Annotated in this window: 53 protein-coding genes and 2 pseudogenes (2 of these 55 cut by a window edge); 35 read left to right on the top strand and 20 right to left on the bottom strand. The window is 65.5% G+C overall.

What is annotated here, in order from left to right; genetic code table 11:
* The 4 genes from ACQCSW_RS06250 to ACQCSW_RS06235 all read left to right on the top strand — a co-directional run.
* A protein-coding gene (locus ACQCSW_RS06250; protein ID WP_426989979.1) for a hypothetical protein crosses the window boundary here: on the top strand, nt 1-482 show its 3' portion. Its footprint begins 250 nt before the window's first position; the window shows 482 of its 732 coding nt (coding positions 251-732); its start codon lies off the left edge, out of view; its stop codon occupies nt 480-482.
* 86 nt (nt 483-568) lie between these two features.
* Nucleotides 569-1,675 carry a hypothetical protein gene (locus tag ACQCSW_RS06245; protein WP_426989978.1) on the top strand — a complete coding sequence of 369 codons (1,107 nt, stop codon included), beginning with the start codon at nt 569-571 and terminating at the stop codon, nt 1,673-1,675.
* A gap of 267 nt (nt 1,676-1,942) precedes the next feature.
* Complete coding sequence (locus ACQCSW_RS06240) at nt 1,943-3,157, top strand: serine/threonine-protein kinase (protein ID WP_426989977.1); 1,215 nt, start codon at nt 1,943-1,945, stop codon at nt 3,155-3,157.
* Nucleotides 3,154-3,651: a mucin-associated surface protein gene (locus ACQCSW_RS06235; protein WP_426989976.1), complete on the top strand. Its 498-nt coding sequence runs from the start codon at nt 3,154-3,156 to the stop codon at nt 3,649-3,651. Before ACQCSW_RS06240 ends, ACQCSW_RS06235 begins: the two co-directional genes overlap by 4 nt.
* A 116-nt stretch (nt 3,652-3,767) precedes the next feature.
* Here ACQCSW_RS06235 and ACQCSW_RS06230 read toward each other — a convergent pair whose 3' ends face one another.
* Both ACQCSW_RS06230 and ACQCSW_RS06225 read right to left on the bottom strand, forming a co-directional pair.
* Nucleotides 3,768-5,987, bottom strand: coding sequence for an NADP-dependent isocitrate dehydrogenase (locus ACQCSW_RS06230; protein WP_426989975.1), 2,220 nt, complete (start codon nt 5,985-5,987; stop codon nt 3,768-3,770).
* Nucleotides 5,988-6,215: 228 nt separating this feature from the next.
* On the bottom strand, nt 6,216-6,443 hold the full coding sequence (locus ACQCSW_RS06225) for a hypothetical protein (RefSeq protein ID WP_426989974.1): 228 nt from the start codon (nt 6,441-6,443) through the stop codon (nt 6,216-6,218).
* Between the two features lie 242 nt (nt 6,444-6,685).
* Here ACQCSW_RS06225 and ACQCSW_RS06220 point away from each other — a divergent pair, with 242 nt between their 5' ends.
* A complete protein-coding gene (locus ACQCSW_RS06220; RefSeq protein WP_426989973.1) occupies nt 6,686-7,654 on the top strand; it encodes a trypsin-like serine peptidase in 969 nt (322 codons plus the stop codon).
* A gap of 383 nt (nt 7,655-8,037) precedes the next feature.
* On the opposite strand, the gene purH is transcribed toward ACQCSW_RS06220, so the two are convergent.
* A complete protein-coding gene (gene purH / locus ACQCSW_RS06215) occupies nt 8,038-9,723 on the bottom strand; it encodes a bifunctional phosphoribosylaminoimidazolecarboxamide formyltransferase/IMP cyclohydrolase (protein WP_426989972.1) in 1,686 nt (561 codons plus the stop codon).
* Nucleotides 9,724-9,865: 142 nt separating this feature from the next.
* Here purH and ACQCSW_RS06210 point away from each other — a divergent pair, with 142 nt between their 5' ends.
* Nucleotides 9,866-11,218: an MFS transporter gene (locus ACQCSW_RS06210; protein ID WP_426989971.1), complete on the top strand. Its 1,353-nt coding sequence runs from the start codon at nt 9,866-9,868 to the stop codon at nt 11,216-11,218.
* Nucleotides 11,219-11,294: 76 nt separating this feature from the next.
* Here ACQCSW_RS06210 and purN read toward each other — a convergent pair whose 3' ends face one another.
* Nucleotides 11,295-11,870, bottom strand: a complete 576-nt coding sequence (gene purN, locus ACQCSW_RS06205) for a phosphoribosylglycinamide formyltransferase (protein WP_426989970.1) — start codon at nt 11,868-11,870, stop codon at nt 11,295-11,297.
* Between the two features lie 39 nt (nt 11,871-11,909).
* On the opposite strand from purN, the gene ACQCSW_RS06200 reads away from it, so the two are divergent.
* Entirely contained in the window at nt 11,910-12,338 is a 429-nt protein-coding gene (locus ACQCSW_RS06200) for a hypothetical protein (RefSeq protein WP_426989969.1), read from the top strand.
* A 25-nt stretch (nt 12,339-12,363) separates the two neighbouring features.
* Here ACQCSW_RS06200 and ACQCSW_RS06195 read toward each other — a convergent pair whose 3' ends face one another.
* The 3 genes from ACQCSW_RS06195 to ACQCSW_RS06185 form a co-directional block, all read right to left on the bottom strand.
* Nucleotides 12,364-13,680: a DUF6350 family protein gene (locus tag ACQCSW_RS06195; protein ID WP_426989968.1), complete on the bottom strand. Its 1,317-nt coding sequence runs from the start codon at nt 13,678-13,680 to the stop codon at nt 12,364-12,366.
* A gap of 72 nt (nt 13,681-13,752) precedes the next feature.
* Nucleotides 13,753-13,926: a hypothetical protein gene (locus tag ACQCSW_RS06190; RefSeq protein ID WP_426989967.1), complete on the bottom strand. Its 174-nt coding sequence runs from the start codon at nt 13,924-13,926 to the stop codon at nt 13,753-13,755.
* Nucleotides 13,927-14,049: 123 nt separating this feature from the next.
* Nucleotides 14,050-14,199 (bottom strand): hypothetical protein, encoded by a 150-nt coding sequence (locus ACQCSW_RS06185; protein ID WP_426989966.1) that lies wholly within the window; start codon nt 14,197-14,199, stop codon nt 14,050-14,052.
* Between the two features lie 131 nt (nt 14,200-14,330).
* Between ACQCSW_RS06185 and ACQCSW_RS06180 the strand changes: the two genes are divergently transcribed.
* The 10 genes from ACQCSW_RS06180 (at nt 14,331) to ACQCSW_RS06135 (ending at nt 27,200) form a co-directional block, all read left to right on the top strand.
* Nucleotides 14,331-14,792, top strand: coding sequence for a DUF4383 domain-containing protein (locus tag ACQCSW_RS06180; protein ID WP_426989965.1), 462 nt, complete (start codon nt 14,331-14,333; stop codon nt 14,790-14,792).
* A 189-nt stretch (nt 14,793-14,981) separates the two neighbouring features.
* Nucleotides 14,982-15,854 carry an HNH endonuclease gene (locus tag ACQCSW_RS06175; RefSeq protein ID WP_426989964.1) on the top strand — a complete coding sequence of 291 codons (873 nt, stop codon included), beginning with the start codon at nt 14,982-14,984 and terminating at the stop codon, nt 15,852-15,854.
* Nucleotides 15,855-16,030: 176 nt separating this feature from the next.
* Entirely contained in the window at nt 16,031-17,464 is a 1,434-nt protein-coding gene (locus tag ACQCSW_RS06170; protein ID WP_354249365.1) for an SPFH domain-containing protein, read from the top strand.
* Entirely contained in the window at nt 17,457-17,705 is a 249-nt protein-coding gene (locus ACQCSW_RS06165; protein ID WP_426989963.1) for a hypothetical protein, read from the top strand. Before ACQCSW_RS06170 ends, ACQCSW_RS06165 begins: the two co-directional genes overlap by 8 nt.
* Before the next feature lie 88 nt (nt 17,706-17,793).
* Entirely contained in the window at nt 17,794-19,041 is a 1,248-nt protein-coding gene (locus tag ACQCSW_RS06160) for a glycosyltransferase family 4 protein (protein ID WP_426989962.1), read from the top strand.
* Entirely contained in the window at nt 19,038-20,426 is a 1,389-nt protein-coding gene (locus tag ACQCSW_RS06155; protein ID WP_426989961.1) for a UDP-glucose dehydrogenase family protein, read from the top strand. The genes ACQCSW_RS06160 and ACQCSW_RS06155 overlap by 4 nt, the downstream gene beginning before the upstream one ends.
* 162 nt (nt 20,427-20,588) lie before the next feature.
* Nucleotides 20,589-21,377 carry a PAS domain-containing protein gene (locus ACQCSW_RS06150; RefSeq protein ID WP_426989960.1) on the top strand — a complete coding sequence of 263 codons (789 nt, stop codon included), beginning with the start codon at nt 20,589-20,591 and terminating at the stop codon, nt 21,375-21,377.
* A gap of 38 nt (nt 21,378-21,415) precedes the next feature.
* Complete coding sequence (locus ACQCSW_RS06145) at nt 21,416-22,741, top strand: MBL fold metallo-hydrolase (RefSeq protein ID WP_426989959.1); 1,326 nt, start codon at nt 21,416-21,418, stop codon at nt 22,739-22,741.
* Between the two features lie 101 nt (nt 22,742-22,842).
* The gene (locus tag ACQCSW_RS06140) at nt 22,843-26,295 is read left to right on the top strand and encodes a response regulator (protein WP_426989958.1); all 3,453 of its coding nucleotides are present in this window, start codon (nt 22,843-22,845) and stop codon (nt 26,293-26,295) included.
* Nucleotides 26,292-27,200 carry a GGDEF domain-containing response regulator gene (locus ACQCSW_RS06135; RefSeq protein ID WP_426989957.1) on the top strand — a complete coding sequence of 303 codons (909 nt, stop codon included), beginning with the start codon at nt 26,292-26,294 and terminating at the stop codon, nt 27,198-27,200. Before ACQCSW_RS06140 ends, ACQCSW_RS06135 begins: the two co-directional genes overlap by 4 nt.
* A 6-nt stretch (nt 27,201-27,206) precedes the next feature.
* Here ACQCSW_RS06135 and ACQCSW_RS06130 read toward each other — a convergent pair whose 3' ends face one another.
* Nucleotides 27,207-27,785: a hypothetical protein gene (locus ACQCSW_RS06130; RefSeq protein WP_426989956.1), complete on the bottom strand. Its 579-nt coding sequence runs from the start codon at nt 27,783-27,785 to the stop codon at nt 27,207-27,209.
* A gap of 267 nt (nt 27,786-28,052) precedes the next feature.
* On the opposite strand from ACQCSW_RS06130, the gene ACQCSW_RS06125 reads away from it, so the two are divergent.
* The gene (locus ACQCSW_RS06125) at nt 28,053-28,604 is read left to right on the top strand and encodes a dihydrofolate reductase family protein (RefSeq protein WP_426989955.1); all 552 of its coding nucleotides are present in this window, start codon (nt 28,053-28,055) and stop codon (nt 28,602-28,604) included.
* Nucleotides 28,605-28,621: 17 nt separating this feature from the next.
* Here the strand turns inward: ACQCSW_RS06125 and ACQCSW_RS06120 are convergent.
* Nucleotides 28,622-30,033: pseudogene (locus ACQCSW_RS06120) on the bottom strand (PLP-dependent aminotransferase family protein).
* Here ACQCSW_RS06120 and ACQCSW_RS06115 point away from each other — a divergent pair.
* Together ACQCSW_RS06115 and ACQCSW_RS06110 are read left to right on the top strand one after the other, a co-directional pair.
* Entirely contained in the window at nt 30,032-31,021 is a 990-nt protein-coding gene (locus ACQCSW_RS06115) for a DMT family transporter (RefSeq protein WP_426989954.1), read from the top strand. The pseudogene ACQCSW_RS06120 and the gene ACQCSW_RS06115 sit on opposite strands and share 2 nt — an antisense overlap.
* Nucleotides 31,022-31,025: 4 nt before the next feature.
* The gene (locus ACQCSW_RS06110; RefSeq protein WP_426989953.1) at nt 31,026-31,643 is read left to right on the top strand and encodes an FMN-binding negative transcriptional regulator; all 618 of its coding nucleotides are present in this window, start codon (nt 31,026-31,028) and stop codon (nt 31,641-31,643) included.
* Nucleotides 31,644-31,655: 12 nt separating this feature from the next.
* Here ACQCSW_RS06110 and ACQCSW_RS06105 read toward each other — a convergent pair whose 3' ends face one another.
* A complete protein-coding gene (locus ACQCSW_RS06105; protein WP_426989952.1) occupies nt 31,656-32,474 on the bottom strand; it encodes an SDR family NAD(P)-dependent oxidoreductase in 819 nt (272 codons plus the stop codon).
* A 140-nt stretch (nt 32,475-32,614) separates the two neighbouring features.
* Between ACQCSW_RS06105 and ACQCSW_RS06100 the strand changes: the two genes are divergently transcribed.
* Nucleotides 32,615-32,992: a TfoX/Sxy family protein gene (locus tag ACQCSW_RS06100; protein WP_426989951.1), complete on the top strand. Its 378-nt coding sequence runs from the start codon at nt 32,615-32,617 to the stop codon at nt 32,990-32,992.
* A 94-nt stretch (nt 32,993-33,086) separates the two neighbouring features.
* On the opposite strand, the gene ACQCSW_RS06095 is transcribed toward ACQCSW_RS06100, so the two are convergent.
* Both ACQCSW_RS06095 and ACQCSW_RS06090 read right to left on the bottom strand, forming a co-directional pair.
* The gene (locus ACQCSW_RS06095; protein ID WP_426989950.1) at nt 33,087-34,490 is read right to left on the bottom strand and encodes a GntP family permease; all 1,404 of its coding nucleotides are present in this window, start codon (nt 34,488-34,490) and stop codon (nt 33,087-33,089) included.
* Nucleotides 34,491-34,541: 51 nt separating this feature from the next.
* Nucleotides 34,542-35,087, bottom strand: a complete 546-nt coding sequence (locus ACQCSW_RS06090) for a gluconokinase (RefSeq protein ID WP_426989949.1) — start codon at nt 35,085-35,087, stop codon at nt 34,542-34,544.
* Between the two features lie 187 nt (nt 35,088-35,274).
* Here ACQCSW_RS06090 and ACQCSW_RS06085 point away from each other — a divergent pair, with 187 nt between their 5' ends.
* Both ACQCSW_RS06085 and ctaD read left to right on the top strand, forming a co-directional pair.
* Complete coding sequence (locus ACQCSW_RS06085) at nt 35,275-36,009, top strand: FadR/GntR family transcriptional regulator (protein WP_426989948.1); 735 nt, start codon at nt 35,275-35,277, stop codon at nt 36,007-36,009.
* Between the two features lie 94 nt (nt 36,010-36,103).
* Nucleotides 36,104-37,858 carry a cytochrome c oxidase subunit I gene (gene ctaD, locus ACQCSW_RS06080; protein WP_426989947.1) on the top strand — a complete coding sequence of 585 codons (1,755 nt, stop codon included), beginning with the start codon at nt 36,104-36,106 and terminating at the stop codon, nt 37,856-37,858.
* Nucleotides 37,859-37,925: 67 nt separating this feature from the next.
* On the opposite strand, the gene ACQCSW_RS06075 is transcribed toward ctaD, so the two are convergent.
* The 3 genes from ACQCSW_RS06075 to ACQCSW_RS06065 all read right to left on the bottom strand — a co-directional run bounded on the left by ACQCSW_RS06075 (nt 37,926) and on the right by ACQCSW_RS06065 (nt 40,104).
* Nucleotides 37,926-39,056, bottom strand: a complete 1,131-nt coding sequence (locus ACQCSW_RS06075) for a plasmid pRiA4b ORF-3 family protein (RefSeq protein ID WP_426989946.1) — start codon at nt 39,054-39,056, stop codon at nt 37,926-37,928.
* Between the two features lie 26 nt (nt 39,057-39,082).
* On the bottom strand, nt 39,083-39,772 hold the full coding sequence (locus ACQCSW_RS06070; RefSeq protein WP_426989945.1) for a hypothetical protein: 690 nt from the start codon (nt 39,770-39,772) through the stop codon (nt 39,083-39,085).
* Between the two features lie 128 nt (nt 39,773-39,900).
* The gene (locus tag ACQCSW_RS06065; RefSeq protein ID WP_024365339.1) at nt 39,901-40,104 is read right to left on the bottom strand and encodes a cold-shock protein; all 204 of its coding nucleotides are present in this window, start codon (nt 40,102-40,104) and stop codon (nt 39,901-39,903) included.
* 237 nt (nt 40,105-40,341) lie between these two features.
* Between ACQCSW_RS06065 and ACQCSW_RS06060 the strand changes: the two genes are divergently transcribed.
* The 7 genes from ACQCSW_RS06060 to ACQCSW_RS06030 all read left to right on the top strand — a co-directional run bounded on the left by ACQCSW_RS06060 (nt 40,342) and on the right by ACQCSW_RS06030 (nt 48,778).
* Nucleotides 40,342-41,112, top strand: coding sequence for an alpha/beta fold hydrolase (locus ACQCSW_RS06060; RefSeq protein WP_426989944.1), 771 nt, complete (start codon nt 40,342-40,344; stop codon nt 41,110-41,112).
* 166 nt (nt 41,113-41,278) lie between these two features.
* On the top strand, nt 41,279-41,554 hold the full coding sequence (locus ACQCSW_RS06055; RefSeq protein WP_426989943.1) for a hypothetical protein: 276 nt from the start codon (nt 41,279-41,281) through the stop codon (nt 41,552-41,554).
* Nucleotides 41,551-41,901, top strand: a complete 351-nt coding sequence (locus tag ACQCSW_RS06050) for a hypothetical protein (RefSeq protein ID WP_426989942.1) — start codon at nt 41,551-41,553, stop codon at nt 41,899-41,901. The genes ACQCSW_RS06055 and ACQCSW_RS06050 overlap by 4 nt, the downstream gene beginning before the upstream one ends.
* Nucleotides 41,902-42,074: 173 nt before the next feature.
* Nucleotides 42,075-43,517 carry a DUF3375 domain-containing protein gene (locus ACQCSW_RS06045; RefSeq protein ID WP_354249387.1) on the top strand — a complete coding sequence of 481 codons (1,443 nt, stop codon included), beginning with the start codon at nt 42,075-42,077 and terminating at the stop codon, nt 43,515-43,517.
* Entirely contained in the window at nt 43,514-44,116 is a 603-nt protein-coding gene (locus ACQCSW_RS06040) for a DUF4194 domain-containing protein (protein WP_426989941.1), read from the top strand. The genes ACQCSW_RS06045 and ACQCSW_RS06040 overlap by 4 nt, the downstream gene beginning before the upstream one ends.
* Nucleotides 44,113-47,538 carry an ATP-binding protein gene (locus ACQCSW_RS06035; RefSeq protein ID WP_426989940.1) on the top strand — a complete coding sequence of 1,142 codons (3,426 nt, stop codon included), beginning with the start codon at nt 44,113-44,115 and terminating at the stop codon, nt 47,536-47,538. The genes ACQCSW_RS06040 and ACQCSW_RS06035 overlap by 4 nt, the downstream gene beginning before the upstream one ends.
* The gene (locus ACQCSW_RS06030) at nt 47,528-48,778 is read left to right on the top strand and encodes a Wadjet anti-phage system protein JetD domain-containing protein (RefSeq protein ID WP_426989939.1); all 1,251 of its coding nucleotides are present in this window, start codon (nt 47,528-47,530) and stop codon (nt 48,776-48,778) included. The genes ACQCSW_RS06035 and ACQCSW_RS06030 overlap by 11 nt, the downstream gene beginning before the upstream one ends.
* Here ACQCSW_RS06030 and ACQCSW_RS06025 read toward each other — a convergent pair.
* Nucleotides 48,768-49,058: a hypothetical protein gene (locus tag ACQCSW_RS06025; protein WP_354249392.1), complete on the bottom strand. Its 291-nt coding sequence runs from the start codon at nt 49,056-49,058 to the stop codon at nt 48,768-48,770. The genes ACQCSW_RS06030 and ACQCSW_RS06025 overlap by 11 nt on opposite strands.
* Before the next feature lie 588 nt (nt 49,059-49,646).
* On the opposite strand from ACQCSW_RS06025, the gene ACQCSW_RS06020 reads away from it, so the two are divergent.
* On the top strand, nt 49,647-50,360 hold the full coding sequence (locus tag ACQCSW_RS06020; protein WP_426989938.1) for a hypothetical protein: 714 nt from the start codon (nt 49,647-49,649) through the stop codon (nt 50,358-50,360).
* Nucleotides 50,357-50,950 (top strand): diguanylate cyclase domain-containing protein, encoded by a 594-nt coding sequence (locus ACQCSW_RS06015; protein ID WP_426989937.1) that lies wholly within the window; start codon nt 50,357-50,359, stop codon nt 50,948-50,950. The genes ACQCSW_RS06020 and ACQCSW_RS06015 overlap by 4 nt, the downstream gene beginning before the upstream one ends.
* Before the next feature lie 42 nt (nt 50,951-50,992).
* Here the strand turns inward: ACQCSW_RS06015 and ACQCSW_RS06010 are convergent, their stop codons facing one another.
* Entirely contained in the window at nt 50,993-51,826 is an 834-nt protein-coding gene (locus ACQCSW_RS06010) for a type II toxin-antitoxin system HipA family toxin (RefSeq protein WP_426989936.1), read from the bottom strand.
* Between the two features lie 343 nt (nt 51,827-52,169).
* Between ACQCSW_RS06010 and ACQCSW_RS06005 the strand changes: the two are divergent.
* Nucleotides 52,170-52,364 (top strand): annotated as a pseudogene (locus tag ACQCSW_RS06005) (DUF4383 domain-containing protein); the annotation flags it as partial.
* A gap of 108 nt (nt 52,365-52,472) precedes the next feature.
* On the opposite strand, the gene ACQCSW_RS06000 reads toward ACQCSW_RS06005, so the two are convergent.
* The 3 genes from ACQCSW_RS06000 to ACQCSW_RS05990 all read right to left on the bottom strand — a co-directional run bounded on the left by ACQCSW_RS06000 (nt 52,473) and on the right by ACQCSW_RS05990 (nt 54,400).
* Nucleotides 52,473-53,321: an esterase/lipase family protein gene (locus tag ACQCSW_RS06000; RefSeq protein WP_426989935.1), complete on the bottom strand. Its 849-nt coding sequence runs from the start codon at nt 53,319-53,321 to the stop codon at nt 52,473-52,475.
* 415 nt (nt 53,322-53,736) lie between these two features.
* On the bottom strand, nt 53,737-54,048 hold the full coding sequence (locus ACQCSW_RS05995) for a hypothetical protein (RefSeq protein WP_426989934.1): 312 nt from the start codon (nt 54,046-54,048) through the stop codon (nt 53,737-53,739).
* 40 nt (nt 54,049-54,088) lie between these two features.
* Complete coding sequence (locus ACQCSW_RS05990; protein WP_426989933.1) at nt 54,089-54,400, bottom strand: hypothetical protein; 312 nt, start codon at nt 54,398-54,400, stop codon at nt 54,089-54,091.
* Nucleotides 54,401-54,636: 236 nt separating this feature from the next.
* Between ACQCSW_RS05990 and ACQCSW_RS05985 the strand changes: the two genes are divergently transcribed.
* Nucleotides 54,637-55,197: a hypothetical protein gene (locus ACQCSW_RS05985; RefSeq protein WP_426989932.1), complete on the top strand. Its 561-nt coding sequence runs from the start codon at nt 54,637-54,639 to the stop codon at nt 55,195-55,197.
* Nucleotides 55,194-55,494, top strand: the 5' portion of a protein-coding gene (locus ACQCSW_RS05980) for a hypothetical protein (RefSeq protein WP_426990630.1). 359 nt of this gene lie beyond the right edge of the window; only the first 301 of its 660 coding nucleotides appear in the window; its start codon is at nt 55,194-55,196; its stop codon lies beyond the right edge, outside the window. The genes ACQCSW_RS05985 and ACQCSW_RS05980 overlap by 4 nt, the downstream gene beginning before the upstream one ends.

The following is a 55,494-nucleotide window of genomic DNA, read 5'->3' as shown; positions in this document are numbered from 1 at the left end:
TAGAGACAGTCGCCCCTCCGCTCACCGAAGCCGCACCAGTTCTTGAGCCTGTTCTGAAGCCCGTAGTGGATCTGGTAGATACGACTGTTCCGTCCTCACCGGTCACGCTGCCCGGGCTGCTGCCGCTTGAAGAGATTGCCGCAGGGCACATCACAACTGATGCCACCACAAACTCCCCCGGCACTTCCGAGAAATTGCTTACAGTCACGGGAATGTCGCCGCTGCCGGTTCCGGCCAGCACAGGAATGCATGCAGTCCCGGCAGAAAGCCCCTGGACAGCGGATCCTGCCACGCCTCCGGCTCCGGCAGGACCTGCTTCGGGAGCAGGGAGCGGCGCTTCGCCCTCCGGCCCCCCAGGCTCTGCTGCCTGGCTGGACGAGTTCGGTTTCAATCTGCCCCTGCTTGGGGCCTTACCCATCAGCGGATCACCTGAGCACGCCCTTTCACCGGTGTCATTCGACCCCGGTTCCTCTCCTGACTAGTTGAGCCTTCCTGCCTTTTTCATGGGCAGAACACGGCCTCAAGGCGCTGACTAGCGCCCCAAATCAACTTCTCAGGAGACATCATCATGAATTGCAACCTTCGCAGGGGGCTGCTCAGCACCCTCTTTGCCGGCGGGCTACTGGCCTTCGGCGCCACCGCAGCCAGCGCCGCGGACACAACCAGCGGACCGGACCTTTCCGCATCCGCCCTGGTCTCAGCGGCGGGATCCGTTGACACGACGTCGTTGGGTCTGCTGGGTGGCCCAACGAAGTCGGATACTGCGGATGTCGCTGCTGTAGTCGACGTCAATCTTGGCCTCGGTGACGGCCTTCTCGGCGGCACGAATGGCAGCGGGACTGACAGCGCTACCGCTGACGTTGCTGCTGTGGTCGACGTCAACCTCGGGGACAACCTCCTCGGCGGCACGAACGGAAGCGGGAGTGGCACCACCACCGCCGACGTCGCCGCCGTGGTCTACGTAAACCTCGGCGGCACCAACGACAACGGCACGGGCACCACAGCCGACGTCGTAGCCGACATCAACCTCGGCCTCGGTGACGGCATCGTCGGCGGTACAAACGGAAGCGGGACTGGCACCACCACCGCCGACGTCGCCGCTGTGGTCGACGTAAACCTCGGCGGCACCAACGGCAACGTCACGGGCACCACAGCCGACGTCGTAGCCGACATCGACCTCGGTGACGGCATCCTCAGCGGTACTGACGGCGGAACCGACGCCGCGGTTGACATCGATCTGGGCCTGGACACCTCCGGCATCCTTGACGACGTGAATGTTGATGTTGATGGATCCGTCATCATCGGCGGCGGCACCGATGGCAATGGAACCCCGGGTACGGAAACGCCCGGTACCGAAACCCCCGGGACGGACACCACGGACCCGGGAACCGGTACTACCGGCACCACGGGTGATACTGACACCACGGACCCGGGAACCGGTACTACCGGCACCAAGGGAACTGACACGACCGGTATCACCATTGTTCCCGCCGGCACCACCGCCGGTTCGGTATCTGCCTCGGTAAACACCGTGGGCGGCACCACGAGCAACACCACGGGCAAGGGCGGCACCGCCACGCTGGCCAAGACGGGCTTGGATGTCTCACTGATCCCCGTCGCCTTCGTCCTGCTGCTTGCCGGGCTGCTGATGCTCAAGCGGCGCCGGAAGGCATAACCGGACTCCGCAGTCAGCAGACTGCGACGCCTAAAACCGTTAACACACCGGCTCCGCCGTTTGCGGCATAGCCAGCATTCCGATAGGAGGTGGCCACCGGAGAGCTCAACTACCAGCACTTGTCCTTGTGACCGGAGGTCCGGCTGAGAAGGTCCCGATGACTTCTCTGCCGGGCCGTCGGCGTGCCGGCAGACGGCTTCATGGATGCCTTACCGGCCGGTATTATTGAGGAAGAATAGTGCCGCAGCGCACCGGGAGGAACTGGTCATGGTGGCGGATTCGCCTAGCTCCATTAGGAATGAAGTGCTCGGCGGACGGTATCGGCTAGGAGAGGTAATCGGCCGCGGCGGTATGTCATCCGTCTACCGCGCACTGGACGAAAACCTGGGCAGGGACGTCGCCCTGAAGCTTTTCGCTCCACAGGCACCGGATGCCGATGAGCTCAAGCGCCAGGAAGCCGAAATCCAGCTGCTGGCGACGCTCAACCATCCCAGCCTGGTCACGCTGTTCGACGCCGGCATCGACACCCGCATCCCGGACGAACCACGGCCGTTCCTGACCATGGAACTCGTGGAGGGCCAGGACCTCCGGAGCCGGATCCGGCATAGTGCGGTCCCCTTGGACGAGCTAGCCGTCATCGGGGCAGGCGTAGCTGACGCCTTGGCCTACGTGCACAGCCTGGGCATCATCCACCGTGACGTCAAGCCCGGGAACATCCTGCTGGTGCAGATCCGTCCGGGCGAACCCTTGCGACCCAAACTCACGGATTTTGGCATCGCCAGGATCGCGGACTCAACCCGGCTTACCGCCACAGGAACCATGGTGGGCACGGCCGCGTACCTCAGTCCGGAGCAGGCCATGGGTTCTCCCTTGTCCGCCGCTACTGACATCTACTCGCTGGGTCTGGTCCTCCTGGAATGCGTCAAGCAGACCGTAGAATACCCGGGCAGCGCCATCGAATCTGCCGTGGCCAGGCTGCACCGCGCACCGGAAATCCCGGCTGACCTGCCCGCGGAATGGACTGATTTGATCCGATCCATGACTGCCATCGAACCACTGGAACGTCCTGCCGCGGCCAGCGTTGAATCCGTTCTGCGTCAGGCCCTGGTGTCACCGGTGTCCGCACCGGGCGAGCTCGCGCCGGAGACCACCCGAGTGCTCCCGGCCATGCCGTTCAGGCCGCCGTCCATCGCCATCACCGCTGAATCAGATCTGCCTGTAGCCCCGGCCAGCAAGAGCCGATCGGACGTCACCGGCGGTGCCTATGCACGCAGATGGGTCCCGGACCTTTCCCGGATCCGCCGCCTCGAAAGGCGGTTCTGGACGGTCGCCGTGTTGGGCCTGCTCGCCGCGGGAGCAGCCGCAGCAGCTTTGACCTTCAGCCTGGCACCCCAGCCAACGCCCGACGTCGTTCCCTACCCCGCCGTCACCGGCACCCTGGGCGACCATCTCAAAGAACTTCAGAGGAGCGTGGAACCATGAGCCCTGCGCCGAAGTACCGCCGGCGTTCAGCCACAGCGAAATGCCTGACGGCTGCAGCAGCGTTCCTGCTCGCCGGTTCCTTGGCCGGGTGTGGTCCCGCCGCGACCGGCTTTCAACGCGATGCCGCCCGCCAACTCCAGGAACAAGTCCTCGGCGTCAGCCAGGCCGCAGCCAATAATGACCCCGCTGGCGGACTGGCAGCCTTGGACACGTTCGAGGCAGATCTTGCGTCCGCAGTGGGGAACGGACAGGTTTCGGTTGAACGCCGGCGAAACATCATGACGGCCGTCGCTGCCGTCCGCGCAGACCTGACGGCGGCCAAGGCCGGAGCCGACGCCGCAGCAGCGAAGGCTGCAGAGGACGCGGCCGCTGCGCAAAAGCAGGCAGAGGCGGTCACCGCCGCGGCTGAGGCCGCCAAAGTGGCCCCCGTACCGGCATCTCCGTCGTCTGATGAAGGCAAAGGAAGCAAAGGCAAAGGCAAGGACGGCGGCTGAGGGCGGACGGCGTGGAAGGTTTTTAACCCACCCGCGCTTTATCCCACACGTCGAAATGACAAAAGAGGCGGCGCCCCGGTTTCCCGGGGCGCCGCCTCTTAAGGGTTCGGTGCCGCTTAGTTCAGGGTCGCAATGATCTTGTTCAGCGTGGCGGACGGACGCATTACCGCCGAGGCCTTGGCCTCATCCGGACGGTAGTAACCGCCGACGTCCACCGCTGAGCCCTGCACCGCGGCCAGTTCGCCCACGATGGTGTCCTCGTTGGAGGAAAGCTCCTTGGCCACAGCCGCGAACGATGCCGCCAGCTCCGCGTCCTCGGTCTGCTTGGCCAGTTCCTCAGCCCAGTAGCGGGCGAGGAAGTAGTGGCTGCCACGGTTGTCCAGCTCGCCGGCGCGGCGGCTCGGGGACTTGTTTTCCAGCAGGAAGGTTCCCGTGGCCTTGTCCAGGGTGTCTGCCAGGACTTGCGCGCGGGCGTTGTCCGTGGTGGTGGCCAGGTGCTCGAAGCTGACGGCCAGAGCCAGGAATTCGCCCAGGCTGTCCCAGCGCAGGTGGTTTTCCTTGAGCAGCTGCTGGACGTGCTTGGGGGCCGATCCGCCGGCGCCGGTCTCGAAGAGTCCGCCACCGTTCATCAGCGGAACAACCGAAAGCATCTTGGCGCTGGTGCCCAGTTCCAGGATCGGGAACAGGTCCGTGAGGTAGTCGCGGAGCACGTTGCCGGAGACGGAGATGGTGTCCTCGCCCTTGCGGATGCGCTCCAGGGTGAAGGTAGTTGCCTTCACCGGGGACATGATCTCGATCTGCAGGCCCTCGGTGTCGTGGTCCTTAAGGTATTCGTTGACCTTGGCGATGAGGTTCCGGTCGTGCGCGCGGGTCTCGTCCAGCCAGAACACTGCGGGCGTCTTGGAGGCGCGCGCGCGCGTGACGGCCAGCTTGACCCAGTCGCGGATGGGGGCATCCTTGGCCTGGCAGGCGCGCCAGATGTCACCGGGAGCAACCGCGTGTTCGATCAGCACGGCGCCGGAACCGTCAACGATCTGCACCGTGCCGGCTTCCTGGACCTCGAATGTCTTGTCGTGGCTGCCGTATTCCTCAGCGGCCTGGGCCATCAGGCCTACGTTCGGGACGGTGCCCATGGTGGTGGGGTCGAAGGCACCGTGGGCGCGGCAGTCATCCACAACAACCTGATAGATGCCGGCGTAGGAGCTGTCAGGAAGGACCGCCAAGGTGTCGGCTTCCGCGCCGTCCGGGCCCCACATGTGGCCGGAGGAGCGGATCATGGCGGGCATGGAAGCGTCCACGATGATGTCGGAGGGCACGTTGAGGCTGGTGATGCCCTTGTCCGAGTCCACCATGGCCAGGGCGGGGCCGTCGTCGAGGCCCTTCTGGATGAGCGCCTTCACGCCTTCGCGGACGTCCTCCGGCAGCTCCTCGAGGCCGCTCAGGATGGCGGCCAGGCCGTTGTTGGGGCTCAGGCCGGCGGCGGTGAGCTGCTTGCCGTAGGTCTCGAACAGTTCGGAGAAGTAGGCCTTCACCACGTGGCCGAAGATGATGGGGTCCGAGACCTTCATCATGGTGGCCTTCAGGTGCGCGGAGAACAGGACACCCTCTTCCTTGGCGCGGACTACCTGGGCTGCCAGGAACTCGTCCAGCGCCGCGGCGCGCATAACAGTGCCGTCCATGACTTCACCGGCGAGCACCGGGAAGGCCTTCTTCAGGACCTTGACCGAGCCGTCTTTGCGGACCAGCTGGAGGGCGATGGTGCCGTCGGACTCGATAACCACGGACTTCTCGTTCGCGCGGAAGTCGTCAGCCGTCATGTGCGCAACGTTGGTCTTGGAATCCGCGGACCAGGCACCCATGGAGTGCGGGTTCTGGCGGGCGTAGTTCTTGACGGACAGCGGTGCACGGCGGTCCGAGTTTCCCTCGCGCAGGACCGGGTTCACAGCGGAGCCCTTGATCTTGTCGTAGCGGGAACGGACGGCCGTTTCCTCGTCCGAGGAGGGGTTGTCCGGGTAATCCGGCAGGTTGTAGCCCTGGCCCTGAAGCTCGGCGACGGCGGCCTTCAGCTGCGGAATGGAAGCGCTGATGTTGGGGAGTTTAATGATGTTGGCGTCCGGCGTCTTTGCCAGTTCACCGAGTTCAGCAAGGGCGTCACCGATCTGCTGTTCCGGGGTGAGGTAGTCACCGAACACGGAGATGATGCGGCCTGCGAGCGAAATGTCACGGGTCTCCACCTCCACACCTGCGGTCGAAGCAAACGCTTCGATGATCGGCAAGAACGAATAAGTAGCCAGCATCGGCGCTTCGTCGGTGTGGGTATAGATAATCTTGGACATGCGCGGGCGTCTCCCTGAAGGTCGGCTGATTTTTTGGAAATTTGTTTCTATTTCACCACCCCTAACTTACCCGAGGACACGGTTTTGAACCCTACCGGGACGGCCGGGCGGCCCTGCATTACAGCGGATTTGGGCATGGAACAACTCCCGACGGCGGTGCGCAGCCCCGGGCGGCCAGCCGCCGTCGCGCGTTACCTCCGGGAGCCGCCGGCTCAGGTGAGGATCCGGTCAGCGCCTCTTGTGCGGTATGTCACTTGGCCAGAGTTGCACGTACTTGGGGTCCTGGCGGCGCAGCTCTTCGGTGGCTGTGAACGAGTGGACCGGATCGACGTCGCGCAGCTGCAGGGCTTCGGCGTACGCCTCAATGCCCGGGGAAGCACCCTGGGCGCTCGCGTCGGCCGAAACATGCCGGCCGTTCACGGCGGACCTGTTGGCGGATTTCCGGAAAGCAATCACGATTGGACCCCACTTCGCTGAGAGTCCGGAGCCCAGATCGGACGTATCACTGTATAGAGAAAATACCCTTCCGCAAGGGATTTGACCAGAGCGGCGCACCGGTACCATCCAGTCCGGGCAGTGTTTGCTTACCATACTTGAGGCGTCACTAGTATTTACAAATTTGTCATGTCTCGATAGGTTACTTGGGTCACGCGGCGGCTCTCCCGGGCACGCCCTCACCCGTTTTAGACAGGACAACAATGACGCGTACCAGGTCCTTGGCCACCAACATCCTGAGCCTTTCGGCAGCTGCCCTCTTGGCGCTGGTTGGCGCCGGAAGTGCCCATGCTGCCCCATCGGCGTCGGACGATAAAGCAGCACCGTCAGTTGCCATCGCAACGCTGGACAGCACCGGCACGGCCGACTACTGGACCCCGGACCGCATGCGCACCGCGATTCCCGGCGATGTCCTGGCCGACAAGGCAGTGGAACGAGGCAACACCTCCAGCGCCATTTCGGTGGAAAAGGGAGCCGCCACCAATGTGAAGGCCACCAAGGGCAAACCCACCATTGCCAAGCTTGAGACGCCGGTGGACCACATCGGCAAGGTCTTCTTCAGCATCGGGACCACTAACTACGTCTGCTCCGGGAACGCCGTCTCCTCTGCCAACAAGAGCACGGTGGCCACGGCTGGACACTGCCTCAACGAAGGGCCCGGCGCATTCGTCACCAACTTCGCGTTCATCCCGGCCTACGACAACGGCAACGCTCCATACGGCAAGTGGACCGCCACGAAGCTCTTTGCCCCCACCCAGTGGACCGCCAACGGTGACATGACCTACGACACTGGCTTCGCCGTCGTGAACCCGCGCGAAGATGGGGCGAAATTGGGGGATGTCGTCGGTGCCTCGGGTGTGGCCTTCAACCAGCCGCGGGGCCTGACCTACAAGTCCTACGGATACCCCCAGGCGTCGCCGTTCAACGGCACCTCCCTCTGGAGCTGCACCGGCACGGCCACCAATGACACCAACAACCCGCAGTTCGCTACCCAGGGAATCCCGTGCGACATGACCGGCGGCTCCTCCGGCGGCCCGTGGTTCGTCGGAACCGGCTCGGACGGCGTCCAGAACTCGATCAACAGCTACGGCTACAACAGGTCGGCCGTAATGTACGGGCCGTACTGGGGCACTGTCATCCAGGATGCGTACAACTTTGCCGCAGCCGCCTAGGAAATCCTCGCCTGGCGAGGCTTCCGGGAACGGATCCCTGAGCCACAGCGAATCGGACCAGACCCACGAGGACATCCTCGAGTACTGGACCAAACAGCGAATGGCCGATGCCAAGCCCCGGGAGCTTCGGCTTCCGGAAGGGAGTCCGCGCCTCATGCAGCGGGGCGCGGACCCGGCACCAGATCATCCCTAGCTGCCCATTAAGGCCCGACGGCGCCTGTCCCTCAGCGGGGACAGGCGCCGTCGGACGTTTCCAGCACCATCGATTGCTCCCCACCGGCCCCCTCGCCTCGCGAGCTCGGCCAGGGAACCCTGCCGGAGTGGGCCCCGCGCCGTTTTCAGAGGTGAAAAGGACTCCGGTGGAGCAATCGATGGAAGACTTCTTAGTGGAAGAAGTGGCGGGCACCCGTGAAGTACATGGTGATGCCGGCCGCGTTGGCTGCGGCGACGACTTCCTCATCCCGGACGGAACCGCCCGGCTGGACCACTGCGCGTACGCCGGCGTCGATCAGGATCTGCAGGCCGTCAGCGAACGGGAAGAATGCGTCGGAGGCTGCGACGGCACCGCGGGCGCGCTCGGGTGCGCCAGTCGCGTCGGCGTTTGACGCACCGCCAGCACCTTCGACGTCGGACTCCACCGAAACGCCCAGCGTGTTGGCGCGCTCGACGGCGAGGCGGCAGGAGTCCAGGCGGTTGACCTGGCCCATGCCGATGCCTACGGCCGCACCGTGATCGGCGATCAGGATGGCGTTGGACTTGGCGGCGCGGCACGCAGTCCAGGCGAAGGCGAGGTCCGCGAGGGTCTTTTCGTCAGCGGCTTCGCCGGCGGTGAGGGTCCAGTTGGCGGGGTTGTCGCCGTCGGCGTCCACCTTGTCGCTCATCTGAACCAGCACACCGCCGGAAACCTGGCGCATTTCGGCCGGGTAGCGGTCGTAGCCTTCGGGGAGGGCGAGCAGGCGGATGTTCTTCTTCTTGGAGAGGATCTCCACGGCTTCCGGCTCGAAGTCCGGGGCGATGACAACCTCGGTGAAGATGCCGGCAACGGTCTCGGCCATGGCTGCGGTGACCGTGCGGTTGGCAGCGATGACGCCGCCGAAGGCGGAGACGGGGTCGCAGGCGTGGGCCTTGGCGTGGGCATCGGCGATCGGGTCTGCTGCATCAGCGGAACCAACGGCGACACCGCACGGGTTGGCGTGCTTGATGATGGCGACAGCGGGCTCGGCGAAGTCAAACGCGGCGCGGAGGGCGGCGTCGGCGTCGACGAAGTTGTTGTAGCTCATGGCCTTGCCGTGCAGCTGGTCGGCCTGCGCGATGCCGGCCGGGGCTGCCTTGTCCACGTAAAGCGCGGCCTGCTGGTGCGGGTTTTCGCCGTAGCGGAGGACCTCGGAGCGCTCCAGCGCCAGGCCGGCGTAAGCAGGCCAGTCGATGACGCCGTCGCCGTCTTCATCCAGGAACTGGCTGGCAGTCCAGGTGGCCACGGCGTTGTCGTAGGTGGCGGTGTGGGCGAACGCCTTGGCGGCGAGCCGCCGTCGGGTCTTCAGGTCAAAGCCGCCCTCAGCGGCGGCGGTGATCACGGAGCGGTAGAACGTGGGGTCGACAACAATGGCGACAGCGGCGTGGTTCTTCGCTGCCGAACGCACCATGGCGGGGCCGCCGATGTCGATCTGTTCAACGACATCGTCCTGCGCGGCGCCGGACTTGACGGTCTCAACGAACGGGTAGAGGTTCACCACCACCAGGTCGAAAGTTTCGATCTCCATGCCGGCGAGGGTTTCCATGTGCGCGGGGACGCGGCGGTCCGCCAGGATGCCGCCGTGGACGCGCGGGTGCAGCGTCTTGACGCGGCCGTCCAGCATTTCCGGGGAACCGGTGACTTCTTCGACTTCCTGGACCGGGATGCCAGCCGCGGCGATCTTCTTGGCCGTGGAACCGGTGGAGACAATCTTCACGCCGGCAGCGTGCAGGCCCTCGGCGAGATCCTCCAGACCGGTCTTGTCGTAAACCGAGATCAGCGCCCGGCGGATTGGAACACGGTCGATGGATACACGGTCAGGCTGCGTGACGCTCACAAAAAGTCTCCGTCTGATCTCGCGGAACAGTGCCGCGGTTGGTGGGGATAGGCCAAGTTTATCGTGTTGTCCGGTTTGCCCCGCTTGCCGGCAGCAGTGTGAACGTCAGTGGGCACGGTTAGAGTTTTCACAGGAGGCTGCCATGAATACTTACACCACTGTGCCCAGCGGCGAACAGGTGGTCCAGGAACTGCCCTGGCGATGGAAAGTCCAGGGCCGGATCTTCGTGATCGGCGGCCTCGGCTTTATGTTCGATGCCTGGGACGTGACGCTCAACGGCATCCTCATCCCGCTGCTCTCGACGCACTGGGCCCTGGCTCCTGGCGAGGTGGCCTGGGTGGGTACTTCCAACCTGATCGGCATGGCCCTGGGCGCGTTTGTGTGGGGCACCATCGCGGACACAATCGGGCGCAAGAAGGCATTCACGGCCACGCTGCTGATCTTCTCCCTCTTCACCGTCCTGGGCGCCTTCTCCCCCGACTTCATCTGGTTCTGCGTGTTCCGCTTTATGGCCGGCTTCGGTCTGGGCGGCTGCATTCCAGTGGACTACGCGCTGGTGAGTGAGTTCACACCACGTAAGCAGCGCGGGAAAGTCCTCACCGCGATGGACGGTTGGTGGCCGGTGGGCGCGGCCCTTGCCGGCTTTGTGTCAGCCGGTCTCGTGGCCGTATTCGGCGACTGGCGGCTGACCATGCTGGTGATGGTGTTGCCTGCACTCCTGGTGTTCTGGGTCCGGCGCAGTGTGCCGGAATCCCCGCTGTTCCTCATCCGCAAGGGCCGCCGCGAGGAAGCGGCCAAGGTCATCGACGCCCTCGTGGTTGCCACAGGCGCCGAACCCCGCGCCTACAGCCTGCCGGACGCGCAGGAAGTTCCGCGGCTCTCCGCCGGCAGCGCCTGGCACCAACTGCGGCTCGTGTGGCAGTTCAACTGGAAGATCACGGCCACGGCCTGGGCCCTGTTCTTCAGTATCCTGCTGGTCTATTACCTGTCCCTGACGTGGATGCCGCGGATCCTGATCGGCGCTGGTTTCGCCGAATACAAGGCGTTTGTTACCACGGCGTCCATGGCGGCTGTTGGGCTCTTGGGTGTGGTCGTGGCCGCGCTGTTGGTGGAGCGTGTGGGCCGCAAGTGGATCCTGGCCATCACCGGCCCGCTGTCCGCGCTGACCCTGGTGATCGTGGCAATCGTGGTGGACATCCCGACGGCGGCGGTGTTCTGGCTGCTGGTGTTCGGCTTTGTGGTGCAGATAGCGATTCCGGTGCTCTACACGTATGTGTCTGAGCTGTACCCCACCGAGCTCCGCGGCACGGGTTTCGGCTGGGCGTCAACGTTCTCCCGGCTGGGCGCAGGTTTTGGGCCTCTGATATTTGCGAACTACTTCTGGCCCGAGCTGGGCCTGGCCACGTCCTTCGCCCTGGCCGGCGGGCTGGTGCTGGTGGCTGTCCTGTGGATGGCGTTCTTCTCCCCCGAGACCAAACAGCGCCGCCTCGAGTAGCCCCTCCTGAATGCTCTATCAGTTACGGTCGTTCTGAGCCCTCAGAACGACAACAAGTGATAGAGCATCGAGGGAATCAGGCGGGCTTCTGGGCGGCGGCGAGGGCGGCCAGGGTGTTGACCAGGATGCGGCGCTCCACGACCTTGATGCGTTCGTGCAGGGTTTCCTCGGTCTCCCCCGGTTCAATCGCCACGGCTTCCTGGGCGATGATGGGCCCGGAGTCCACCCCGGCGTCGGCCCAGTGCACCGTGCAGCCGGTGACCTTCACGCCGTACGCCATGGCATCGCGGACGCCGTGGGCGCCGGGGAAAGCAGGCAGCAGGGCCGGGTGGGTGTTGAGGTATTTGCCGTTGAAGGCCTCGATAAAGTCGGCGCTGACGATGCGCATAAAGCCTGAGGAGACCACCACGTCCGGGGCGTAGGAAGCGACGCGGGCGGTCAGTGCGGCGTCCCATTCGTCACGTGTGGGGAACGAGTTGAAGTTGACCACAAACGTCTCCAGCCCGGCTTCTGAGGAGCGTTCGACGCCGTAGGTCCCTTCCCGGTCGGCACCCACCGCGGCGATTTCGACGTCCAGCTCCCCTGACGTAACGGCGTCGATGACTGCCTGGAGATTGGACCCGGTACCGGAAACGAGGACTACGATGCGCATGGGTCTAGCTTATGGGCACGCTCGCGTAGGCTGGAAAACATGAACAACAACCCGGATCCCGCTGGCCAACAGCGGACCAAAGAGCCGCTCAGCGAGGCCGCCAAAGGCTCGCTCACCAAAACCCGCACCCTGTTCCGGATCTTCATTGTCACCGTGCTGGGCGCCTTCTTCGTCTACCAGCTCGACGTCAGCTACCTCTGGCTCACCGGCATCCTGACCGCTGCGAGCTTTGTGCTGGGTATCCTCCTGCTGGTCCGGTCGGCCAGGCTCAAGGAGTCAAAGCTGGTCCTGTTCGGCACCATCTCGGGACTCGTGGTGTCGCTGATCATGCTGCTGGTCATCCTGGCGACGGCACTGTTTTTCCGCCAGCTCCAAGACTTCCAGACTTGCTCACGGCAGGCCATCACGGACCAGGCGCTCTCCAACTGCCGGGTCCAGCTGGAAGGCTCGCTGCCGGGGCTCCCGTAGCAGCCACACCAGCAGCCACGAAAGACTAGCGGATCAGTTCCGCTTCCTCCTCCACGTGTTGCTGGCGTTCCAGCCAGGGACCGGCTGCGTAACCGATCACGACGCCGATCCCCACCTCCGCGGCGAGCCAGAGTCCCATCCACAAAGGGTCCGGTCCGATCGCGGTGAGTCGGCCGAGTCCTGCAGAACCGCGGGCCAGCCAGGCCAGTCCGGCGGCCAGCAGACCGGACACAACTCCGACCAGCGCGCCGAGGGCAAGCGTGGACACCGTGGCTGTGAACCAGGGCGCGTGCAGCTTGATGGAGAGCCACTCGTCGAAGTGGTTTTCGCCTTCGCGCAGGAACCACCAGCCGGCCAGGACACCCGCCAGAACCGGTACCGCTAGGGCCACGAACCCGTAGTCCAGCGGACCTGACGGGATCGCGGCGAAGACCGGGATGGACGGCAGCGGCCCGGTCGCGGTGCCCAGCGGACCCACCTGCGAGCCCACGCCCAGGGCGAAGCCCGAACCCGAGACCCAAGCCAGCGCAAAAACCACGAGGTTGGGGAGGTACCCAAGCTGCGCGATGGTGAGGGCGGCCCCGCCTATTGCGCCGGCGTCGAGCGCTTCATAGACAGCAATCACCAGGTTCCAGTGGATAAAGAGGTCCACCGCCAGGAGCACACCGGCGAGCGCAAACGCCGCCATAAGTGCCACACAGCTCGCCTTCGCCGCGGAGCCCAAATAGGAGCCGGCCCAGCGGGAATGCTGGCTGGTGCGCGAGATCCAGTCGACCGCGTCGACGCCTATCAGCCGGCTCCACGAGCCTGCCTCGCGGCGGGCGCCGATCACCATGCCGAGGGCAAACGGGATGAGCGGGATCAGCATTGCGAACCAGATGTTAATGACGACGTCGGCCGTTCGGCACACAAAGCCGGTGGCCGCGCCGAACGCCGAGTAGACCACCCACGACCCAAGCAGCGCCTGCCACAGCTGGTCCGTATAGGAGGCCCGGGCCAGACGCCGTCCCGCGCGCCAGGCGAGCAGGAACGGGATCAGGGTCAGGCCGAGAGGCACCAGGGTCAGCAGGCCGGAGCCCGGACTGCCGGCAGCGCCGGCCTCGCCGGACACCACGGCGAGCTCCAGCGGCACGCCGTGAATCACAAGCCAGGCCTGGCCAGCGAGGCGGGCCAGGGCATCAAAGGCGGTGTTCTGGAAACCCGCGGTGGCCCACACGGCCACAATGGGCACCACCGCCAGGAGCGCGGAGATGATGGCTGCCTGGGCCGTTTCGAGGGCTCCCTGCAGCCATAAGGGCATGGGAAGGCCATGGTCTCCGGTCTGATCAGCGCGCAGTTTCATCGTGTCCCATGGTGTCACGGCCGGGCCTTCAGGCCGGGCTTCGACAGGCTCAAATACCCCGCGAGACGTGCCTCACCAGAGTTCGTAGTCCTCCACGCTGATCAGGAACCCGTGACCCGTGCCGAGGTGGGCGCAGATCATCCGGCGCGGCTCCCGCGAGCAAACCATGTTGCCGATCCGCACGGCCTGCCCGTCCTCGATCCACGGTCCGGGGAACGTGGGCCCGGCCACCGTCTCCGCTTCCATCGGCGAGACGCCGTCCCCGCACAGGCCGTACTGCCCGCCGAAGTTCCAGGCGAAGTTCCCGGCGAAGCAGCGGACGACGACGGCGGGACGGCCGCCGCCGGTGAGGGCGCCGTCGTCGGGCGTTCAGTGTCCGGGCGCCTCGTCCGGGTCGCTCACCAGCAGCGCACCGACGGCCGGTGCCCGGCCCTCCGGGACCGTGACGCTGCAGGCGGTGGCGAGGAGCACAAGGGCGGCCACAAGCACGGTACGGGCGAGGATTGGCAAGGATGGCATAAGGGTCCCAGTCCAGCAGAAGGCCCGTTCTGTCGCTGGGCAGAAGTCCCCATCCGGGCTTGATTCGGCGCTTTTTTCACAGGTCCGCCGTAAAATTGGAATGTCCGCAATCAGTGGTTGGAGGCAGAAAAATGACTACCGCATCCCCACATGCACACGGCGTTCATTTCGGGCGCGCAGACGTCCAGAACGCCGGCATGGGAGCAGGTATTGTCTTGTTGTTGGTGGGTGTCCTGGGCTTTATCCCCGGCGTCACCACTCAGTACAGCGAATTGATGTTCCTTGGGCCTGATTCCAACGCCATGTTCCTTGGTGTGTTCCAGGTTTCCATGCTGCTGAATATTGTGCAGCTGGCCATCGGCGCAACGGGCTGGGCAATGTCCCGGACCGAACACGGCGCGCGTAATTTCCTTTTGGGCGCCGGTGCGCTGTACATCGTCCTCAGCATTTTTGGGCTCAGTGTCGGAGTTGATTCGGCGGCCAATTTCCTGTCGCTGAACATGATGGACAACTGGACCCACTTGGTGCTGGGCATTGTGATGATAGCTGGTGGCTGGCTGTTGTCCCGCAACATGGCCAGCGACAGGAAATAACCCGGAAGTGACAAGCCGGGAAATAGGAGCCGCGAATGAGAAATGATCCATAAGTTCTGAATATTCGTCCTACTGGCCGGTGCAGTTGCCGCGTTTCGCGAACAGCTGCACCGGCTTTTCGTGTGCCGGCGGCGGGCTGCCTGCCCTCAACCCACACCCTGTCGAAACTGAGCCTGCAACAATGAGCCCATGAACGCCATCATCCTGGGCTGGGACCCGGCCCGCTGGAACCGCTGGAACTACGCGGCTGTTGTTGAGCAGGTCGCTGCGACCGGCCTGCGACTTGAGCCGTGGGGCGTGGGGGTGGGCGTTGCCGCAGGCACTGATGTGTGGCTGCTCGTGCTGGGGGCGCAAGGTCCCGGCCTGATCGGCCATGGTGTGGTTCTTTCGGAACAGGAGGAGCAGCCCGAAGAACCAGCGCAGCCGGAACCCGCGACCGCTCCGGACCACGCTGAATTCATCGGGCAGGTGGCGTTCGATGCACTCCTTCCCCTGGGCGATCACGTGCCCGCCACGGTCCTTCGCGAGGCGGTGCCCGGCGTCGCGTGGGACGGGGACGACATCGCGGGTGTGGAACTCGGACCCGGCGACGAAGCCCCGATCCGCGCACTCTGGGCCACTCACGGGCCTGCGCAAGGAGCTGACCCAACACAACCGGTGCCCGGCACCTACCCGGCGAGCGCCGTCGTCCGCGCCACCGCCAACCGCTACGAGCACGACCCCGTGGCGCGGCGGGCCTGCATCGCGCACCGCGGCACCAACTGCGCGGCCTGCGGGTTCTCCTTCGAGCTGGCCTATGGCGAGGTCGGCGCCGACTTCATCCACATCCACCACGTAGTGCCCGCGGCGCAGCTTGGCAACGGCTACGTACTGGACCAGCTCACGGACCTGGTTCCGCTCTGCGCCAACTGCCATGCCATGGCACACCACGGGGTGAACCCGCCGCGCACGGAAGCCGAGCTGCGGCAAATCATGGCCACCGCCGGCTTCCTCCGCGGAACCACCGTTGCCCCTGAGGAGATCGAGGCCCAGCGGGTGGCCCGCGAGATCCTCGGCAAATAGAAACCGGTGATCGAAACAGCCCGCGCTCTGGACTCTTGGGCGGCCGCCAACCAGACTGTCTACAACAGCTGGCCAGCTGGCCGGAATTGGAGACACGCAATACCGGCAGGACCTGAGCAGCTGCCAGTATTGGGGCTTTCCTGGGAGGCCTGTTCCGCACGCGAAAGGACCTCGTCATGCCGGATCTGTCAGCATTCTTCCCGCTTCTTGCCGCGATTATCGGGGCAATACTGGTGGTCGGCTTTGTTTGGGGGGCCATCAAACTGATGTGGAAAGTGGCGGAGCCCAATGAGGCCCTGATCATCTCCGGCCTGACCCGCGGAACCCTGGAAACCCGGGCCGGAATGGACTTCAAGATTGTCACCGGAAAGGGCGCCCTGGTATTTCCGGGCCTGCAGACCGTCCGCACGCTTTCCCTGACGCTGAATGAAACGGAGCTGAAGGTTTCCTGCGTAACCTCGCAGGGCATCCAGGTAATTGTGGAAGGCGTGGTAATTTACAAAATCGGTGACGCCCCGCCGTTTATCGCAAATGCGGCCAGGCGTTTCCTGGGCCAGCAGCCGAAAATGGAAAGCCAGGTGTACAACGTCTTTGAGGGCCACCTGCGGTCCATCATCGGAAGCATGACCATGGAAGAGATCATCCGCGAACGGGACAAGCTGGGGTCCCAGGTCCGAAGCGCCAGCGGAGTGGAAATGGAGAAGCTGGGGCTGGTGGTGGATTCGCTGCAGATCAAGGACCTGCAGGACCCCACGGGGTACATCCAGAACATCGCCAAGCCCCACATCGCCCAGGTCAAGATGGAGGCCCGGATCGCGGAGGCCACGCGGAACCGTGAGGCGGCCGAGAAGGAGGCGGAGGCGGCTGCAATGATCGCGGACGCACAGAGCGTTTCGGCCATCCGGCAGTCGGTGGCGCAGGCGAACGCCGAGCGGGCCAAAGCCGAGGCCGCCCAGGCGGGGCCGCTGGCTGATGCGACTGCGCGGCAGCATGTCGTGGTCCAGGAAACGGAAGTGGCCAAGCTTGAGGCGGACCGGGAGGAGCAGAAGCTCCAGACCACTGTCCGGAAGCCCGCCGATGCCAAGGCCTACGCCAAGCGCACCGACGCGGAGGGCCAGAAGGCGGCGGACATCAGTGCCGCCGAGGCACTGGCGCGCCGCACGGAACTCGAAGCCCAGGCCAACGCCAGGCGGACGGAGCTGCAGGCCAGGGCGAACGCCACCGCCGCTGCAGCCGCGGCCGGAGCCACGAAGGTCACCGGCGAGGCCGAAGCCGCAGCCACCAGGGCCCGCGGTGATGCCGCGGCATCCGCCATCAAGGCCAAGGCGCTGGCCGAGGCCGACGGCATCAAGGCACGGGCCGAAGCGCTCGGGACCAACCAGGACGCCGTCATTTCGCAGCAGTTGGCCGAAAACATGCCGGCCATCATTGCCGCAGCGGCCGAGCCCTTCTCCCACGTGGGCCAGATGACCGTGCTGAACGGCGGCGAAGGCGTCAACAAGATGCTGGGCGGAATCCTGGCCCAGGTGGGCGACTACCTTCCTGCCCTGTCCTCGGCACTGAAGAACAGCCGGGAAGGCAAGCGCCCCCCGAAAGCCCCGGATGCATAAAGACGTTGACCGGAGCCTTACCGGCAAGATCGGCCGCGTGACCGGGCGCATCGGGCCCGGAACCCTCGGCGAGGTCATGCTGCCCTACCTTGGTGGCACCAACGCTTTCCATGCCCACCCCTACGACAAGACGAGCGTCTTCGCAGTCGGTGACGAAGTGCTGGTCATCTATTTCGAGCCGCCACAAACGGTCTATGTGGACGAACTCCCGAACGTGCTGCGGCACGGCGAGGTCGGCTGACCCCAAGCGCTGATCTGTTAACCCAACCTTTCCCTCCCCTCAACCCGGGTGACCCCGCCCCGACAGGCGCCGCGCCCACCGTGGAGGGGTGAGGATCGCAATTGTTGCCGAGTCATTCCTGCCGCTGATGAACGGGGTGACCCACTCCATCCTGAGGGTGCTTGAACACCTGGAGGACCAGGGCCACGACGTCCTGGTCATCGCCCCGTCCACCCACACCGTCGCCGAGTTCGCGGGACCTGCCGAGGTGGTTCACGGCGCGACGGTGCACCGGCTTCCTGCTGTTCCGCTGGCCGGCTACACCAACGTGCGAGTGGCGATGGGCGGTGTGTACCGGGTCAAGCGAATCCTTGCCGACTACGCACCCGACGTTGTCCACCTGGCGTCGCCCTTTGTCCTGGGCTGGCGGGCCGTACAGGCCGCGCATCAGTTGCGGATCCCCACCATAGCCATCTACCAGACCGAGGTTCCCAGCTACGCCGCACGCTACGGCGTGCCGTTCCTGGAGAACTGGGCGTGGAATCGTGTGGAAAACATCCACCTGCTGGCCACCCGAACCCTGGTGCCGTCCACCTTCGCGCTGAACCAGTTGCGCGGCCGCGGGATTCCGCGCGTGGGAATGTGGCGGCGCGGTGTGGATACCGCGCGGTTTTCGCCGGAAAAGCGCGACGCCGGGTGGCGGGCGACCGTTGCCCCTGGCGGTGAGCGGATCATCGGCTACGTCGGCCGGCTGGCCATCGAAAAGCAGGTGGAGGACCTGGCCGCGCTCGCCAACGTCCCGAACACCCGGCTGGTGATTGTGGGCGACGGACCCCAAAAGTCCGCCCTGCAGGAAGCCCTCCCGGACGCCGTGTTCACCGGGTTCCTCGGCGGGGAGGCGCTGGCGAAGGCGGTGGCGTCCTTCGACCTTTTTGTCCATCCCGGCGAGTTCGAGACGTTCTGCCAGACCATTCAGGAAGCCATGGCATCGGGGGTACCGGTGGTGGCCACCGGCCGCGGCGGGCCCTTGGACCTGGTGGAAAACTCCCGCACGGGCTGGCTGTACCAGCCCGGCGACCTGGCCGGTTTCCGGGCCCGGGTGATGGACCTGATGGGCGACGACGCCAAGCGCCGCGCGTTCGCAGCGGCAGCGCACGCCTCGGTCCAGGACCGGACGTGGCCTGTGCTCAGCGCCGAACTGGTGCGTCACTACCGATCAGTAATCACCGGCGAACCGGTGGTTGAACCTGTCCTACCGGTGGTTGAGCCTGGGCCCCCGCCCGCCGGGTTCCCTGGCCGAGCTTGCGAGGTTAGGGCGCGGGTGGGGAGCCAAACCAAGAGCGGAGCGTTCCTGTGAAAATCTCGGTGATCGGCTGCGGCTACCTCGGAGCGGTGCACGCCGCCACGCTCGCGTCCATGGGCCACACTGTGGTGGGCATCGATGTGGACGCCGCGAAGGTGGACCAGCTGGGCCGCGGCCTGGCCCCCTTCTTCGAACCCGGCCTGGACGAACTGCTCCGCGACGGACGCAGCACCGGCCGCCTCAGGTTCTCCACCGACGTCGCCGCTGCCGCCGGCGCCCAGGTCCATTTCCTGTGCGTCGGGACGCCGCAGTCCAAGACGTCCGACGGCGCCGACCTCACCTTCCTCGTCGCCGCCACCGAGGCGCTGCTCCCGCACCTGGCGAGGGGCGCCGTCGTCGTCGGTAAATCAACGGTGCCCGTGGGCACGGTTGACATGCTCCAGGGCGTCCTTGCGGGGCGGCCGGACGTGCAGCTGGGTTGGAACCCGGAGTTCCTGCGCCAGGGCACCGCGGTGAAGGACTCGCTGGTGCCGGACCGGCTGGTCTACGGTGTGGCGGGCGGACGCGCCGCGGCCTTCAACCCCAAGACCGGGGCGCCGCGCGCGGTGACGGCGGCGTTGGATGCCGTTTTTGAGCCGCTGCTGAACGCCGGAATCCCGCGCCTGGTGTGCAACTTTGCCACGGCGGAGCTGATCAAGTCGGCCGCCAACGCATTCCTGGCCACCAAGGTCAGCTTCATCAACGCCATCTCAGAACTGTGCGACGCGTCCGGCGCGGACGTGGCCGAACTCAGCGAGGCCATGGGCATGGACCCGAGGATCGGCAGCCGCTACATGCATGCCGGGCTGGGCTTCGGCGGCGGGTGCCTGCCCAAGGACATCCGCAGCCTCCGCACGCAGGCAGCCGCCCTGGGGGTTGACCCGGTCACCGACTGGATGGGTGTGGTGGATGCCATCAACATCCGCCAGCGGACCCGGACTGTGTCCTTTGCCGCGGAACTGTGCGGCGGCGGGCTCGCTGGACGCGCCATCACCATCCTCGGAGCCTCCTTCAAACCCGAGACCGATGACATCCGCGACTCCCCTGCCCTGGACGTCGCGGCCAGGCTGGCAGCCGCCGGCGCGCACGTGACGGTGACTGATCCGAAAGCCGTGAACCACGCTTGGCTGCGGTATCCGCAACTGCGGTTCGAAGCCTCTGCATCGCGGGCTTTGGAGGGTGCGGAGCTGGTGCTCCTCCTCACTGAGTGGGACGAGTACCGGCGCCTGAGCCCTGCCGCTGCGGGCGCTTTGGTGCGGCGGCGGGTGATCCTGGACGCCAGGAACGTGCTCGACGCCGCTGCCTGGCAGGCGGAGGGCTGGGTGGTCCGCGGGCTGGGCACCAATGCCGCTGTCAGTGTGGTTGCCGGGGCCAGCCTGACAGGAAGGCGTAACTCTTAGCCCGTTTCCACCGCCGCGGACCAGCAGAAGCGCGAATTTCCAGGCCCCCTTCCCAAGGGCCGCTCAAAAGTCACGCATTTTCGTACCGCGATCACAACCTGCACTTTATGATGTGCGTGGGGGCGGTAGCGCATGGGGGCGTCCAGGCGGCAGGACAAGGCTTTGAGGGCATCGAATTTCGGCGCGCTTCTGGATGCGAGCCCGGATGCGCTTCTGGCGGTCAACTCGGACGGCACAATCAAAATGGCCAACGCGGCGAGCAGCAGGCTGTTCGGTTACACGCACGATGAGCTGATCGGAAGCGACCACCGGCTTCTCCTGTCGGAGGGGTTCCGGAATGAAATGCGGCTGCTTCGCCAGCACTTGCAGGTGCGGGCCGATGAACAAGTGCCGCCGCGGGAAGTCTACGGACTGCACCGGGACGGCACAGAGTTCGCAGCCGAGGTAGCAGGTTCACTGCTCGACGACGGCGGATCGCAGCTGCTGCTGGTTTCTGTCCGGAGCACGGAGCACCGGAAGGGAGCGGACGCTGACCTTCGCGAGGCCATGTCACTGCTGACGGCCACCCTCGAATCCACCGCGGACGGCATCCTGGTGATCAGCTCGGACGGCAGTGTTGCCGGGTTCAATGACCAGTTCCTGAAGATGTGGAGCATCCCGCCGGAGCTCCTGGACGGTGACACAGAAGTCCCCATCATGCGGCTGATCATCTCCCAGGTTGCCAATCCGGAGGCTTTCATGGCCAGGCTCACGGAGGTCGTGGAGAACCCGGGGGCAGAAAGCCACGACGTAAACGGCCGCGCAGGCAGACTACCTGACCGCGCTGGATTGCGATTCGCTGCAGGGCTACCTATTCTCGCTGCCGGAGACCGGGCACCGGCAGGAGCTGGCCGGCCGGCAGGCGGAGACGCCCTGGCAGCGCTGGTGGCCAGGCGGCCAACAACCGCCTGACCCGCGCCAAGATCACGCGATGCGAGGAGAATGAACCTATGGACGTCGTTGTCATCGAAACGCGGCCGCTCGGGGACCGCAGCTACCTGGTCCACGACGGCGAGGTGGCGCTGGTCATCGATCCGCAGCGGGACACGGACCGGGTGGAGGCCGCCGCGGCGGAAGCCAACGTCCGGATCACCCACGTTGCCGAAACGCACCTGCACAACGACTACCTCACCGGCGGCCTCATCCTCGCCCGCGCCCACGGTGCCGTGTACCTGGTGAGCGCCAACGACGGCGCCGGGTTTGAGCACCAGCCAATAGCCGACGGCGGCACGGTCCAGGTGGGCCGGCTCACCGTGAAAGCCGTGGCCACGCCGGGCCACACCCACCACCACCTCAGCTACGTGGTCAGCGACGGCGAGGACCAGTCAGTGTTCTCCGGCGGCAGCCTGCTCTACGGGTCAGTGGGCCGGACTGATTTGGTCAGCGGCGAGGACACCGAAAAGCTCACCCATGCCCAGTACTCCTCGGTCCGCCGTCTGGCTGCCGAGGCCAGGCCGGACGCTGCCCTCTACCCCACGCACGGGTTCGGTTCGTTCTGCTCGTCCGGGCCGGCGTCGGGCGTTTACAGGTCCACCATTGCCGAACAGCAGGGCACCAACCACGCCTTTACGGATCCGGATGAGGACCACTTTGTGCGGGAGCTCATCAACAACCTGACCGCCTACCCGTCCTACTACGCGCACATGGCCCCGGCGAATCGGCAGGGCCCGGGGCCCGCGGACCTCACCGTGCCGGAATCCGTGGATCCGGAGGAGCTCAGCCGCCGGCTCGCGGACGGCGAATGGGTGGTGGACCTGCGCCACCGGGTAGCCTTTGCCAGCAGGCACCTGCAGGGATCGGTGAGTTTCGAGTACGGCCGCGGTTCCAGTTTCACCGCGTACCTGGGCTGGGTCCTGCCGTGGAACCAAAAGCTGACGCTGGTGGGGTCAGAGGAGGACGTCGAAAAGGCCATCCGGGACCTGTCCCGCATCGGCATCGACTCCCCCGATGCCGCCCTCGGAATGGACCCGTCGGCACTCGCGCCGGGCACCGCCGTCGTGCATTATCCGCGGGTGGGCTGGGAGGATCTGCTGCACCGGCGCAGTGCCGGGGACGTGGTGCTCGACGTCCGCCGGATAGATGAGTACGACGCCGGCCACCTCGCCGGGGCGGTGAACATCCCGCTGCATGAGCTGCTGACGCGGATGGCCGAGGTTCCGGCGGGCACAGTCTGGGTGCACTGCGCCACCGGATACCGCTCCGGGGTGGCGGCAAGCCTGCTGCAGCGCGCGGGCCGGCAGGTAGTTCATGTGGACGCGAAGTACGGTCCTTCTTGAGTTGTGAGGGATATCATAAGGATGCGTCTCCGTCCAGGTCTCGGGCGGGCCCGGGTCTCAAGCTTTACGGGTGACGGGCGCACCTATGGGGAGGGATCCGCGTGTCTCAGACCGGTCTTCTGGAGAAACGTCCCGCCGTCAGCAGGAGCACGGCCGGGCTGGGTTGGCTGATCGCGCTTGGTGCCGTGGTGCTGGGCGTGCTCGGAGCTTTTTTTGCTGCCAACACCGGCACTCCGGCGGCCATGGTGGCGGGCGATTCCGCCACTACGGTGGCCGCCCTGCTGGCCGGTTTCAGCTGCGCCCGGGCCGCGCGATTCGGAGGGGTGAACGCCCGGGCCTGGACCCTGATGTCGGCCGCGACCTATTTCTGGGCCGCCGGCATGGCCCTGTGGACGTACTACGGGCTCACAAACGACCACGTCTACCCCTTCCCGTCCCCGGCAGATGTCGCTTTCGTGGGGTACTCGGTGCCGGCGGCCGCCGCGCTGTTCAGCTTTAAGCGGCCCGGCGGCAATACGCGGGTGGAACTGCTCCGGTCAGTGCTGGACGCGGCGGTCATTGCCGGCTCTGTCGTGGCGATCAGCTGGTACGTGGTGTTGGGCCCGGCCATCAGTTCTACAGGCGACCTCCTGACCCGGCTCACCACCATGGCCTTCCCGGTGGTAGATGTGATCATCACGTCGCTGGTGCTGGTCCTGGCGATGCGCCGCCAGCCCGGCGAACGGCTGCCGTGGCTGTGCTTCGGTGGCGGCCTGCTGGTCCTGACCATCACGGACAGCATCTATGTGCGGTTGACGGACGACGGCGTCACGGGGTTCACAGGTTCACCGCTCGTCTTGGGCTGGATCATCCCCTTCCTCCTGATTGCGCTGGCACCGCTGCTCCCCTACGCGGAAAACCCGAGGCCGGACCGCCGGGCGTTTGCGCTGGCCCAGGAGCTACTCCCCTACGCACCCATCCTGGTGGCTGTGCTGGTGATCGCGGCCCCGCATGTAGACGAACTGAATGCCTTCATTTTGGTGGTGGCAGGGGTCACCGTGGCGCTCATCCTGTTCCGCCAGGTGCTGATCATCATCGAGAACCTCAAGCTGACCACCGGGCTGGAGCAGGAAGTAGCTGCCCGGACGGCTGAGCTGGAGGGCCTGGGCGCGATCGTGAACTCCTCAACGGACGCCATCCTGAGCACGACGCCCGGAGGCATCGTCACCAGCTGGAACCCGGGCGCCGAGCGGCAGTACGGCTACTCGGCAGAGGAGACGATCGGCCGCGACGCGCGGTTCCTGCTGCTGCCGGGCGGTATCGCCGGTGCCGCCATCGTATTCGAGCAGATCCGCGCCAGCGGCAAAGCGATGAGCTTCGAGATGGAGCACCTGACGAAGGACGGCGCCGTCATTCCCGTGTCGATGACCGTCTCCCCTATCCGGGACGATACCGGCCGACTCAGCGGGTTGGGCACCATCGCCAGGGACATCACCCTGCGCCGGGCCGCCGAACGGGAGCTGCAGGCCGCGCGGGAGGCTGCCTTGGAATCCAGTCGGCTCAAGTCCGAGTTCCTGGCCACCATGAGCCACGAGATCCGCACCCCCATGAACGGCGTGGTGGGGCTGACCGCGTTGCTGCTTGAGACCCCGCTGGACGAGACGCAGAAGCAGTATGCGCACGGCGTCAAGGGTGCCGGCGAAGCGCTGCTGGCCCTCATCAACGACATCCTGGATTTCTCCAAGCTGGAAGCCGGCAAGGTGGACCTGGACGTCCGGCCCTTCGACCCTCGCACGCTCGTGGAGGAAGTGGCGGGCCTGCTGACCGAGCCCGCGCAGGCCAAGAACCTGGAGCTCATCGCCTACTGCGAACCGGACGTTCCTGCCAGGCTGCAGGGCGATGCGGGCCGGATCCGCCAGGTGCTGCTCAATCTCGCGTCCAACGCCGTGAAGTTCACGGCGGCCGGTGAGGTGTCCATCCGGGTGAAAGTGGAGACGCCTGACGCCGAGCCCGGCGCAACAGCGACGGTCTACTTCGAGGTCCGTGATACCGGCATCGGCATTGATCCCACCCACCATGCACGGCTGTTCGAGTCCTTCTCCCAGGCGGACGCCTCCACCACCCGGCGCTACGGCGGCACCGGCTTGGGCCTGGCCATCTGCAGCCGGCTCACCGAAGCCATGGGCGGCGAGATCGGGCTGGACAGCGTGCCCGAGGAGGGCAGCACGTTCTGGTTCCGGATTCCGCTGCCGGTGGCTCCACCGTCCACTGATCCCGTGCCGGCCGCCGGTTTCCTCACCGGCCTGCGCGTCCTGGTGGTGGACGACAACGCCACCAACCGCCTCGTCCTGGAGTCCCAGCTGCGCGGCTGGAAACTGCAGCCGGAGGCGGTGCCGGATGCCCGAGCCGCATTGGCCCGCGCCCACCAAGCCGCAGCGGACGGGGTGCCTTTCCACCTCGCCGTACTGGACCTCTGCATGCCTGATACCGATGGCCTGGAGCTGGCCCGCGAACTCAAGGCCGACGCCGTCCTCGCGGACATCGAACTGATATTGCTCACCTCCTCCATGCAGGTCAACGCGGCCGAGATCGCCGACGCCGGGGTCCGCGAATGGCTCATGAAGCCGGTCCGCAGTTCCGAGTTCTACAACCGCCTGGTCCGGCTGATGTCCACGAGTGAACACCATGCCCCGGCGCCCTCCGCGCCCGGCCGGCCTTCCGACGCTGCGTCGTCCGCCGATTCGTCCGCTGAGTCGTCCGCTGAGTCGTCCCTTCGGGGGCCGTCACGGGGCCGCATCCTGGTGGTGGAGGACAACGAGGTGAACCAGCTGGTGGCCCGCGCCACGGTGACCAAGTTCGGGTACGCGGTCGACGTGGTGGCCGATGGTGCCGAGGCCGTGGCCGCCACCGCCGGGACCCGGTACGCCGCCGTCCTGATGGACTGCCACATGCCGGTGATGGACGGGTTCGAGGCCACGCGCGTCATCCGGCGGCGCGATGGCGGGGCCGGCCATCTTCCCATCATCGCGATGACTGCCGGCGCCCTGGATGGGGACCGGGAACGCTGCCTCGCCGCCGGCATGGACGACTACCTCGCCAAGCCGGTGGACGCCGTCGAGCTTGAAGCGGCACTTGCCCGCTGGGTCCCCGAGGAGGAACCGCATCTGGTACCTCAGTTGCACGACGCTCCCCAGCTGCTGGCCGTCACCGGTGGAAATGCTCCGGCGCTGGATGCGGACCGGCTGGCCATGTTGCGCGACCTCGGCCCGGAGGATGGCCTGGGCTTGCTGCCCGCAACGACGGAGGCGTTCCGGAAGGACGTTCCCGCACGGCTCGCCGCGCTGCGCGAAGCCGTGACCGACGGCGGCGGGCCGGCTTTGGCGCTGGCCGCGCACGCCCTGAAGGGTGCGGCGGCCAACATCGGGGCCACCGCCGTCGCCAGCCTGTGCGGCGAGCTGGAGGACATGGGCCGCGGCGGAATGCTCGACGGCGGCCCGCAGCTGGTCAGCCGGCTGGAAGCTGAGCTTGTGCGCGTCAACTTTGAACTTGATCTAGCGCTGGAGGTGGCACAGTGAAAGTCCTAGTGGCGGATGACGATCCGGGCTCGCTCCTGGTGGCCCGCGCCGCCGTCGAACGCTCCGGGCATGACTGCCTGACGGCGGCGGACGGTGACGAGGCGTGGGCCCTGTACCTGGAACACCAGCCCGATGTTGTGGTCACGGACTGGATGATGCCCGGGATGGACGGGCTGGCGCTGTGCCGGGCCATCCGGGGGCGCGAAGCGGACCTGTACACGTACATCGTGCTGCTGACATCGCAGGGGTCGCGAGACGATGTACTCGCCGGACTCGAAGCCGGCGCGGACGACTACGTCACCAAACCGCTGGACCCGTTTGTCCTGCAAGCACGTCTGCTCGTGGCGCTGCGGGTGACCACGCTGCACGCGGATCTGGCCCATTACCGGAAGGTGCTCTCGCAGCAGGCGCGGACCGATCCGCTCACTGGCCTGCACAACCGGCTCAAGCTCTCCGAGGACCTCGAACAGCTGCATGCGCGCAGCCAGCGGTACACGGAGGGATACAGCGTGGCCATGTGCGATGTGGACAACTTCAAGAGCTACAACGACATCTACGGGCACCAAGCGGGCGATCTCGCGCTGCGGGCCGTGGCGGGGGCGCTGGTGGGGGCGGCGCGGAAGAGCGACGGCGTGTACCGGTACGGCGGCGAGGAGTTCCTGCTGGTGCTGCCGAACCAGTCACAACTGAACGCCAAGGCCTTTATGGAGCGGGCGCTGGACACCGTGCGCGAGCTGGAGATTGTCCACTCCGGGGATCCGCTGGGGCAGCTGACGCTGAGCGCCGGGATTTCGGCGTTCACCGCCGAACACAGGGCCGACGCCGACACCCTCCTGGGCGAGGCCGACGCCGCGCTTTATGCGGCCAAGGCCGCCGGCCGGAACCGGGTGAAGCTGGCGCTGTAGCAGCGGCTACGCGGCTTTTTTGCGCTGCTTCGTCTGGGCCGGCTGGTTCTTGGCGGTCAGCGGCTTGGCAGGCTGCTGTTTGGCAGACTGCTGCTGCACCGGATGGTGGTTGACCGGATGCTGCTGGGTTACCGGGCGGTGCTGTGCTGGCTGTTTCGGGGCGGACTGTTTTGGGGCTTCCGGCTCGGCGGGCTGCGCCGGGGCCGGCGCCTCAGCCTGCAGTGCGGGCTCCTGAACCTGGCCGTCTGCCAGTGCCTGGTCCTGCAGTGCTTCGTCCTGAACCACAACGTCCTGCACGGCCTCGTACCCGGCGGTTCCGTCCTGTTCCATCTCAACCAACGCGTTCATATGGTTGCGGCGCCAGCGGCGGACCAGGTCCACACCGGCCAGAATGCCTGCCAGCGGCGTCAGGACAGCCGCAGCATAGACGAACAGCATCCACGTCAGGGTGGCCATGGGCGGCTGGTTGTTGTTCAGCAGCGAGAGTCCGCCGAACATGGCGATGATCCAGAACATCACCACGGCCGTCAGCACCGCGGCCGCGGGGAAGTACTGGTTGGTGACGATTTTCTTCAGGGTTTCCATGCAATTTCCTCCTGCCTGGCCGGGGTGCGGCGAGAGGCCGCATGAACACCAGTATGCGGCTGCCGGGCCGTGGATTTGCGCAACACGCAGGCGGTGGTGATGAACCTAACGGCGGCCCGGCTGAGACCGGTGATCGCGCCCCTCGAAATCCAGGTTTCGACAGGCTCAACCACGGAAGGACTGAGGCTCAACCACCGGCCGGGGCTTCCCTGCTGCAGGCACAGCCAATAGCGTGGATGCCAACTGCCCCTGATCTTGGAGATCCCCATGCGCAAAGTCACGTCCGGCCTGTTCCACTCCGTTGACGGCGTGGTCTCAGACCCGTTCCGCTGGCAGTTCGACAGCTTCGACGACGGCCTCGGCAAGGGCCTGACCCGCATGATGGAAAGCGTGGATACCGTGGTGCTGGGCAGGGTGAGCTACCAGGAGTGGGCCGGCTATTGGCCCACAGCATCGGTGGACGATGACTTCGCCGCCTTCATCAACCCGGTGGAGAAGTTCGTGGCCTCCCGGACACTCACGGAGCCGCTCGAGTGGCAGAACTCGCACCTGATCGAGGGACCGCTGAAGGAATTCGTCGCGGCCCTGAAAGAGCGCGACGGCGGCGAAATCGCCGTGACCGGCAGCATTTCCATAGTGCGCCAATTGCTGTTCGCCGGGCTGCTGGATGAGCTGACCCTGATCACCCACCCTGTGGTGGCCGGCAGCGGCCGGAAACTGTTCGAGGACGGCGACCCCGTGACGCGGCTGGGCCTGAAGGATCAGTACCGGACCACGAAGGGCAACGTCGTCAGCACCTACGGACTGCTGCGCGAATAGGGACCGCCACTCCCCCGTCAAACCCCGTTCCGCTCTATGCACTGACCAATAATCCGGGCGCCCTCAGGAAAGGCGCCCGGATTTGTCCCCGAATAATTGAGCCGGATGAACGGGCCGGCCGGTTCGGCTGGGAACCATTCGTTGCCGCCGGCGATGATCACCCCGGCGGCCTCGCAGTCGCGGGCCAGCCGTTCCAGGTCGGTCCCGTCCGGCAGCCGCGCCCACAGGTTCAGGCCGCCCTTGGGCACCTGCTCGATGTGCGCCTGCGGGGCGTGTTCGCGCAGGCTGGTGACCAGCAGGTCGCGGCGTGACTCGAGCTGGTGGCGGAGGCTGCGAAGGTGCGTCTGCCACCCGGGCTGCGTCACGACGTCGAGCGCTGCCGCCTGGAGCAACCCGCTGACATACATCGATTCGGCCGCCCGGTCCGCCAGGATGCGCTCCCGCGCCGGACCGCGGGCGATCACCGCGGCGACACGGATCGACGGCGAGACGCTCTTGGTCAGCGAGCGCAGGTAGACCACGTGCCCGGAGTCGTCGCGGGAGGCGACGGGCACGGGGTTGGAGGTGATGCCGAAGTCGTGCGCCCAGTCGTCCTCCACAAGGAACGCCCCCTTAGCGCGCACCACGTCCAGGACCTGTTCACGCCGTTCAGCAGACCACTGCGCGCCGGTGGGGTTCGCATAGTTGGGCTGCGCGTAGAAGAGCCGCGCGCCGGACTCCTCAAAGGCGCGCGCCAGCTCCGCCGGATCCGGTCCGTCCGGTCCGCTGGGCACCGGGACTATGCGCACGCCGGCCTGCGCGGCGGCCAGGATGGCACCCCAGTAGGACGGCGATTCCATCAGCAGCGGCTGTCCGCGGCCAGCGAGCGCGCTGAAAATTGAGCTCAGCCCGCTTTGGCTTCCAGGGAGTACGACGACGTCACTCGGGTTCGGCGGGGTGGTCCCGGCCGGTATCGAGGCACCGAGTTCGTGTGCGAACCACGATTGCAGTTCCGGCAGGCCGGCTGCGGGCGGACGGGACAAGGCTGCGTCGCCGCGGGCCGCCCGGGCGGGGCGGCCCGCACCAGCCGCTCGGGCAGGAGTTCGCGGTCCGGGTAGCCGGAGTGGAAGGAGATGGCATCGTTGGCCACGTTGCGCATGGTGCTGGAGGCCGGGGGCGGCGACGCCAGCGGGGAACGGAGGGCCGCCGTCTGCCAGCCGTAGTCGGACGGACGGGCGCTCCGGACGGCGCGCACGAAGGTCCCGACGCCGGGCCGGCTCTCGATAAGCCCCTGCGCCGTGAGCGTCTGCAGGGCCTTCTGTACCGTGACGGGACTGGCCTGGTACTCGGCGACGAGCGAGCGCGTGGACGGCAGCTTCGCACCGGGCGCGGCCGAAGAGATCCATTTCTTCAGGTGCGCCACAATCCGGGAACTGCTATCGTTGCTCATGAGAGACAATAGTAGCGCTACTACGCTTATTCGGCCAGTGGTACCGTCCCGTCAGTCCGTCGGACTCTGGTGGGGCCTCCTCGGAGTAGCGGCTTTCTCGTTCACTGTTCCGTTCACGAAGGTGGCAGTCGCATCCCTGTCCCCGCTGTTTATCGGGTCCGGCCGTGCAGTGGTAGCCGCCGCCCTCGCCGCCTTCGCGCTCGCACTCACCCGGCAGCGGCTCCCCCGCGGCACGCAGTGGGTGCGCCTAGCAGTGGTGGCCGCCGGCATCGTCGTCGGGTTTCCCCTGCTCACCTCCTTTGCGCTCACCACCACGCCGGCCAGCCACGGCGCCGTGGTGATTGCACTGCTCCCGGCCGCCACTGCGACGGCGGCAGTCCTCCGCGGACGCGAGCGTCCCCGGCTGGCGTTCTGGCTTATCACCGGCGCGGGCGCGCTGGCGGCCATCGGCTTCGCTTCCATGCAGTCCGGCGGGTTCGGACAACTGCACTGGGCGGACGTGCTGCTCCTCGGTGCCGTGGTGGCTGCGGCCATCGGCTACTCGGAGGGCGGACTGCTGGCCCGCGAACTCGGCGCCTGGCAGACCGTGTCCTGGGCGCTGGTGCTCGCGTCGCCGCTGATGGTGTTCCTGACGGCAGTCTCCGTCGCCCAGCAGCCGCCGTCCGGCACGCCCCTTCAATGGGCCAGCTTCGCCTACCTCGGCGTGGTGAGCATGTTCCTGGGCTTCTTCGCCTGGTACCGCGGCCTGGCCATCGGTCCCATGGCCCAGGTCAGCCAGATCCAGCTGATCCAGCCCGTGCTGAGCATCTGCTGGGCGGGCCTCCTGCTGGGCGAAGCGCTGACCTGGACCACCGTCATCGGCGGCATCGCCGTCATCCTCTGCGCGGGCGCCGCCGTCCGGGTCAGGGTACGCGTCCGGCTCAAGCCTGCCCCGGCTCAGCGCGCCGACCGCCACGCCACAAAACACCTCGAGCCCGTAAAGGATTAGTCCCATGTACACACCAGCCCATTTTGAAGCCGGCCCCGACGCCGTCCAAGACCTACTGACCCGGCCCGGCGCAGCCACCCTGGTCACCATGACCTCGCAGGGTCTGCTCGCCACGCTGCTGCCGTTCGTCTACGACCCCTCGGTGGGCGAGCACGGCGCGCTGCACACCCACGTGGCGCGGAACAACAGTCAGTGGTCCCAGCCCGCCATCGGAGAATCACTCATGATCATCCAAGGCGCGGACGCCTACATTTCGCCGTCCTGGTACGCGTCGAAGGCCGAGCACGGGCGCGTTGTGCCCACCTGGAACTACTCCACGGCGCATGTGTACGGCAACCTGGTGGTCCACGACGATCCGGCGTGGCTCGCCAGCCAGGTCAGGCGGCTCACCGGCGTCCACGAGGCCAGCTTCGACCACCCGTGGAGCGTGGACGACGCACCGGAACGCTACATCTCCGGCCAGCTGCGGGCCATCGTGGGCCTCGAACTGGTCATCACAAGGATCGAGGCGAAGACGAAACTCAGCCAGAACCGGCCCGACGCCGACATCGACGGCGTGATCGCGGGGCTCAGTGAGCGGGGGCAGTCCGAGAGCGCCGCCAACGTCGAACGCGCACGCTGACCGAAGCACGGCTCAGCGTGCGACGAGCGCCTCGCTGGCCTCCCACAGACCCTGTGCCAGCTCGGCGTCGTACGCCTGCGCGTTCGCCTTGGCCAGGGCGCGCTTGGCGTAGTAGGCGCCGGAGATCCAGTCGGTGCCGGCGGTGCCGTTGATGAGCCAGAGGAGGGTGTCGGCGCCCTGGTCCGGGGTGAGCATAAAGCGGTTGAGCAGTGTCTTGTAGGCGTGCCGCATGGGGCTGGTGGACTCTGCCGCGAAGTTGGTGCGGACCACGCCCGGGTGGAATGCCGCCGTCGTTATTCCCTGCTCGCCGAAGCGGCGGTGCAGCTCGCTGGTGAAGAGGATGTTGGCGAGTTTGGCCGTGCCGTAGGCGCGGTTGGTGGAGTAGCTGTGCTCCGATTTGAGGTCGAAGAGGTCCATTTTGCCGAAGCCGTTGGCCGCGCTGGCGGTGTTGATGACCTTGGCGTTGCTGGCGGTGAGGACGTTCATTAGCTCGATGGTGAGCAGGAACGGCGCCAGGTGGTTGATCTGGAAGGTGGACTCGTTGCCGTCCACCGTGAGCTGGTGCTTGCCCATGATGCCGCCGGCGTTGTTGGCCAGGACGTCGATGCGCGGGTAGTCGGACTTCAGCTGGGTGGCGAGGGTGCGGACCTGGCCCAGGTCGGCGAAGTCGCTGACGAAATAGTCGGCGTTGAGCTCCTTCGCGATGGCCCGTGTCTTCTCCTCGGAACGGCCGACGACGACCACCCGGTCGCCTGCCTGCGTCAGAGTCCGCGCGGCTGCCGCGCCGATGCCGTCGCTGGCGCCGGTGATCACGATGGTGCGTTGGCTCAAGGGGTGTCCTTTGGTTGGAGTGGGAACCTGGGAGGTGAGTGCGGACTGCTCCAAGCCTAGCGGCACGGCAATTCTGTCCCCGGCGCCTGAGCGGGCATAAGCTGCACAAAGAATCACACCTCAACCCTGGGAGAACCACCATGGAGATGGCCAAAGCGTCCGACGAAGCCAAGGAGCGCTTCCGCTCCGTAGTGCCGGACAACCCCGAAGTGATCGTCAAGCCGATGTTCGGCAACCTGGGCGCCTTCGTCAACGGCAACATGTTCGCCGGACTGTTCGGCTCCACGATCGGGGTGAAACTCTCCGACGCCGACAGGCAGGTGCTCGAAAGCACCGAGCGGACCGTCCCGTTCGGCCCGTCGGAGCGGCCCATGGGTGGCTACACCGGGCTGCCGGAGATGTGGAACGCCGAAGGCGACGGTGACGATGCGCGGGCAAAGGCCTGGGTGGAGAAGGCCTTCGAATACGTCGCGGAGCTCCCGCCCAAAGCGCCGAAAGCAGCCAAACCCCGCAAGTAGCGGCGCACCAGTAGTACGACGGCGGCGGGACGGCCAGCATTTCTGCCGGCGCCCCGCCGTCGTACTTCAGTCAGCCGTGGCCGGAGATGACGCGCTAACCTGCCACGCCGGCTAGCAGGAAGAGGACCGCCGCGATGGCGAAGCCCATAACGCCGATCAGGGTTTCCATAACGGTCCAGGTCCGCAGGGTGGTCTTGACGTCCATGCCGAAGAAGCGGCCCACCAGCCAGAAGCCGGAGTCGTTGACGTGGGATACCACCACGGAGCCGGCTGCCACGGCGATAACCAGGGCAGCGACCTGCATGCCGGTCAGGCCGGCGGTGGCCACGGCCGGGGCGATGAGGCCGGCGGTGGTGGTCAGGGCCACGGTGGCGGAACCCTGGGCGATGCGCAGGATGGCGGCGATCAGGAAGCCGGCCAGGATGAGCGGGATGCCCAGATTGCCCAGGACATCGGCCAGTGCGGCGCCAATGCCGGAAGCACGGAGGACGCCGCCGAACATGCCGCCGGCGCCGGTGATGAGGATGACGGAGCAGACCGGGCCCAGCGAGGATTCGAGCAGCTTCTCTATGGCGCCGGCGTCCTTGCCGCGGCGGGTGCCCAGGACAAACACGGCTACCAGGACGGCGATCAGCAGGGCCACCGGGGTTTCACCGATGGTGCGCAGGACCTGGAACCACTGCTCTTTCTTGACGGCTTCGGAGAGCGCTCCGGAGGAGGCAAGTGTGTTCAGGCCGGTGTTGATGAAGATCAGGACGAGCGGCAGGAGCAGCAGGCCGATGATGGTGCGGAAGCGCGGCGGGTGGGCTTCCGCCTCGGCACTGGCGTGGCCCAGGATTTCCGGTACCGGAAGGACCAGCTTCTTGCCGGTCCACAGGCCGAACAGGTAGGCGGTGACGTACCAGGTGGGGATGGCGGTGATGAGGCCGGCGATCAGGACCAGCCCGATGTTGGCATCAAAGAAGGCAGCGGCGGAGACCGGGCCCGGGTGCGGCGGAAGGAAAATGTGCATCACGGAGAACGCGCCGGCGGCGGGGAGTCCGTATCGCAGCACTCCCCCGCCCAGGCGGTGGGCCACCGCGAAAACGACGGGCAGCATAACCACCAGGCCGGCGTCGAAGAAGATGGGGAAGCCGAAGATCAGGGAGGCCAGGCCCAGGGCGAACGGGGCACGCTTTTCGCCGAAGACGCCGATCAGGTAGTCGGCCAGCACCTTGGCGCCGCCGCTGGTCTCAACGATGCGGCCGAGCATGGCGCCCAGCCCCACGAGGAGCGCCACGGTGCCCAGGGTGGTCCCGAAGCCGTTGATCAGCACAGGAACCACCTGGTTGGCGGGGATTCCGGTGGCGAATGCGGTTGCGAGGCTGATCACGATCAGGGCCACGAGTGCGTGCATCCGCAGCTTGATGATCAGGAACAGCAGCGCGACGATCGATGCCGCGGCGATGAGCAGCAGGGGGCCTGCGCCCAGCGTCTGGGTCCATCCTTCGATGACCATGGTTCTCCTTTGAAACAGAATTACTTGGGGATTGGGGAAAATTGGGCGGGCTCAGCAGGCGCTGAGTTCCGCCTGGGCGGGAAGCGTGAGGCCAGCCAGCACGGCGGTGACGATCTCCTCCGGGGAATTGGAGATGTCCAGGCGTAGGCTGCCGGCGGCAAGTTCGTTGCCGGTCAGCGGTTCCAGGGTGGCCAGCTGGCTGGGCAGGAGCGTGGGCGGCATGAAGTGGCCTTCGCGGCCCTGCATGCGCTGGCCGATCAGGTCGGCGCCGCCGTCGAGGTGGATGAACAGGACCCGGCCCTGTGCTTCGGAGAGCAGCTGACGGTAGCTCAGCTTGAGCGCGGAGCACGTGAGCACGGTGCTCTTCCCGGCAGCGGCATGTGCGGTCATCCAGCCCTGGATTTCCCGCAGCCAGGGCCAGCGGTCCTCGTCCTGCAGGGGAATGCCCTGGGTCATCTTGTCGATGTTGGCCTGGGGGTGGAACTCGTCCGCTTCGGCACAGGCCCAGCCAAGCTGCTGGGAAAGAGCTGCCGCAATGGTGGACTTGCCGGAACCGGCAACGCCCATCACCACCAGGTGCGTGGCTGGATACTGCATGTTTTACCTCCGAAGACGCCGTTGGCTAAGTGGAAAGCTAATTGGCGCATCTCACAGGGAACTGCGCTGGGAGATAAGGTATCACCATTTCAGACGACAGATACTATCTTTTGGTGTCACAAGTCATACCTTTGGGACTTTGTCGGTACGATTGGAGGGCGCGCAGGCGCAGAGGAAGGCAGGAAAGATGTCGACGGCGACACTACCGGACGCGGATGACGCGCACGACGGCGGGGCCTCCCCCGCCATGCATGAACGCGTACTCGAGGCGGTTGGCGTTGCCATTGCGGAAGGGAGCCTTCCTCCGGGCAGCCGGCTGACCCTTGAGGGCCTCCAGCAGGAGTACGGCATTTCCCGCACGGTTGCGCGGGACACCATGAAGGTCCTGGAGTCCATGAACCTGGTGTATTCGCGCCGGCGGGTGGGCATCGTGGTCCAGGAGCGCAGGCTGTGGAATGTCTTCGATCCCAAGCTGGTGCGCTGGCGCCTGGGCTCTGTCCGGCGCGACATTCAGTACAGCAGCCTCACGGAGCTGCGCATCGCCGTCGAGCCCATTGCGGCTGCCGGTGCTGCCCGCCGCGCGAGCGCCGCGGAACGGGCCAGGCTGGTTGTCCTGGCTGCAGAGCTGCGGCGGCTGGGCGAAGCCGGCGAACTCGAGGCGTTCCTGGCGGCAGACATCGAGTTCCATGGCCTGCTGCTCCAAAGCTGCGGCAATGAGATGTTCACGGCGCTCGAAGGCATGGTGGCCGAGGTGCTCACCAGCCGGACCAAGCAGGGGCTGATGCCCTTCAAACCGCGGAACGAAGCGTTACAGGCCCACGAGGATGTTGCGGCGGCGGTGGCCCGCGGGGACGCCGTGGGGGCGGAGACCGCCGTCCACCACATCCTGGACGAAGTCCGGAACGCGATGGGCCTGCACTGACTCTTCCCGGACACCGCGTTAGTGAGTAGCCTGCAAATAGGGGCTTATGCAAAGGGCCCATACGTGCCGTGCAAAAGTATCTGTGAGGTGAAAGATGGCCATCACCGGACATTCACGAATAGGGACCGCCTCAACCGCTGCACCCGCGGTAGTACCGCGGCGCAAAGGCGCCATGGTGGTCAGCTGGATGACCACCACCGACCACAAGGTCATCGGGTACATGTACCTGATCGCCTCGTTTGTGTTCTTCATGATGGCTGGTGTTATGGCCCTGCTGATCCGGGCCGAGCTCTTCGAACCCGGCATGCAGATCCTGCAGACCAAGGGGCAGTACAACCAGCTGTTCACGATGCACGGCACCATGATGCTGCTGATGTTTGCCACGCCGCTGTTCGCCGGCTTCGCCAACGTCATCATGCCGCTGCAGATCGGCGCCCCTGACGTCGCGTTCCCACGGTTGAACGCTCTGGCCTTCTGGTTCTTTCTCTTCGGATCCACCATCGCCGTCTCGGGCTTCATCACCCCGCAGGGCGCGGCGGCATTCGGCTGGTTCGCCTACGCCCCATTGAACAACACCACGTTCACCCCCGGCGTGGGCGGTGACCTCTGGGTCTTTGGCCTGGCGCTGTCCGGTTTCGGCACCATCCTCGGTGCGGTCAACTTCATCACCACCATCATCTGCATGCGCGCTCCGGGCATGACCATGTGGCGGATACCCATCTTCACCTGGAACACGCTGGCCACGGCCATCCTGGTGATCATGGCCTTCCCGCCTCTCGCCGCGGCCCTGTTCGCCCTGGGTGCGGACCGCAAGTTCGGCGCCCACATCTATGACCCGGAGAACGGCGGCGCTATTCTCTGGCAGCACCTGTTCTGGTTCTTCGGCCACCCCGAGGTGTACATCATCGCCCTGCCGTTCTTCGGCATTGTGTCCGAGATCTTCCCGGTATTCAGCCGCAAGCCGATCTTCGGCTACAAGGGCCTGGTCTACGCCACCATTGCCATTGCCGCCCTTTCCGTGACCGTGTGGGCGCACCACATGTACGTGACCGGTTCGGTCCTGCTGCCGTTCTTCGCCTTCATGACCATGCTGATCGCGGTCCCCACCGGCGTGAAGTTCTTCAACTGGATCGGCACCATGTGGCGGGGATCGTTAACGTTCGAGACTCCCATGCTGTGGAGCCTCGGCTTCCTCATCACGTTCCTCTTCGGCGGCCTGACCGGCATCATCCTCGCTTCTCCGCCGCTGGACTTCCACGTCTCCGATTCCTACTTCGTGGTGGCGCACTTCCACTACGTCGTGTTTGGCACCGTGGTGTTCGCGATGTTCGCAGGCTTCTACTTCTGGTGGCCAAAATTCACCGGCAGAATGCTCAACGAGCGCCTCGGAAAGATCCACTTCTGGATGCTGTTCCTGGGATTCCACGGAACGTTCCTGATCCAGCACTGGCTAGGGGTCAAGGGCATGCCCCGCCGCTACGCCGACTACCTGGTGGAGGACAACTTCGCCTGGATGAACCAGTTCTCCACCATCTCGTCTTACCTTCTCGGCGCCTCGATGATTCCGTTCTTCTGGAACGTCTACATCACATCGCGCAGCTCAGAGCGCGTGGAGGTGGATGACCCGTGGGGCTTTGGCGCCTCGCTCGAGTGGGCCACGTCCTGCCCGCCGCCGCGGCACAACTTCGCCTCCCTGCCCCGGATCCGTTCGGAACGTCCCGCCCTGGACCTCCACCACCCGGAGCTCAGCATCCGCGCGCACGAAACCACGCACAGCCCTGCCGCGGCCGCCCTGGGTGCTGCCGATATCGGCGAAAAGGACGTACGCAATCCAAACCCGGACCAGTGACAAGGGGTTGGGCCCGTAACCGGTGGTTGAGCCCGTCGAGACCGGTTGAGCCTGTGGAAACCCGGCCCTAACCCGACCGCCCCACTGCCTGCACCGCGAGCAGGAACTTCACGCCGCCGTCGGTAAGCAGTGCCCTACCAAGGTGCCCCACTTTCGGCGCCATCAGGTGCAGGCACTTGAAGTTCCGGTGCACTACGCGGTTGATGTCGCTGACCCATTCGTCAGGGATGGGATGGCCGGACCGGGCGACAGCTTCCACCAGGTAGTCCCACAGCTCCGCGGGCCGTTCCAGGCAGCGTTTGCCGCGAGGCGTGAGCACCAGCCTGCCCTTGAACTTCCGCAGGAGCTTCCAGTCGATGAGGTGCAGCCGGAGCTCGAGAACCGGCCGCGCGTGCGTCTCGCGGTTTCCCTTACCCATGATGGGATCGCTCCAGCCGAGCTCGTCCAGGGCGCGCTTGACCACGGTGGGCTTCAGGTAGCCGTCCTTGGTGAGTTCCAGGCCGTCCGGTGCGGCGTTTTCCAACAGCCAGCGGACCGGCAGCAGCACTGCGTCGCGCTCCTCGTCGCTGAGGGGCTGCGGCCACCACTGGAGGCTGAGCAGCCGGAGTTTGCGGTTGGCGGCCTGGCGGTCGAATGTTGCGGGTGCGAAGTACTTGCCATACTCGCCCGTCACGCCGGAGATCCAGTACCTCGCCTTTGCGTGTTCCGGATGCACCGGGTCCGCGACGATCTGCAGCAGTCGCTTGTGGCCGTGCGGCCCGCCGGAGTCCTCCACGGGTCCGCGGTTGGCGCCATCAACGCACAGCAGTTCCCCGACCGGAAGGTCCGCTGAACCAAGCACCTCCACGTGGTGCGTCCAGCTATCACCAAAGTCGTACTCGTGTTCCAGTGTGGTTCCCGGCTTTTGGGCATCCAGCAGTTCGGAAAGGACGACGCCGGAGGCCGGCTCTGCGTCCAGATCTTCCGTGAGGTCGTGGGGACCCGCAATCTCCCGCGGCTTTCCGGCGCGGTCCACCCAGCGGATGGCGTAGAGGTGGCTGTTTTCCCAGCCGAAGGCGGCCTGAACAGCGAGGTGGAACTCGGGAACCGTCAGCGCCACGGGGACCTGCAGCGTTCGCCAGATCAAGGGTTCGGTGTCCGTGATGCTGATCCGGAGGCCGAAGGCGGGAACGGTTCCGGAAAGTTGCATGGGTGCCATCTTGCCAGAGTGCGGCGGGGGATCCGTCACGGTGCGGGTTCAACGGACTCAACGCACTCAACGGCATAGGGTTTGGTCGCCGACCGCCGCAGCGGATGACGCAGGCGCACCTGGTACGGACCATTCCGGAACGTGGCGCGGGGGTCCATCTGGACAACCAGGAGAGGTTCGTCGCGGGCGCAGTCCAGCCGCACCACCATGCCATCTCGCCGCCCGTCCACGTACAGCGGGGTTGCCCGCTCCACCGCAGTTTCCTTGAGGCGTTCCCGATATTCCTGCCCTGCCGCCAGGAAGAGGATTCCATGGGCCAGCCCCATGACTTTCAGGGGGATCACGGCGTCAGGCGGTGCGGGATCAGGGGTGGGCCGGGGTTGCAGGTGGTATTCCTGCGCAGCTGATGCCCTAGCCGCCTTCGCGTGCCGGTTGCATTCCGTGCACCGGGTCCGCGCCCCCACGTCGACAAATAGGGTCACGAGCAGTCCTCTGGGGCCGCGGTCCCAGTTGTCGGCCACCACCTGGCACCACGCCGTGTGGAAGTCCGTCCCGTATTTCATCACGTACACCTGGTCATCGCCCAGCAGGGGCGCCCCATCCCGGCGGGCGGCGGGCTCCACCGGCTTGAGCTCGCCGAGGCCTCTTGCCGCTGCCTGGGCGGGGCGGCTGACGCTGAGGTACTTGCGGATCAGCGGGCTGAGCTGGCGTTTTGGTAGTGGCACGGAAGTGGGGGCCTCTCTGTGCGGCGGGAACGATGCGATCACCACAACTGGGTTAAAAAAGCAGGGCCGGTCAAGTGACCGGCCCTGCTTTGAAAATGAAACCCTAAGGCCCCAGAATCTCTAAGGAATTAGAGTGCCTGGATGTTGACGGCCTGGGGACCCTTGGGGCCCTGCTCGGTTTCGAAGGAAACCTTCTGGTTCTCTTCGAGTGAGCGGAAGCCGGAAGAGGCGATCGCGGAGTAGTGAGCGAAAACGTCCTGTGAGGAGTCATCGGGGGAAATGAAGCCGAAGCCCTTTTCAGCGTTAAACCATTTGACGGTACCAGTAGCCATTATTTTTGTCCTTCGTGAAGGTGGAGGAAAAGTCCCGACTTTCGGGTCCTCCGGTGTGGGGTGTTCAAAACCGCTACTTCAGAAAGACGCGGACTTTCGACCGCGCGTACTGCCTGAACTACGAACCGCATAAACACAACAACAGGATCAACACTACAGGAGATTCTGAAGACCATTTACCACCCGCCACCAGGCCCGGTGGTTGAGCCTGTCGAAACCCAGGCGTAGCGTTCTCCCATGGGACCAATTCGTGCCATTCTTCTACCGGGTTCTGTGCTCCCCGCCCAGGCCGCATACGGCGGACTCATCGCAGCCCTCGGGCCGGGCGTCCAGGCAATCGCCAAGGATCTCGAGCTCTACGCGGACGATGGCCCGCCGGCGGACTGGAGCCTGGACACCGAGATCGACGGCGTGCTGCGCGATGCCGATACGCAGGGATGGGAGACGTTTCATTTGGTGGGCTATTCAGGTGGCGGCGCGGCGGCGCTGGCGTTCGCGGCCAAGCACCCTGACAGGCTGCTGAGCCTGGCGCTGCTCGAGCCTGCCTGGGCCGGGAACTGGGACTGGAGCCCTGCCCACACGGAACTCTGGAAGAAGTACGAGCAGCTGGAAAAACTCCCCCCGGAGCAGTTCATGCCCGCCTTCATGAGGCTGGGAGTTAAGCCCGACGTCGTCCTTCCGCCGCCGCCGGATCCCCCGCCGCCGTGGATGGCCAAACGGCCCGCGGGTATCAGGGCGTTCCTGCGGACCTTCAAAAACTATGACCTGGAGAGGGCGCGTTTGGCCGCCTTTCGCCAGCCTGTCTTCTTCGCCCTCGGCGGCCTGAGCAATCCCGATGAGTACGGCGATATTGCCAGCCGGCTGTCACGGGTCTTCTTCCCGGACTTCCACCTGGAAGTGTTCCCCAAACGCCACCATTTCGACCCGCCACACCGGATCGAGCCCGAGCGGCTGGCTGAGCTGCTCCGGCGGCACTGGGAGCTCGCGGAAGCAGCAATCCCTGACTGATTCTTGCCTTCAGGCGCAGCGGTTGCTACGGAGGTAACCATGGCGACCCATCGCCATCAAGGCAGGCCTCAACGTCCTTTCCCCCGGTGGTTGAGAGCGCCGGTGGTTGAGCCGGCCTGCCTAAATCCGGCCACAATTATCGGCTACAAAATGTTAGAATGAGCACATGGCGCCGAAGTGGGTGGGATCAAGCGAAAGACACGGGATCCCGAGGGCCGACCAGATCCATGCCATCCTAAGTGCCACCTTTGAGGCCGAACTGGTGGGCGAGGCGCAAGAGGGCCGGATTATGCTGTTCATCGGACCGGCTCATGAGCAAACCGATCGAGAGTTGGAAATCCTCGTGAACGATTTTCCTGGCACAGGCAAAGAAGCCGTCGTGTTCCATGCAATGACACTCGGTCCAAAATTCAAGCGATTTCGGGAGGAGCACCAGCCATGACTGATCAGAGGAAACCGGACTACGATGCACTGGCCGATCGACTGACCGGCGACTCGCCCCTGGAGGCGGCTGCTGTACAACTCGGGAGCGACGCCGCTGCATCTGGGCGCGCGTTCCTGTTGCGCGAATACGGCAGTGATACTGCCATCAGGCAGGCCATACGTCGCGGCCGGCCCCGCGTAGGGGACTCCACGCCAGGCGAATCCGCCACAGTGCGTGGACGGATCGCCGATGTCGAATACCGCGCTTTCATGGAACTGGTGACGGAACTGGGTAAACCGCAGTCCGAGCTTATTCGCGAAGCCGTGCACCTATTACTGGAACACCACAAGAAGCTCGCCAGTTAGGCTCAAAATCAGCTCAAGTTAAGCCGCATGAACTTAAGGCTGTCGTAACCCGGTGGTTGAGCATGCCGAAACCACCGGATCTCGACAAGGTCGATCACCGGAGACGACAAGCTCGATCACTGATGCTCTGCCCGTGTAGCTTAGGAATAACAGCACCCCTGCATGAGGACTCCATGGACTTCTACGCCATTAACGCACTGCGTGAGAACCACGCCGGGTGGTCTCTGCTCCGCGCACAGAACGCCCCGCTGGCCGTGTCCTTCTTCATAAGGGCCTTCACCGGGCCCAACCAGAGGGACATCGGCCGGCAGGAACTGATCGACCACCTCGATGATGTCCTGTTCGGCCTCCGCGACGTCTACGGCGAGGACAAGTTTCCCCGGCCGGCCGGGGAGTACCTGGACGAGTGGGCGGCCCCGGAACGGGCCTGGCTGCGGAAATATTACGTCCCCGGCCAGGACGAGCCCCGCTACGATCTCACCGCCGCCGCCGAGGACGTGGTCCGCTGGGTGGAGAGCCTGAGCGGGCGGGACTTCGTGGCCACCCAATCCAGGCTGACCAGCATCTTCGCTGTCCTGAAGGCCCTGGTCCAGCAGTCCGAGACCGATCCGGAGGTAAGGCTCGCCGAGCTCCAGCGCCAGCGGGACGGGATCGACGCCGAGATGCAGCGCATCCGCGACGGCAACATCCGCGTCATGACCGCACCGGAAGCCCTGGACCACTTCCAGCAGCTGACCACCCTGGCAAAGGACCTGCTCTCCGATTTCCGTGAGGTGGAGCAGAATTTCCGGAAGCTGGACCGCCAGGTCCGTGAGCAGATCGCCACGTGGGACGGTACCCAGGGCGAGCTGCTGGCCTCCATCTTCGCCAACCAGCAGGACATCAGCGGCTCGCTCCAGGGCCGCACGTTCCAGGGCTTCTGGGACTACCTGATGTCCCCGCAGCTGCGCACCGAGCTGCGGGACCTGCTGCAGCGGGCCACCCAGATCGACGCCCTGGCCAAACTGGACAACCTGCACGCCGTGACCAACCTGCACCAGGACTGGCTGCCCGCCGTCGAACAGACCCAGGCCACAGTCCGCCAGCTCTCACAGCAGATGCGCCGGCTCCTGGATGACAAGGTGTTCCTGGAGAACAAGCGCATCATGCAGCTCGTCAGGAGCATCGAATCCGGCGCGCTGGGCACCCGGGAGGTACCGCCGTCGGGCGTTTTTATGGAGATCGCGGCGCAGTCCGTGGACGTCGTGCTCCCCTTCGAACGGCCGCTGTATGAGCCGAGCCGACGGATCATGGTGGACGACGTCGTTGTGGCGGCAAACGATACAGACGTGGATGCAGGAGCCCTGTTCAGCCAGTTCCATGTGGATACGGAACGGCTGAAGTCCAACGTCGACGACGTCCTGGCCGGCGCCGAGCAGGCCACCCTCGGCGAAGTAGCGGCCGCCCACCCCCTCTCCCAGGGGCTGGCCGAGATCGTGGCCTACTACCAGCTCGCCACCGAATCGGACTGGGCCTCTATTAACCCAGCCGAGTCACAGCAGTTGTCCTGGCAGCTCCCGGACGGCAGCATCCGGGAAGCCACCGTCGAACAGATCATCTTCGTGAGGCCCGCATGACCACCACAGACGCACCGGAAACACACACGCCCGAGGAACTTCCCGGCGTCGTCACCAAGCTCTTCAAAGGCGTGGTGTACGCCGAGTCCGACGAGAAAATCTGGCAGTCGCTGCTGGGCCTGTCCTCCCATGTCCGCGACTACGTGGCCGTGCTGGGCCTTGACCTGATCCTTGACGAGTCCGAGGGCTACGCGTTCCTGAAATCGCGAGAGGATCCGGACGGCAACCTGCCGCGGCTGATCCCCCGGCGCCCGCTCACCTTCAACGTCAGCCTCCTCCTGGCGCTGCTCCGCGGCCGGATGCTCGAATTCGACACCAACAGCAGCGAACTGCGCCTGATCATGACTGAACAGGACATCGCGGACATGGTGTCGGTCTTCCTGCCCGAATCCAGCAACGAGGCGCGGATCCTGGACCAGCTCGGCACCAACATCAAGAAAGTCGTGGAGCTGGGCTTCCTGCGGAAACTGCGTGGCCAGGCGGGAACCTACGAGGTAGCCCGGATCCTGAAGGCCTACGTCGATGCCCAGTGGCTGGAGGAATTCGACGCGCGGCTGGCCGACTACCGCGCCTCGCTCACCGGAGAGGACCGCTCATGACCGCCGAAACGGCCACCGCCATTAAGGACGGGGCTGACCAGCAGGAGATGCTGTTCAGCCTGGATGAAAAAGCGGACGACGCCGGCACTCCCCCGGGCTTCCGGCTGCACCGCCTGGAGCTGCTCAACTGGGGCACCTTCCATCAGGAGGTCCGGACGTTCCGGCTGGACGGCTCCAACAGCCTCCTGACCGGCGACATCGGCTCCGGGAAGTCCACCGTGGTGGATGCCATCACCACCTTGCTGCTGCCGGCCAACAGGATCGAGTACAACAAGGCAGCGGGTGCGCAGAAGAAGGAACGCACCCTGATGTCCTATGTGCGGGGCTTCCACAAGAGCACACGGAGCGCCGGCGGCGAATACTCCAAGCCGGTTGCGCTGCGCGGCACCGGCAAGCTCACGGTGGTCCTGGGCGTCTTCCAAAACGCCGTCCTGGGCAAATCAATCACCCTGGCCATCACCCTCTGGGCCATGCAGGAGGCCGGCCAGCCCAACCGCTTCTACTCGCTGGTGGAGGGCGAGCAGTCCATCGCCGGGGACTTTGCCAACTTCGGCCAGGACCCCGCGAAGCTGAAGAAGCAGCTCCGGGCTGCCGGTGCGTCCATCCATGAAACCTTCGAGCCCTACGCGGCGGCGTTCAAGCGGCAGTTCGGCATCAGCGGCAACCAGGCCATGGAGCTGTTCCACCGCACGGTGTCCATGAAGCAAGTGGAGAACATCACCAACTTCGTGCGCACCAACATGCTCGAGGAAGACGACGTCGAGGCCCGGATCGGCAACCTCATCCACCACTTCGACGACCTGAAAAGAGCCCACGACGCCGTCCTCCGGGCCAAGGACCAGATCGCCCTGCTCACCCCCATTACCGAGGGCGCGGCCCAGCACACCGCCCTGAGCCGGGACGATGAATTCGCCCGGCAACAGCGGGACCAGCTCCACCCCTGGTTCACGGACCGGAAACTGCAGCTGAGCATCGAGCACCAGACGGAACTGCAGAACACCGGCCTCCGGCTGCAGGAGGACAGCGGCAAACTTGCCACCGAAATCACCCAGCTCCGCCTCGACCTGGCCGCCGTTAAGGAAGACATCCGAAGCAACGGCGGCGGCAGGCTGGCCGCCATCGAGGCCGAGGCCGCGCGGCTGGGCGAGGAGTCCCGGTCGCAGCGGGTGCACTTTGAAAAGTACGCCGAAGCCGCGGCGGACCTCGGTCTCCAGGCCCCGGCGGACCGCGTCCAGTTCGACGCGAACCGGGCCCGGCTCGCCGACGTCGAAAAGGAACTCGCCGCCACAGCCAACGAAGCGCAGGACAGCCGCACCGAACTGACCATGACGCGCACAGTGCTCACCGGCCGGGCCACGGACATCGCCGCGGAGCTGACCAGCCTGCAAGCGCGTCCCAACCTGCTGCCGCGCCCCCAAGTGGAGCTCCGCCGTCGGCTCTGCGACGGGACCGGCATCCAGGAATCCGAGCTGCCGTACGCCGGCGAGCTGCTGCGCGTGCGCGACGGCGAAGCGGCCTGGGAAGGCGCCGCCGAACGCACCCTGCGCGGCTTTGCGTTGTCGCTGCTGGTGCCGGCGGAGCACTACGCGGCGGTGAGCGGCTGGGTGGACTCCAACAACCTGCGCGGGCGGCTGGTGTACCTGAAGATCGGCGAAACGTACGCACCGAAACCCGCGGAGGCAGGAACGCTGGCGGCGAAGATCGCCATCAAGCAGGGCACGCCGTTCCGCAATTTCCTACTCGATGAGCTCAGCAGCCGCTTCGACTATTTCTGCTGTGACACCCTGGAGGACTTCCGCCGCCGTTCCAAGGCCCTGACAGCCAACGGGCAGCTCAAGGGCGGCCGCGGGCGGCATGAGAAGGATGACCGGCAGGACCTGTCGGACCGCCGGAACTACGTTCTGGGCTGGGACAACCTGGACAAGATCAGCCGTTTCCGTGCCGAACAGGACGAGGTCCAGGGCCAGCTCAGCGTGGTGGCCGGCCAGCTGTCCCGCGTCAACGATTCCCTGGGTGCCATCGGCCGGCAGAACCAGCAGCTGGGCATCATCGGGGCGGTGTCCGACTTCGCCGAGCTCAGCTGGCAGCTCACCGCCCGGCGTATCGAGGAGCTTAAGGCGGAGAAGGCCCAGCTGGAGTCCACCAGCGATGTGCTGCGGCAGCTGACGGCGAAGGAGGCCGAGCTCTCCGGAAAGCTGGAACGACTGCAGGTGCGGGCCGATGACGTCCAGCGCCGGATCGGCTCCAACGAGGGTGCCGCCAAGGACATCGCGGAGGCGATCGAGGACTGCCGCGACGTACTGCGGGAGACCCCGTTGACGGACGACGCCGGCGTGCTGGCCGCCGTCGCCCGGCTCGCCGCCAAGGAACTCGCCGGCAAACCGCTCACCTATAAGAACACCGGCACCGTGGAAAGTGCCGTCCGGTCCGGGCTGACCGACACCATCGACGCGCTGTCCAAGCAGATCGCCCGGGCCGCCGAGAAGACCGTGCGGCTCATGGCCGAGTTCCGGAACAAGTACCCGAACGAGACCACGGAGATCGACGCCGCCCTGGAATCCGCCGTCGACTTCGGCAAGCTGCTGGAGCAGCTGGTCAGCAACGATCTCCCACGCTTCGAGGCCCATTTCAAGGAGTCGCTGAACCAGAACACCATCCACGAGGTGGTGGCGTTCAACGCGTTCCTGGACAGCCGTCGGCAGGACATCGTGAACCGGATCGGCGAAATCAACCTGTCCCTGGCCGGCATTGAGTACAATTCCGGGCGGCATATCCAGCTGGAGCACCAGAACAGCTCCGACCTGGATGTGCGGCAGTTCGGGATGGACCTGCGGGCCTGTTCGGAGGGCACCATCGGCGACGACGACCAGTATTCCGAGCAGAAGTACCTGCAGGTGGCGCGACTGATCGAGCGCTTCCGGGGCCGCGACGGCTACACCACCCTCGACGAGCGCTGGACCGCCAAGGTCACGGACGTCCGGAACTGGTTCACGTTTTCCGCCTCGGAGAAATGGACCGAAACCGGCGAGGAATTTGAACACTTCACGGACTCGGGTGGCAAGTCCGGCGGTCAGAAGGAGAAGCTCGCTTACACCATTCTCGCCGCCGCCCTGGCCTTCCAGTTCGGGCTGGCGTCAGGTAAGGGTGCGGGCAGGAACGCCGGCAGCGGGCGGAGCTTCCGGTTTGTGGTGATCGACGAGGCGTTCGGCCGCGGTTCCGACGAGTCGGCCCGGTACGGTCTGGAGCTGTTCCAGCGGATGAAGCTGCAGCTGCTGATTGTCACCCCGCTGCAGAAGATCCACGTCATCGAACCCTTCGTGTCCCACGTGGGGTTCGTGGCCAACACTAACGGTGACGATTCCCAGCTGCGGAACATGACCATCCAGGAATACCGGGACGAGCGGGACAGGCGTGCCGGCTGAATCCTGGACCACACTGGCCGACCTTCGGGCGCAATCGCTGAAGGCCTGGGGCAGCGGCGCGCTGCTGCGCGCGGTGCTGGAACCCGGCGGACTGTACCCCCGCCGTCGTCCGTTGAAGCGTCCGACGGCGGCGGGCCTCTTACGCGATTATGCGGCGGCGAGTGCGTGGGCGGCTGAGTTGTTCTCAGCCGTGGGTCCGTTCAGCCTCGAAACAGCAGAGGTGGGGCGCACCACGGTGGGGGCCAACCAACTGCCGGCGGCGGCGGTCTTTGCCGACACCGACTCCGAAATCGCCTTTGTGGGCAAGGCCAAGGAGGCAGCCCGGTTTGTGGAGCTCGACGGGGGTCTGGCCGCGCTGCACGCTTCCTTCCGCGGGTGGACGCTGAGGCGGCCGCTCAAGCTGTTGGAGCTGGGGGCCGACGCGCTGACGGCCGCTCGCGTGGCGCTGTGGCTGCAGGACAATCCCGAGCCTGGCATCTACGTGCGGCAGCTGAGCCTTCCCGGTGTGCACACCAAGTTCATCGAGAACCACCGGGCGGTGATCAGCGAGCTGGCCATGGGGCTGCGGGCGGATTCGGCGCGCGCCGAGATTGAGTCAGTCGATGAATCGCTTCCTGACTCTCCCGCCGAGCCCGGCTCGCTGCTGGGGCTGGCACCCGCCCGGACTCCCGCGGCACGCTTCGCCGCGGGGCACGGCTTCCTGCATCCGCCGGAGCTTGTCAGGTTCCGCCTGCTGGATCCTGCCGTGCCGCTGCTCGGCAAGGCGCGGGATCTGACCGTGACCGCGGAAGCCTTCAGCACGCTGCGCCTGCCGGTCGCCAAAGTGCTGATCACGGAGAACCTGGTCAACTTCCTGGCCCTCCCCGAGCGACCGGACACTCTGGCGATCTACGGCGGCGGTTATGGGTTCACGTCGCTGCGGGACGCCGGGTGGCTGCGCGACTGTGAGGTCCTGTACTGGGGCGATCTGGACACCCACGGGTTCCGGATCCTGGACCAGCTCCGTGCGGTCCACCCGCATGTGGTGAGCGTACTGATGGACGAGGCCACGCTGCTGGCCCACCGCGACGCCTGGGTCCCCGAGCCGACGCCATCGACGGCTGTGTTGAGCCGGCTGACTGCTGACGAGTCCGCGCTCTACAAAGGACTCAGCAGTGAGTCCTTTGGGACGGCCGTCAGGCTGGAGCAGGAGCTGATCCGCTGGGACTGGGCGCTGGAGCGGCTCGATATCAGTCGCTGAGGCTGCTCACGGTGACTTCGAATTCTTCCACTTCGACGATCTGCGTCTTTTCCGCCTCGCTGTTCTCCTTGCGGATCTTGTTTGCTTCCTGCCGGCTTGCAGTCATCGCTTCTTCGGTATCCCAAAGCGTGATGGAGATGGCCTTGTCTGATTCCTTCCCGTTCAGGTAATAGATTCCCTTGCATCCGGAGAGCTGGAGCACCCTGCGGACGATGTCTTCCGACGGGGTGTCTGAGACCGTCTCGGGGCCGGTCTTGTAGGTGCTAACTCTAGCGAACATCGCTTTTTCCTCCGTAGTGACCGCGTGGAACCGCCAGCCGGCTCCGTTTGCGACACAGGAACCAGTCCGTGCGGCAGGAACCTGGCGTTGCCAAGCGGCAAAATTCTGCCGGATGGGCTCGGTTCCTTCCATCAGTAAGAACCGGTCAGCATCCAAATGCAAGGCCCTGGCAGTGGCCAGCTGTGAGTGCTGGCAGTGCGGCCGATGACAGGAGTAAATCCCTTGCTCAGGGAGGTAGTTCAACCTGTCCCCGGACATCCGGGATTCTCCGGAATTACAATCTGTTAACGCCCGACCGAGCAAGGGAAGGCATTTTGGCGAATTCAGGATTTCAGTGCTCGAAGGGTTTCCTTGGGGCCGCGGAGATGCAGGCTGGCCGACGGAGACCGGGGCCTCGGCGTCCGGGAACGCGACACCGAGGCCCGGAGGAGCTTCTACGGAGTCTGAACTGAGCGTAACGGACGCCCCTGTCAAAACCCCGCGCACGTGGAGCCGCCGGTAATTATCCGGCCCCGCCCGCAGTCCTCCACAGGACTGTCGGTGGCGCCGTGTAACTTAGGCGTAACATCACCCCGGTCCGAGGACGCCATGAACAGAGCCACACCCAGGCCGCGCGTGTGGAGCCTGCAGCGGGAATGGTCCCGGGCGTTCGCGGTCATGCTGCTGGCTCTGCTGATCGGTGCGGCGGTCACCATTGCGGGGGTCCGGTCGGTTGTGAACGAGATGGAAGGTGCGGCCGGGCGGCTCCGCGCCGAGTACGGCGCCGTGGCGGAACTGGCAGCGGCCCTTGACGCGCATGAGCAGCTGGGACACCAACTGCTGGCTGCAGCACCTGTGGACAGGCAGTCGTTTGTCCTGGAACAGCAGAAAATTGAGGGACTCTTCACAGCCGCGGCTGCGCTCGAGGCTGAAGACGACGGCAGGCCCGCGGCCCTTTCCCAGGCGCAGCAGGACTGGCAGGCCGGCCTGGAGCAGGGCGGCCTCTGGGGTGACCAGCTGCCAGGCCTCACGGGGAACAATGTGGCTAACGCTCCGGCCTTCGCGGCCGCCAGCGCCGACGTCCGGACCCAACTGGCGGCAATCCAACGTACCTCGCTCCAGGCGCTCGACAAAGGGATCGTGGATACTACCGACCTCGAAAACCTGCTGATCGTGGCCAGGTCCGGGCTGCTGTTTGTGGCGATCGGCGCCACGCTGTACTTCCGCCGTCGTATGGTCAAGGACCTGATCCGGCCGGTGAACAGCCTGCGCCGGGGCGTCCAGAAGCTCCAGGCGGGGACTACAGCCACCGCCTGGACGTGACACGGCACGACGAGCTGGGCGAGGTGGCCGTGGCGTTCAACGGGATGGCCGCCGCGCTCCAGGACAGCCACACCACCCTGACGTACCGGGCCACGCATGATGAGCTCACCGGGCTCGGCAACCGTGCGGCCCTGGCTGAGCGGATGGCGGCGTCGTTCGAACCGGACAGCGGCGTCCGGACCCGGCACGACGGCCCGCTGTTCATCGACATCGACGACTTCAAGGACGTCAACGACTCTTTGGGCCATGAAGGCGGCGACGCGCTGCTGGTCCTGCTGGCCGAGCGGCTGCGGGCCAGCGTCCGCAGCCACGACCTGGTGGCCCGGCTGGGTGGCGACGAGTTCGCCGTCGTTGTTTTGGATAACGACGACGGCACTCCGGCAACCGGTCCCGTCGCCGAGCGGATCTACGATGCGCTCAGCGATCCGTTCGTGATTGGCGACCGGTCGCTGAGGGTGTCGCTGAGTATAGGTGTGGCGCAGCGGACCGCGGACACGGCGGACGTGACGGAACTGCTGCGGCAGGCCGATTCGGCCATGTACCGGGCAAAGCACGGCGGGAAGGCACGGTACGAAATCCACGGCGGCTAAACCCGTGGTTGAGCTTGCCGAAACCAGCCGCAGGGCCTACGCTCACATTCCCCGCGGCGGATTGTCGAGCAGTGGCGCAAAAAGCCCCATCTCCGTTTGAGGTATCCGGCAGGCATTTGCCGCATCCCTCCAGGTGCTCAGCGCGTTGGCCACCGAAGCAAGGATTCTTTCCCGCTGACCGGGTTGGACGAAGTAGTCCGCCGCTTCAAGGAGTGCCAACATGGCGTAGTCCCGGGTGATCGCTCCATAGACGGCAGAGCTGCGCTCCGCAGCCATATCCGGATGCAGGCTGACGTCAAAGGCTGGCGAAAACCGCCAGCCACTGGGTCCGCGCACGAAGCCGTGGTTTCGGAGGTGGTCGTCGGTATTGTTCACGGCGATGTTGAATGCAATCCTCCGGAACAGTTCTTCACGGTCAGCGTTGGGCTCTTCGGAGGTCTCATCGATAACGTCCAAAAGATCGAGGTAGTCGCCGTGCGCGCAGTCGCTCTGCTGAAGCATGGTCATGGTCGACGCATAGCCGATCCTTCGCTCCCCAACCCGGTCAAAGCGGCCGAGCACGAGGACTGGATCTGCGCCCAGGTGCACGAGCTGGTGGCTGGGAACGGCGATGCCTGCGGTGGCAGCCATCTGCAGCACGGCCGCCTCCCAGGCAATGACCGCCCACTGATCGCCTTGATGCCCGAATTTGGCAATAGCCAGCTGGCCGCTGTCCTGTACGGATGCCTTGGGCCGGGCACCTCCAAGGCTCCCCGCCCCGGCGTCGAGCAGCCTCTTGAGGGCGCTCAGGTTATCCGGATGGTTCGCGACGTCCTGCGCGGCATGGCGCAGTTCGGGCAGCTGAACGAGCGTGGGTACGTCAGTTCCATCGCTCAAATGTGGTCCGTCGCCAACCCGAAACCTCAGCGCACCCTTCCTGGTGCGATCGGACACCCCAATAAGGAAGTCCCGGGCGGACGGGCGTCAACCCGGTACTGACGGTAACCTCGATAACCCTGGTCATCGAGCACCCTGTGCGGACAGTGATCTTCACGTGAACTGCCGGCGACCCGGCCGGAATAACGGGTACGGTTGCGCTTACCTGCTGAATAGGCCAGCCACCGGTATTTTCGACTTCCAGACACTCGCCCGCGTTAAGAGCGCCGCCGGCACCGCTGAAATCCGGTCCGAACTGCGGGGCGACCGTTGATCACCTACGTGGACACCTCGCAGCGCCGCCGGCGCCCGTTCCTTCCCTCAAGATAGCGGAGTCACCTACCTGGTCCTCTCCGTCTACCGTTTGGTTTTCGACCAGGAATCGGCCGCCAACTTCGTGCCGCTGAACGGCTTCGACAACGGGCTGCACCTGGTGCTCGGCGGCGGGATGATCGCCCTGGCGCTCATCCTCACCAGTGGCCAAAAGGCCCGCGGGTAAACATTTCCCCTATACGGAACCGCAATTCAACGCCCGACGGCGGGACTCACCCTCTGGTGGGTCCCGCCGTCGTCGTTTCCCTGCCGTTATCCGGGCCGCTGACGTCAGCTAAATGCAGCGGGGCTGGTAGGCCGGATCGGCGGGGCCGGAAGCCTGTCCCAGCGCGTTGGCCACGAGCTGGTGCACCACAGGGTCGTTCGGAGTCTGGTCATGTTCGATGAGATCGGCCGGGCACTTGTCCTGGATGGTGATGTTGGTGACCTGACGTGCCGGGCCGTTAAGGAACTGGCTGTTGTAGGGAATCACCACTTCGTCGTGGACCGTGGAAATGACGGTGTAGGAAGGTCCGGCAACAGTGTCACCGATGGAGTTGAGATTCTGCATGAATGCCGATCCTGCCTGCTGGTCGGCGCAGGCGGCACAGCCCAGGCTGGTGTAGGCCAGAGGCGGGACAAAGCCCGGCGGCGGGACGATCACACCTTCCGTGCCATGGTTGGAAGGTGCGATGCCAACCAACTGATGGACATACTTGGCTCCGCCGAGGAAGCCCACGTAGTAGCGGGGCATCATGCCGCCCTGGCTGTGGCCCACCAGGTCCACTTCCGTGGCGCCGGTGGCAGCGCGTACCGCGTCCACGAACGGGGCAAGCTGCTTTGCGGAGTCGGTTACCGGCGCGGTGGCGTACACGCCGTTCGTCTCGCCGTAGTTGAGGGCAAAAACGCAATACCCGGAGCTTTTGAGGTAGGGCGAGAGGGTGGACCAGTTCTTCGCCATACTCTCGAAGGTCCCAGGCACCAGGACCACGGGATAGGGGTGCTCGGCGGATGGCTTGCAGGACCAGTCGTTGGCTCCGGGCGGGGAAATATCAACGATGCCTGCCTGGGCGGGAGCCACTGCAACGGAGCCGGCGAGGAATGCGGCTGCGGCGATGGACAGGGTTCTGGTGAGCAGTGACATAGAATCCTCTTTGTTCGTGTGTCAGCGGGTGGGACCAGCCGCGGCTGCTGGTTCTTCGTGTCAACCAAGCCTTGGCCGGGGGTTCTCCCATGCTAGGCAGCCCGGAAGCCTCTGCGGCGTTGGCTGCACGAATGTGCGCACGAAAAAGGGCTCCTCAGCGGAGCCCTTTCCCCTCGGCGAACACCTCCGTCCACCTCATTGTTACTGGTGAGTAGCCTTTGGTCCCGCACCCGGGGTCTGAGATGGCGGCCAAGAGCGGCTGCACAAATGTTCACTGCTGGCGCTGCCAGCCTGCGGCCGTGTGGCGGGACCGGGGCTTGGGGCTTGGCGTAGTCGGCTGGGTAAGGTTCCCGCAGCTGCTGTCTGCCAGCTGCCGGTGTGGCCCTCCCTGGCAGAGGGCCGCATCGTGGGCGTTTTACGGACCGGCATGCCCGCATTCGTCGTTGAGTTTGAAGTCGGACCATGCCGGGCTCGAGAAGTCCGTGAATCCGTCCGAAGTAGCGCTCAGTGACCGCAAGGAACTGGTGTCCGAGTGGCTGCCGTAGCCCGGCGTGACTCCCGGCGGGTCGGCGACGTCACCAAGCGGTTGGTTCTCAAAAGCGGTTCTGCTCGCGCAGTCGTATGACTCCACGATCGGATGGATGGTTGCCGACGCGGCAGGAGCGAATCCCAGCGCCCCGGCAAAAACGACAGCTAAAACCGCGAGTGATTTCTTGGTTGTGTTCATTTTCTTTCCCTCGAGTTCGGTTCAATTCGATTCAAAGAAGTCATGGTCCGGCAACAAGGATGTCTTCAATGGCTTCCTCGCAGCCTGGTACGTGTGTGCCAGCATGGACCTGCGAGAACCTGCTCACAATTTGGCCCGCATTATCGAAACCAAAGGAAGCGGCAGCCCCCTTGACCTCGTTGATGATGTCCTTAATGGCGCCGGGGCCGTCGGAGACGGCATGGTCCGATATGCCAAGTCCGGTGCAGGCAGCGTGTTCGTTGGCTATCTCGGCTGATGCCGGAACAGCTCCTGCAAAAAGCATGACAAATACTGCGGCGCCGACGGCAGCGGACGTACGTTTGATGTTCATGGATATCTCCTAATATAGGGCTTCGGCGAAGCCCCGATATCCAGGCGGAGAAGGATATGGAACCCCGCCAGTGAGGCCATTCTCCGCTTGGACGAGGACCCCCGCAAGAGGGCGCGTTGACTCATCAAAGATGCCCGCGTAGCTGCTATCGAAGAATCATTTGGTAATGCCCGCGTAGCGGCGCGTCTGCTGGGGTGGTATCCGCTGGCCCGGCACTGTGAGCCATGGAGCTTTCGATGAGCGAACGCAAGGCCGTCACGAAGACCACTGCCCTCCGATATGCCCGGTCGGACCGTGCGGCCAAGAAGACCATCCTGGACGAGCTGTGTGCCCTGACGCTTTGGCACCGGGACCATGCGCGTAAGGCGCTGCGGCAGGCGCTGGTGCTCAAGCAGGTCAAGTCCCGGCCGCCCAGGCCCGCGCTCTATGGCGAGGACGTGATCGAGGCGCTGCGGTTCTGCTGGGCCGTGCAGGGCACCCCGTGCGGGCGCCTGCTGGCCGCAGCGCTGCCGGATTTGGTGCCGCGGCTGCGCCGGTTCAAGGAGTTGGCGATCGAGGACGGGACGGCGGCGTTGTTGCTGAAGATCGCTCCGGCCACCATCGACCGCCGGCTCAAGGGTGACCGGGACAAACTCGATCCAAGGGGCCGCTCCCACACGAAGCCCGGAACACTGCTCAAGGACTCCATCCCGATGCGGACCTGGGCCGAATGGGACGATGCGGTGCCCGGCTTTGTGGAGATTGATCTGGTTGGCCACGAGGGCGGCAATTCGGGGGTGAGTTCTGTTTCACCCTGACGATCACTGACATTTCCACGGGGTGGACCGAGACCCGGTCGGTGCGGAACAAGGCCCAGAAGTGGGTGTTCGCCGCGATCAAGGAAGCCACCGCGGCGTTCCCGTTCCCGATCCGGGGGATCGATTCGGACAACGGGAGCGAGTTCATCAATTGGGGGCTGCTGCGGTGGTGTGAACAGGAGCAACTGACCTTCACCAGGTCCCGGTCCGGGAACAAGAATGACGGCGCGCATGTGGAACAGAAGAACTGGCATGTTGTCCGGCAAACCGTCGGATACCACCGCTACGACACGGCGG

Source organism: Pseudarthrobacter sp. Y6 (assembly GCF_050156205.1).
GTDB lineage: Bacteria > Actinomycetota > Actinomycetes > Actinomycetales > Micrococcaceae > Arthrobacter.
The sequence above is the reverse complement of the archived record's forward strand: the minus strand, read 5'-3'. Positions and strand labels throughout refer to the sequence as shown.

What these genes read in the sequence shown, in the direction of transcription:
- ACQCSW_RS06245 (WP_426989978.1), top strand. Translation starts at nt 569, where the DNA reads ATGAATTGCAACCTTCGCAGGGGGCTGCTCAGCACCCTCTTTGCCGGC.
- ACQCSW_RS06240 (WP_426989977.1), top strand. Translation starts at nt 1,943, where the DNA reads ATGGTGGCGGATTCGCCTAGCTCCATTAGGAATGAAGTGCTCGGCGGA.
- ACQCSW_RS06235 (WP_426989976.1), top strand. Translation starts at nt 3,154, where the DNA reads ATGAGCCCTGCGCCGAAGTACCGCCGGCGTTCAGCCACAGCGAAATGC.
- ACQCSW_RS06230 (WP_426989975.1), bottom strand. Translation starts at nt 5,987, where the DNA reads ATGTCCAAGATTATCTATACCCACACCGACGAAGCGCCGATGCTGGCT.
- ACQCSW_RS06220 (WP_426989973.1), top strand. Translation starts at nt 6,686, where the DNA reads ATGACGCGTACCAGGTCCTTGGCCACCAACATCCTGAGCCTTTCGGCA.
- ACQCSW_RS06210 (WP_426989971.1), top strand. Translation starts at nt 9,866, where the DNA reads ATGAATACTTACACCACTGTGCCCAGCGGCGAACAGGTGGTCCAGGAA.
- purN (WP_426989970.1), bottom strand. Translation starts at nt 11,870, where the DNA reads ATGCGCATCGTAGTCCTCGTTTCCGGTACCGGGTCCAATCTCCAGGCA.
- ACQCSW_RS06200 (WP_426989969.1), top strand. Translation starts at nt 11,910, where the DNA reads ATGAACAACAACCCGGATCCCGCTGGCCAACAGCGGACCAAAGAGCCG.
- ACQCSW_RS06195 (WP_426989968.1), bottom strand. Translation starts at nt 13,680, where the DNA reads ATGAAACTGCGCGCTGATCAGACCGGAGACCATGGCCTTCCCATGCCC.
- ACQCSW_RS06190 (WP_426989967.1), bottom strand. Translation starts at nt 13,926, where the DNA reads ATGGAAGCGGAGACGGTGGCCGGGCCCACGTTCCCCGGACCGTGGATC.
- ACQCSW_RS06185 (WP_426989966.1), bottom strand. Translation starts at nt 14,199, where the DNA reads ATGCCATCCTTGCCAATCCTCGCCCGTACCGTGCTTGTGGCCGCCCTT.
- ACQCSW_RS06180 (WP_426989965.1), top strand. Translation starts at nt 14,331, where the DNA reads ATGACTACCGCATCCCCACATGCACACGGCGTTCATTTCGGGCGCGCA.
- ACQCSW_RS06175 (WP_426989964.1), top strand. Translation starts at nt 14,982, where the DNA reads ATGAACGCCATCATCCTGGGCTGGGACCCGGCCCGCTGGAACCGCTGG.
- ACQCSW_RS06170 (WP_354249365.1), top strand. Translation starts at nt 16,031, where the DNA reads ATGCCGGATCTGTCAGCATTCTTCCCGCTTCTTGCCGCGATTATCGGG.
- ACQCSW_RS06165 (WP_426989963.1), top strand. Translation starts at nt 17,457, where the DNA reads ATGCATAAAGACGTTGACCGGAGCCTTACCGGCAAGATCGGCCGCGTG.
- ACQCSW_RS06145 (WP_426989959.1), top strand. Translation starts at nt 21,416, where the DNA reads ATGGACGTCGTTGTCATCGAAACGCGGCCGCTCGGGGACCGCAGCTAC.
- ACQCSW_RS06130 (WP_426989956.1), bottom strand. Translation starts at nt 27,785, where the DNA reads ATGGAAACCCTGAAGAAAATCGTCACCAACCAGTACTTCCCCGCGGCC.
- ACQCSW_RS06125 (WP_426989955.1), top strand. Translation starts at nt 28,053, where the DNA reads ATGCGCAAAGTCACGTCCGGCCTGTTCCACTCCGTTGACGGCGTGGTC.
- ACQCSW_RS06115 (WP_426989954.1), top strand. Translation starts at nt 30,032, where the DNA reads ATGAGAGACAATAGTAGCGCTACTACGCTTATTCGGCCAGTGGTACCG.
- ACQCSW_RS06110 (WP_426989953.1), top strand. Translation starts at nt 31,026, where the DNA reads ATGTACACACCAGCCCATTTTGAAGCCGGCCCCGACGCCGTCCAAGAC.
- ACQCSW_RS06100 (WP_426989951.1), top strand. Translation starts at nt 32,615, where the DNA reads ATGGAGATGGCCAAAGCGTCCGACGAAGCCAAGGAGCGCTTCCGCTCC.
- ACQCSW_RS06095 (WP_426989950.1), bottom strand. Translation starts at nt 34,490, where the DNA reads ATGGTCATCGAAGGATGGACCCAGACGCTGGGCGCAGGCCCCCTGCTG.
- ACQCSW_RS06090 (WP_426989949.1), bottom strand. Translation starts at nt 35,087, where the DNA reads ATGCAGTATCCAGCCACGCACCTGGTGGTGATGGGCGTTGCCGGTTCC.
- ACQCSW_RS06085 (WP_426989948.1), top strand. Translation starts at nt 35,275, where the DNA reads ATGTCGACGGCGACACTACCGGACGCGGATGACGCGCACGACGGCGGG.
- ctaD (WP_426989947.1), top strand. Translation starts at nt 36,104, where the DNA reads ATGGCCATCACCGGACATTCACGAATAGGGACCGCCTCAACCGCTGCA.
- ACQCSW_RS06075 (WP_426989946.1), bottom strand. Translation starts at nt 39,056, where the DNA reads ATGGCACCCATGCAACTTTCCGGAACCGTTCCCGCCTTCGGCCTCCGG.
- ACQCSW_RS06065 (WP_024365339.1), bottom strand. Translation starts at nt 40,104, where the DNA reads ATGGCTACTGGTACCGTCAAATGGTTTAACGCTGAAAAGGGCTTCGGC.
- ACQCSW_RS06060 (WP_426989944.1), top strand. Translation starts at nt 40,342, where the DNA reads ATGGGACCAATTCGTGCCATTCTTCTACCGGGTTCTGTGCTCCCCGCC.
- ACQCSW_RS06055 (WP_426989943.1), top strand. Translation starts at nt 41,279, where the DNA reads ATGGCGCCGAAGTGGGTGGGATCAAGCGAAAGACACGGGATCCCGAGG.
- ACQCSW_RS06050 (WP_426989942.1), top strand. Translation starts at nt 41,551, where the DNA reads ATGACTGATCAGAGGAAACCGGACTACGATGCACTGGCCGATCGACTG.
- ACQCSW_RS06045 (WP_354249387.1), top strand. Translation starts at nt 42,075, where the DNA reads ATGGACTTCTACGCCATTAACGCACTGCGTGAGAACCACGCCGGGTGG.
- ACQCSW_RS06040 (WP_426989941.1), top strand. Translation starts at nt 43,514, where the DNA reads ATGACCACCACAGACGCACCGGAAACACACACGCCCGAGGAACTTCCC.
- ACQCSW_RS06035 (WP_426989940.1), top strand. Translation starts at nt 44,113, where the DNA reads ATGACCGCCGAAACGGCCACCGCCATTAAGGACGGGGCTGACCAGCAG.
- ACQCSW_RS06025 (WP_354249392.1), bottom strand. Translation starts at nt 49,058, where the DNA reads ATGTTCGCTAGAGTTAGCACCTACAAGACCGGCCCCGAGACGGTCTCA.
- ACQCSW_RS06020 (WP_426989938.1), top strand. Translation starts at nt 49,647, where the DNA reads ATGAACAGAGCCACACCCAGGCCGCGCGTGTGGAGCCTGCAGCGGGAA.
- ACQCSW_RS06000 (WP_426989935.1), bottom strand. Translation starts at nt 53,321, where the DNA reads ATGTCACTGCTCACCAGAACCCTGTCCATCGCCGCAGCCGCATTCCTC.
- ACQCSW_RS05995 (WP_426989934.1), bottom strand. Translation starts at nt 54,048, where the DNA reads ATGAACACAACCAAGAAATCACTCGCGGTTTTAGCTGTCGTTTTTGCC.
- ACQCSW_RS05990 (WP_426989933.1), bottom strand. Translation starts at nt 54,400, where the DNA reads ATGAACATCAAACGTACGTCCGCTGCCGTCGGCGCCGCAGTATTTGTC.
- ACQCSW_RS05985 (WP_426989932.1), top strand. Translation starts at nt 54,637, where the DNA reads ATGAGCGAACGCAAGGCCGTCACGAAGACCACTGCCCTCCGATATGCC.